Raw genomic sequence first — 57,671 nt, 5'->3', positions numbered from 1 at the left:
ATTGCTACGCCGGGACGAATGTTTGACCTGGCCAGTCGGGGTTTTATTAAATTGGATAGGATTGAGGTTTTGATTCTGGATGAGGCTGACCATATGTTGGACCTGGGATTTATTAAGGATATCCGTGATATAATGACCTATCTTCCGAAAAAAAAACAAACGCTTTTCTTTTCGGCTACCATCAACGAAACTATTAAAAAACTGGCTTATTCCTTGGTTAATAATGCTATTCGTATTCAGGTTTCACCTAAAGATCCGGTGGCTCGTAATATTGACCATTTTGTTACTTATGTGGAGATGGATGATAAACGTTTTTTCCTGGAACGCATGGTCAAAGAAAATGAAAATAGTAAGATATTGGTGTTTGTACGTACTAAGGTGCGGTGCGAACGTGTGCAAAAAGCAATGGGAAGAGTAGGGCTGGAGGCTAAGTCATTGCATGGTGGAATGGAACAAGAGGATAGAAAAAAGGTATTGGACCTGTTTCGTAAAGGAGAAGTCAAAGTGTTAATAGCTACCGATGTGAGTGCCAGAGGGATCGATATTCCAAGTGTGGAATTTGTGGTTAACTATGATTTGCCGGAGTTGTCAGAAAATTATGTTCATCGTGTGGGTAGGACAGGTAGAGGCAGGGAAAAAGGACAGGCTGTAACTTTTTGTAGTACGGAAGAAAAAGAGATACTCGCTGAAATTGAAGGCTTTTTGGGTAAGCCGATTAAACGCCTTGAAATGGATCGGGATGATTATTCGCAGACCATCGATTTTTCCGCAGAAAGTCATGCCGACTGGAAATCGCTAATGAACGAACATGAGCAAAGCCTATTGAAGAGACGTAAAAAAAAGAAGAAGTAGTTTGTTTGAGCGCAGTGAATTTGCTTTCTGCGCTTATTTATGCTTTTTGAGGTCAGCGGTGGCGTTTTTTTTTGTTTATTTTTTTCTGCTGTAGAAAAATTGGAGCGAAGCGGAAATCATAAACACCTTAAAGTATAAACTTTGTAATAGGTTTTTTAATACAGCTTTGGGGTAATAATTCCATCCGGTATTGTTTTTAAAATTGAATATCACCTCCATAAGTCTTTTAAATCAATAACTTAAATAAGTTGCCAACTCTAACAACTCAAACAACTCGCCTTATATAACTAGGAATGTTTGTCAAAAATAATTTGGCGTTCAGGTATGTTTTGTTCTTTTAAATATTTGCCGATTGCCTCATTAAATGTTTGGGAACCTACTACATAGTAAGTGTTGTGGGGATGAGATGTGCATTGTTCTATATTTTTATAAAGGTCATCCCGCTTAGTCACAAATATATTCTTGAGTTGGGGGTTTGCATATTTATTCAACTCACTGGCGTAGACAAATTCACCGCTGCGGTCAATGTTAATGTTGGTTATTAACTGTTCGGATGCAGTGTCTTTTTGCTGTTCCAAAATAAAAGGTCTGAAAGTCGCTATTCCTACTCCCATGCTTATAAATACCCTGTGGTTTGGGGAGTGCTTGCTTTTGAGGTGGTTACCCATTTTAAACATACGTATCTTGTCTCCAGGTTTAAGTTTTAGTAGTCCTGACTTAAAGTTAGATGCGTCCTGACGTATACGTGTTGTAAAACCCAGTGTTTTTTCATCGGGATGGGTCATTATTGAAAATTCACGTACCTCCTTTTTGGATACTTTTTGCCCATTGCTTAGGTCATTGTTCAAAAAATGTGCATAAGCTCCCGGTTCCCATTTTATCTTGTCGGGTACCTTAAACTTGAAAGTGTAGGTTTCGGGAGCTTCTTTTTCTATTGTTGTGAGTTCTATTTTAGTAGATATCTTTTTGACAATTGTTGTTAACATGGTATTTGATTTAAATGTTGCTATAAAAAATGATGTGCGCACTTATTTTGTCATACTTCCTTTTAATGTCTTCATAAAATCCTTAAAATGAGGTAGGAAGTCCTTAAATAAAGGTGTATTTTTGTTTTTTAATATAATAGTGGAAAGTAATTTTAGTCCTACGCCAAATGCTGCTGCATCTTCTTTATCCACGTTGGGGTGTTGCTTTAGTTTTTCGACGATTCTTAATATATTTTCTTGATTTTCGGTTTCAAAGATTAATTTGTTATCTCCCGACATTTCTTCTACGGTGACTTTGTATTTCATTTTTGTATGCTTAAAATTTATAATGCAAAAATAGGTTTTCAAAGAAGGGGAGGTAAGGGGTTAAAGACTGGAAAGATGGTACTTTTCAACAGTTTCTCATTTTTGAAACAGTCATTTACAATCTGTAAACTCCTTGGTTTCAAAAGTATCGAAAGCCTTGTCTTTGAAGCTTTCATATGATTATAATTTGTCTTTCAATGGTCATATGGAACTCCCGATGAATTTTAATCATTCTTCTGTGTGTATTTTAGAATGCTAAAATTCATGTTCGTTTCTTATCAAAGACAGAAAAAACGATCGTTTTCTTGCAGCCACTATATAACTAGCCCGAGAACTGGTATTTTATCATGATTTCTTCTCTAAATTTAAGGGGGCTTATTCCTGTTTCTCGTTTGAAAAAGCGACTGAAATACGAGGCATCTTCAAAGTTAAGTGAATAGGCAATTTCTGCAGTTGTGAGGGTGGTGTTTGCTAACTTTCTTTTGGCTTCAAAAATCAATTCCTGACGAATGATTTGCCCAGGTGAGTATCCGGTAATTTCTTTCACGCTATCACGCAAGTGCGAAGTACTGATGCCTATCATATGGGCGTATTCCTGAACTGATCGTATGTTTAAGAAATGATCTGAAACCAGCTGTCTGAATTTTCGCACCATGGTGTGGGTGGTGTCGAGTAAGTTTTCGATATGTTCTTCGTTGTAAATACGTAAAAGTTGAATCAATAGTATATGGATGAAGGATCTGATTACAGAAAGACTTCGTCCCGATTGCATGTTAAATTCTTCTTCTATACACTTGAGTAGTTCCTGTAGTTTGGGTAAATCACTTTCGTCAATGCTAAGTTGGGGTGCTTTGTTTAGACTGTCAAAACTTAATAGATCGCTTTCGGTGCGGACATTTGTGGCTGGCGAGATTAAAAATTCCCGAGGAAATAATAAGGCCTTTCCTTTTAATGATTTGATGTGTTTCCAAAAATGAACTTGTCCTTTTGAGATGAAGAAATAGGATGGCGCTTTAACGTTGTAGGCTTCAAAATCAATAATATGCTGTCCTTCTCCTTCTTCAATAAACAGAATCTCATAATAATCGTGGCGATGAGCCTGAGCACTCAATGCTTCATGCTCCATGTAGTTGAATTGCGTCAGGACGAAGGGAAAGTCCGGGTCGATGGAAAGGGCTGGATTCCCATTTATAATGGACACATGTTTGTGGGTATCACTATATCTATGGAAAGGTATATTCTTTTTGTTCATATGTTTATGTTTTCTTTCAATGCTTATATGTTTTATGATATTTAAAATTGAAATGATAAACTTACCTTAAAAAGTTGACATCGAAAAATAAGGATAAATAGCAGCATGATAGTTTGTTATGTGTTTTGACGCTATTGTGTCTATGGTCTTGGTTATGAGTGTTTTGGTGGTTTTGTCTGCCGTGGTCGATCCACAAGCAGCGCTGCAGTGTTAATAAGCTCTTGAAAAACAATGGGGCATCATTGCGTAAATTGGTCGGTTTATTGTACTTTTGCGACTCATTAGAATAATCTTATAAAACAGGAAAATTCATGGTCCTTTTCTTCAAAGGTAAATCGGAACAGATTTTAGCAGTAGGTTGTAATCAGGAGTTTACAGCCGAAGATATCAAGAAGTTGGAATGGCTTTTTAGCGGTGCCACCAAAACTGACGAGCAGCAGTTAGGTGGCTTTTTTGTTGGTCCTCGTAAAGAGATGATAACTCCTTGGAGTACCAATGCCGTTGAGATCACCCAAAATATGGGTTTGGGTGGTATTACTCGTATAGAGGAATTCTTTGGAGTGGCCGATGAAAATGCAGATTTTGATCCCATGCTCCAGGTGTTGTATAATGGATTGGGACAAGATATCTTTACAATAGATAAAGAACCGGATCCAATTGTGGAGATTGATGATGTGGCCGCCTATAACCAAGCCGAAGGACTGGCTTTAAGTGATGAAGAGGTTGCTTATTTGGATGGGTTGGCCCTTAAACTGGGACGTAAGTTAACCGATAGCGAGGTCTTTGGTTTTTCTCAGGTGAACTCAGAACACTGTCGTCATAAAATATTTAATGGTACTTTTATCATTGACGGAGAGGAAAAGGAGAGCTCACTTTTTAAGCTGATAAAACGTACTTCGCAGGAGAATCCAAACTTTTTGGTTTCGGCTTATAAGGATAATGTGGCCTTTGTGGAAGGCCCTAAGGCCATTCAGTTTGCTCCTAAAAGTCATGATAAACCTGATTTTTTCGAGACAAAAGAAATAGATACTGTTCTTTCGCTGAAGGCGGAAACACATAACTTTCCTACCACTGTGGAACCATTTAATGGGGCTGCAACGGGATCTGGAGGGGAGATTCGAGATCGACTGGGTGGAGGTAAAGCTTCCTTGCCATTGGCAGGTACAGCGGTATATATGACTTCTTATTCCCGTTCGGAGGAAGGACGTGCCTGGGAAGGAGCCACAGAAGCCCGCCCATGGTTATATCAAACACCGGAACAGATCTTGATAAAAGCGTCCAATGGTGCTAGTGATTTTGGTAATAAGTTCGGACAACCTATGATATGTGGGTCGGTACTTACTTTTGAACATTTTGAAAATCAAAAGAAATTTGCCTTTGATAAGGTAATTATGATGGCTGGAGGAATTGGTTTTGCCAAAAAATCAGATGCCTTAAAAGATACGCCGGATAAAGGGGATAAAGTTGTTATTCTTGGAGGCGATAACTATAGAATCGGAATGGGTGGTGGTGCTGTTTCATCAGTGGCTACAGGAGAGTTCGATAACTCCATTGAGCTGAATGCCGTGCAACGGTCTAACCCGGAAATGCAAAAAAGGGCTATGAATGCTATTCGTGCCATGGCAGAGGGGGAGGAAAATCCTATCGTGTTGATTCATGACCATGGTGCTGGTGGACATCTGAACTGTCTTTCGGAATTGGTGGAAGAGACAGGCGGTACTATCCATTTGGATAAGCTGCCTGTGGGTGATCCTACTTTATCGGCTAAAGAAATAGCCGGTAATGAGTCGCAAGAACGTATGGGGCTTGTGATCAAAGAAAAAGATATTGATCGCTTAAAAAGAGTGGCCGATCGTGAGCGCTCGCCCATGTACGTGGTGGGTGAGACCACCGGTGATATGAGCTTTGTGTTTAAGGATGACAAAGGAAATGCGCCTATCAACTGGCAATTGTCTGATATGTTTGGTAATCCTCCCAAAACAATTATGAATGATGTTACGGTGGATGAGAAATTTGCGCCTGTTGCATATGATGCTTCAAAAATAGAGGAATATCTTAAAAATGTATTGCAGTTGGAGGCTGTGGCTTGCAAAGACTGGCTAACCAATAAGGTGGATCGTTCGGTAACTGGAAAGGTGGCTAAACAACAGTGTGTGGGAGAGGTTCTGATACCATTGAATAACTTGGGTGCTACGAGTATTGACTATACGGGAACGGCTGGTTTGGCAACTTCTGTGGGACATGCACCGGCAGTGGCCATGATTGATCCAGCAGCTGGTTCTAGAATCGCCATCGCCGAATCCCTCACAAACCTGGTTTGGGCTCCTTTTACGCATGGTATTAAAGGGGTTTCCTTAAGTGCTAACTGGATGTGGCCTTGTAAAAATAAAGGTGAAGATGCCCGTTTGTATAAAGCAGTTGAGGCGGTCAGCGATTTTGCTACTGACCTGGGGATTAATATCCCAACAGGTAAGGATTCGCTTTCGATGACACAAAAATATAAAGATGGAGAGGTGGTTTACTCTCCAGGTACGGTTATTATTTCGGTTGCCGCAGAGGTGAGTGATGTGAAAAAGATTGTGGAACCGGTTTTGGTCAAAGACATAGATACTTCTATTATTTATATTGATCTTTCTTTTGATCACTTTAAGTTAGGTGGTAGTTCATTTGCTCAGGTGGTGAATAAGCTGGGTGATGATGCACCTAACGTAAGCGATACGGCATATTTTAAAACAGGAATTGAAGCGATTCAGTCTTTGGTGAAGGAAGGAGCTGTTGTGGCAGGTCATGATATCTCGGCCGGTGGTATGGTAACCGCTTTGTTGGAAATGTGTTTTGCCAATCATTCTTTTGGTATTCAAATTGATTTGTCTGCCATCGCCGAGAACGATTTGGTGAAGATTTTATTTGCTGAAAATCCAGGAGTTCTTATTCAGGTGAAGGATGTGGCTAAGGTAACAGCTTTGCTGGATGAAAAGGATTTGGGCTATCAGCTTATCGGAAAACCCATTGAAAAACGTGTGTTGGCTATTACCAAGGATAGTGCATCATGGTCTTTCGATATTGACGAGATGCGTGATGTTTGGTATAAGACTTCGTACCTGCTGGATAGAAAACAATGTGGGGAAGTATTGGCCAAAGAGCGTTATGATAATTATAAGAAACAAGCCTTGAAGTTTAGCTTTAGTGAGCACTTTAATGGTCAATTGGCCGATTATGGCTTAGTACAGAATAGAACTAAAAAATCTGGTGTTAAAGCTGCTATTATCCGTGAGAAAGGTGTGAATGGTGACCGAGAAATGGCATATTCTATGTACCTAGCAGGTTTTGATGTGAAAGATGTTCATATGACCGATTTGATTACCGGACGTGAGACATTGGAAGATGTGAGTTTTATTGTTTTTGTAGGGGGGTTCTCGAATTCAGATGTGTTGGGATCTGCTAAAGGATGGGCTGGTGCTTTCTTGTACAACGAAAAAGCAAAGGCTGCTTTGGATGCTTTCTATCAGCGAGAAGATACCTTGAGTCTGGGTGTTTGTAATGGTTGTCAGTTGATGGTTGAATTGGGGCTGGTTTATCCCGATCATACAGAGAAAATGACCATGGAGCATAATGCTTCACATAAGTTTGAATCTAACTTTGTGAATGTGGATATTGCAGAGAATAACTCGGTGATGCTGAAATCATTGGCTGGGACTAGGTTAGGTGTTTGGGTGGCGCATGGCGAAGGTAAGTTCGTGATGCCATGTGGTGAAGATCAGTATAGTATCGTTGGAAAATATTCATACGATGCTTATCCCGGTAACCCTAATGGAAGTGATTTTAGTACGGCGGCAATTGTTTCTAAGGATGGCCGTCATTTGGCTATGATGCCTCACCTGGAAAGAACGATCTTCCCATGGCAGTGTGCTCATTATCCTGAGGATAGAAAACAGGATGAGGTAACTCCTTGGATTGAAGCATTCGTGAATGCGCGTAAGTGGGTGGAGGATCAGAAATAAAAGCCTGTTGGATGGTATAGATATAAAACAAACAAGCCGGACTTTGGGGTCCGGCTTGTTTGTTTGTGTTTTATTATCTACGATCCGGCGGGACCTTCGTATTTTGCATCTCCAAAAGCTAGAATTGGATAAAATACAAGGCCTAAAAGAATGAGTCCAACCGTAAAACCCTCGCTCTTGCCAAAACTTTTGGCTAGCAAGTTAGTTGCCCAAATGGCAAAAATAATATTGATGCCGGGAAGCATTAGCCAAAGTAACCATATGGCTGGTTTTCCAACAATCTGTAATAAAACGATTGTGTTATAGAAAGGGATGAGAGCGGCCCAACCTGGTTTTTCTGCTTTAGTAAATATTTTCCATAGTGAGGCGATGAGCAAAACGATTATTGCTACGTAAACAATACCTAATACACCTAATAAAGCTTGTAATCCTGCTGTATCATTCATTTTCAATCAATTAAATTAGTTAGTTTAAATTCCTACTCGTAAGGTTTTTCAGTTTCACCCCGTTTGTATGGTTACTGGCCTCCATGTGTAGTGTGTGCATACGAGGAATCGTCTAAAATGTTTTGCTTTTGAAACTTCCTTGGGTGTTTTTTTATTTGGAGAGGTTTATTTTCATAGATCCTCAAAGAATAAGTTTCGCTATCTGATTGAAGTAATGTCTCCTTAAGTGAATCAATTGGCCCTGTGATTATATGAGGCCCCAATTTTTCAACGAACTTCCCTTTATAATCATTTAGCCCAATGGGCTTTCTATCATAAATATAACGAAGCCTATAACGACCAGGATGACGATGGCGGCACCTGTAATTTTGTTGAGCCACCAGAGTCTGCGTAGGTTAATCTTGGAACGAAAAAGGTTGATGAGTGATGACAAAATAAACCACCATAGCGAAGCGCCACATAATACGCCTCCTATTAAAACAAAATGACTGATCGCATTATCCCCGGGTTTTACTGCGCCAAAGCTAGCAAAGAAGGCCAGGAATAAGAAAATAGCCAAAGGATTGGATATGGTGATTAAAAAAGTGGAGAAAAAATCTTGAAATAGGTTCGACTTCCCCTTTCGTTGTTTTCGTAGCTGAACCGCTGGGTTACTATTGAAAATGTTGATGCCCAGTATAATCAATAACAAGGCTCCGAATATTTGAATATAAAGAAGTTGTTTTTCGATAAAACTGATAATGAACGAGAGACTAAAGCCTGCTGCGATTGCGTATATGGTATCACTAAAGGCAGCCCCCATTCCTGATATAAAGCCCGATAGGCGCCCTTTGTTTAGCGTGCGCTGTATGCATAGCACTCCGATAGGCCCAAGGGGAATGGATGCCGAAAATCCGATAATAATGCCATCGATTAAATACTTTACTAGCATGTATTAAAAATCCAGTTTAGTTTCTGTAATTACAATATACCATTATTTTAATTTACAGAACACCAATTACTAATCATTGGCTAATTTTTTATTGACAATTACTCTTATTGAAGTCGTTATTGACAATTTTCTGCTATTAAGGGTGAGCAAAAATAGAATAAAAAACTACAGATTAAAATTTTATTCAAGCCTTTGTCTGCAAGATGTACCTTGAGTTTGAAAATTGTTTGTGTAATTATGCTTCCTACTGTGCGGTTAAATGTTAAAAAAATAAAATGAAATCTTTCTTTGATTACAGATTTTATAAATATATTTGGACTGAAATGGGTGAAAAAGATAACATTCTCTTTGTGTTTATTTATCTTTAAGTTGGGTGTAATGACCTTGTGTTGAGTATTTTAGTTTCTTTGTTGTTAGTGGGAACTATTGTTTTGATCTAATAATTCATTCATTTTTTATGCATTCTTTCTATCGTGCTGATTTAACATTCTATTAACATACAATTAATATTCAGCAAACAAGTAAGGAGTCATAACTAATTATGTTTGCGCCACAGAATATGATATAATTTGACTATAATGGAAAATGTTTATGTGATTTTAGTAGTCGTTCTTTTTGTGCTGGCTATTTCAGATTTAGTGGTTGGTGTTAGTAACGATGCTGTAAATTTTCTTAACTCAGCTTTAGGTTCCAAAGCAGCTTCTTTTAAGGTAATTATGATAATTGCTGCGATAGGAATTTTTATTGGAGCCACCTTTTCTAGTGGTATGATGGAGGTAGCGCGAAAGGGGATTTTTAATCCGCAATACTTTTATTTCTCAGAAATCATGATCATCTTTTTGGCCGTCATGATTACGGATGTGTTACTGCTGGATTTGTTCAATACCTTTGGTATGCCGACCTCCACAACCGTTTCTATCGTGTTTGAACTACTGGGCGGAGCCATTGCGATTTCAGTGATTAAAGTGAGCAAGAATCCGGATATACCTATTAGCGAGTATATCAATACCGCCAAAGCTTTGGCTATTATATCAGGAATTTTATTGTCTGTGGTAGTGGCCTTTTCGGTGGGTGCAGTTGTACAGTATTTTACCCGATTGGTATTTTCCTTTAATTATGATGCGCGATTGAAGTATTTGGGTGCACTGTGGGGAGGTATAGCCATCACCGCTATTACTTACTTTATATTGATAAAAGGTGCCAAAGGTGCTTCTTTTATGAACGAAGTTACCAAGGACTGGATCAAAGAAAATACCATAGAAATTATTGGTGTTTGCTTTTTAGGATGGACTTTCATATTGCAGTTGATGCGTATGATCTTTAAAATAGATATCCTAAAACTTACCGTATTGGTAGGTACTTTTGCGCTGGCCATGGCCTTTGCAGGAAACGACTTGGTGAATTTTGTCGGGGTTCCACTGGCTGGTTTTGAATCTTTTAAGATATTTAAAGCCTCGGGTGTGGCTGCTGATGGATTGTTGATGGAGTCCTTGGCAGGTAAAGTGAAGACGGATACTTATCTTCTTGTAATTGCTGGTCTTATCATGGTGGTTACCTTATGGACATCTAAAAAAGCACGTAGTGTGGTCAAAACATCCCTCGATTTGTCTCGCCAACAGGAAGGTGAAGAAAGGTTCGGATCTTCTTATCTGTCACGTACAATCGTCCATGGTGTTGTTAATATGGTTAATACACTCAATAAGTTTATTCCAGCTAATATCAAAGCTAGTATGGATAAGCAGTTTGATTCATCATTTTATGAAGGACAAAGAAAAGAATTGGGTGATGAGGCACCTGCTTTTGATATGTTGAGAGCCTCTGTTAACCTGGTGGTGGCCAGTGTCCTGATTTCTATGGCTACTTCGTACCAATTGCCTCTGTCTACTACTTATGTTACTTTTATGGTGGCCATGGGTAGTTCATTGACCGATGGGGCTTGGGGACGTGAGAGTGCCGTATATCGTGTTACAGGTGTGTTATCCGTGATTGGTGGATGGTTCTTAACGGCCTTTTCAGCCTTTACTGTTTGTTTTGTTATTACCAATATTATTTATTTTGGTGGTATATATGCCGTATTTGTGCTTATCGCTATGTCTATGGTGTTAATATACAGAACGCAGATCATTAGTAAGAAAAGGTCTGCCAGTAATTTAGCTACCGAGGATATTAACCTGGAAGAGGTGGAAGAAAAAACTTTGGGTAAAGCCATATTCAACAAGTGCACCAAAAACGTTACTGCTGCTTTAAAAGATATATCAGAACTTTATTCTTCTGCTATCACTTGTTTTCAGGCCGAAAATCGTAAGGAGTTAAAATCTAAACTGAAAGAGGTAAATCAAATTAATAAGTCCATCAAAAAATTAAAGGATAATATTTATAAAACAGTCAAAAAACTACAGGAATCTGAGATTGATTCGAGTTTGCATTATGTGCAGGTGATTGACTACCTCAGGGAATCAGCTCATGCCTTAACTTTTGTAGCTCAGCCATTTTATGAACATTTGGATAATAACCACTCTCCTTTTACCAATGAGCAGTTTAAAGACGTGAGTGTGTTAAAAGGCGAAGTGCAGGTGCTGATTAGCAAGGTGGTGAAGATGATTAATAGTGGTAACTATGATAATCTGGATAACGTTTATGTAGAACTGTTGGCGACCATGGATAATCTAAAGGACTTGCGTAAGAAACAGTTGCGGAGAATTAAGAAAGAAAAGTCCAGCACTTATACCAGTATGCTTTATCTTAATTTTTTACATGAAACACAGAACTTAATGCTTCACTTGGGCAATGTATTAAAGGCGCAACGTGATTTTGGGAAATATAATAACAATTAAGAAGGTTGTTGGTGCCCGCTTTACTGTTTGTATAATTTGCTTTTATCAATGTAGGGTAAGTGCTTTGTCCATGTTTATTTGCTCCCTTAGTTATTGACGTGTTGCGTTTAGCATGATGGGGGAGTGTCGGCCGGCTCGTGAATCAGGTATTGATAAGATTTTCTGTTTCATGGGTTTTGACTTGATTGTTAGCTAAACTTCTTTTGAGAGTCGCCCCTTTGTTTATGGAGGAGGTGCTCTCTTTAAAACTATTTTTATATTATAGTACGGATCCTCATCGTAGCTTTTGTGCGTGCTCCCTTATTGTCATATTAAAAAAGGAATAAACTTAAATCTACATGGTAAAAGAAATACTGACTACCCTGGGCATTCTGCTGTTGGGTTATGGGGGGTGCTGGGCACAGGATTCTGACTTTAAACCCAATGGTGCTTTTAATGGAAGATTGTATGCCAACTTTAATTCTTCACTCAAAAGTGATGACCCCACCACTGGCTTTGAGGTACAGCGTGCTTACTTTGGTTATAAATATAAGCTTACACCTGCTTTTTCCATGGCCCTGAAGCTTGATATCGGATCTCCTGATGCCTTGGGTGAAACAGGACAGATAAATAGGTATGCGTATTTTAAGACTGCGGCGGCTTATTATAAGGTAGAAAATGTGACCATTGGTTTTGGTTTGCAAAGTACCTATCAGTATAAATTGCAGAATGGTTTTTGGGGACGACGTTATATCTACAAAAATATTGCAGAAGGCAATAGTCTGGGACCCAGTGCCGATATTGGTCTTTCCTTTGTGGGGAAATGGAATGAATGGGAGGCTGATGTGGCATTTATGAATGGCGAAGGATATAAAAAACTTCAAAATGATAACTCTTTTAAGGCTACAGGAGGTATTACTTATCACCCCAATAAAACCTGGTTGTTTCGTATTTATGGTGATATGATCAATAAAGCAGTGGTGCAAAGTACTTATACTGCCTTTGTTGGCTATAAGGGTTCTCTTTTTAATTTGGCTCTGGAGGGTACCATGAAGGATAATGAAAATTATATCCAGGGTAATCAACGTTATGGATATTCCATATACGGGGCTTATTATTTGAGTGATGTTATCGAGCTATTTGCTCGCTATGATTATTTGGAATCGAACATCCCTGCCGGTGATCATTTGCCATGGAACTTAAGCGAGGATGGTTCTGCCATTATAAGTGGCGTTCAGTATAGCCCCATTCAGCATATACATATCGCTTTAAATTACCAAGATTGGGTTCCTTTGGCAAGTAATATGGAGATGGAGTCTACCATATTTGTTAATCTGGAAGTTACCTTTTAATATCTTAAACTGTATGAATATGAGAAATTTATCATATATCCTCCTTTGTATGATGGTTTGTACGCAAGCTTGTCGGAAAAGTGACTATGAAATTCCTGTTGGACCTGTGGTAATCAGCGATCATGGTACCGGAATAGGAGATGCAACCTGGAGGGCCAATGTGGATTATCTAATAGATGGTAAAGTGTATGTGAATGACGGCCAGTTGTTAACCATTGAGCCAGGTGCTGTTATTCGTTTCAAAGCAGGTGAAGGAGAGGAGGCGGGAGCCTTGATTGTAGCACGTGGTGGGAGGATAATGGCTGAGGGTACAGAGGAAAGGCCCATTGTATTTACCGCAGAATCGGATGACCTCGCAGGTTCTCTGCCTCCATTGACTTCCGGTTTGTGGGGGGGTATTTATATTTTGGGTAGTGCACCTATTAATACAGCCTCTGGGGAGGATTTGATTGAGGGCATACCAAGCTCTGAACCTAGAGCTGTCTATGGAGGTTTAACCAGTGATGATAACTCGGGTGTTTTTAAATATGTGTCCATTCGTCATGGAGGTACCCGGATATCTGATGTGAACGATATTAACGGTCTTACTTTAGGGGGTGTAGGTAGTGGAACTACCATTGAGCATGTGGAGGTAATGTCGTGTCAGGATGATGGTTTTGAGATATTTGGCGGTACAGTCACCTGCAAATACTTGGTGTCAGCCTTTAATGGGGACGATGCTTTTGATATTGAGAATGGATATGTTGGTAGATTGCAGTTCTTGGTGGCCATTCAAGGTGAAAATAACGGAAATACGCTGGTGGAGTTTAGTGATAGGGAAAATCATCCGCGAACCAGTCCCGTCATAGCCAATGGTACCTTTATTGGACAGGGTAGCCATTATAATAGGCAGTGTGCGGTTTTTAACTCCAGTGCCGGAGGATATATCAGTAATTGCCTTTTTATTAATCAGGATAGTGGTGTTGCTATCAATTATCAGCAGTCGCAGCTTGACTCATATACCCAATTTAATAATGGGCGTTTAAGTATTCGTAATAATATCTTTTTCGATGTTGCCGGAAATTCAGGGATATCTGTGTTTAGTGCCTATACCAACCTGGGCTTTGACATCACCTCCATCGATCAGGAGGTGAAGGCGCATTTTGCGGCAGGGCAGAATGTGATTTATGATCCGGGTATTGCTGCCTCTGCTCCCTATAATCTTATTCCCGAAAATTCAGTGTCTGATAATCTTGACGAACTACCCGATGGAATGGATCTGGTCCTTTTTAAAGGAGCAGTGGGATCTAACAATTGGGTGAAAAACTGGACTTATTTGGATCAAAGTGGTTTTTTGAAGTAATGAATGGTGGAAGTCGACAAGGTATTAGGGTGACGGGTTGTTGTAGGTGTTAATTTGGCGAGTTGTTGAAGGAGGTAAAGTTGTTAGCTTGTTAGATAGTTAGATGGTTAGCTTGTTAGATAGTTAGCTTGTTAGATAGTTAGATAGCTAGATGGTTAGCTTGTTAGGTTGTTAGGTTGGCATAGTGCGAAAGAAGTGTGTGCGGGACGGAAGATAACCCAAAAGCTGCATTAGAAAATCTATTACGCCTTTAAATGGCTTCAATAGAAGTCACTTCGTTACTTTTCTTCAATTCGCCATAGCGCTACTATGCCTCGTCTCAGAAAAGCCTTCTTTTATGGCCATTTTAATGCTCACAACGAAGTTCTAACACATCATTTAGGTTTGAACAGTGGATAGAAACGTTCTAAATTACCAATGAGTGGGTTTATCTGCTTTCTATATTTATTATCTTCACAGTCCAAGATATATAGGACAAAAATTAAACAAATTAAATATGGAAAGTTTAAAAGGAACAAAAACAGAACAGAACTTACTGAAGGCATTTGCCGGGGAGTCACAGGCAAGAATGAGGTATACTTATTTTTCTAAGCAAGCTAAAAAAGAGGGTCTAGAGCAAATTTCTGCTATTTTTATGGAAACGGCAGAACAAGAAAAAGAACATGCTAAACGTTTTTTTAAGTTTTTAGAAGGGGGTATGGTTGAAATAACTGCTACCTACCCAGCGGGTGTTATTGGAACAACGCTTGATAACTTAAAGGCAGCTGCTGAAGGCGAAAATGAAGAGTGGACTGAGTTATATCCTGAATTTGCGAAAGTGGCGGAAGAAGAAGGATTTAAAGAAGTGGCTGTTGCTTTTAAAATGATTGCCAAAGTAGAAGCTTATCATGAAGAGAGATATCGTACCTTATATGACAATCTGGAATCAGGTAAGGTGTTTGAAAGAGAGGATAAGGTAATTTGGAAGTGCCGTAATTGTGGTTTCCTTCATGAAAGTAAAAAAGCGCCACAAAAATGTCCGGCTTGTCAGCACGATCGTGCATATTTTCAAATAAAAGATGAAAATTATTAATAAAGTTATTTGATTATTGGTCAACGATCAGCTCTTTGTGGGCTAAGCGTTGACCAATTTTTTTTACCTAAACCTCACTATAGTGCTTTCGTTGATCCAGTCACCTAGTTTATAGGAATCTCCCTCTTGTAAACCATGGAAAAATCCACTTTCTTGATCTGGAATATATTTTGAGTAGAGGGCAATCTGCTCTTCGGCTTCTGGCGCACATTCCGGATCAATTTGCTTAGCCTTTGAAAAGTGGTCTATAACTACCCAGTATACAGTGGCATGTTCAAATTCATCATTACCATAATTCTTGCTGCCGGCCGCATAAATATTACCCAGCAATAAATAGGGTTTTCCCCAATCGCCTTTTAATGAAATGGATTTCTGTGCGAATTTTACGGCACTGGGGTAGTTTTTATTGTGAGCGAATTCCAGTACAGCCAGCTCGTAGTAATATAGCGAACGTGCCTCGTCTCCCTCACAGCTTTCGATGGCTTTGTTGTAATATTCGATGGCTTTGGTAAAATCACCTTTCTTAACAAACATCTTGGCCAAATGGTGAGCTGAAATGTGGGAAGGGTTTAAAGTGTAGTTTTTTTCGACCACACCTGCATAAAAGGCTGATTTGTTGCACTCTAGTTTATCTAGTAGAGTAATTATTCTTGTGATGTTTTCCGGATTTTCACTGTCCGCATTCAACTGGTCAGTCAATAGGGGTTCTATTACGGCACATTCTCCAGCTCCACTTTTAACCAACAAGTCCTCACATCCTTGTCTTATTTGCAGAATGCGAGGTTTTACTTTTGCACTGGCTTTGGCCAACTGTATGTCCAATACACTGGAGATAGTTAAAAAATCGTTTAAGAATTGTTGACTGTTCAGGTCGCCATGATCCAGTAGACTCTTGGATGTTTTCAACCAGGTAAAGAGAATGGCATCTTCTGATTTGTCCCCTTGTAATTCGAACGATCTTGTAAACCATTCGTAGGCATCTTTCATGGCTTGTGCTTGACCTCTTTTGTATTTCATTAAATCCAATGCTTTTCGCCCTAAGATCCATCCTTCGGAATATTTGGGGTGGCTGGAAAAATATTGGAGGCGTTGGTCGTAAATCATCATGATGGTATCAACGATTTCCGATTTTCTCTCTTCGGTTTTTGCTGTCTTATAATAATGGTCGTAAAGCTTAACACCATCGGCATATAATTTGACACTGGTTTGTGGACAGTTGGTAAACATGTAATTCCATGGTTCAACTGCGTAGTCGTACATCTTTTTTTTCAGGTTTAAAGAATAGATGGAGAATTGTTTTAGACATTCTATACTATCTTTTTCACTGGGATAAGTATTTTCGCCTTTAACAAAGGTACCAAGGCAAAGAAGGAGGATCCCCCATAATGCAATATGCTTTTTCATGGTTGTTGGTTTTAATAAGACATTAAACAATTTAGTTCTTTATGTAGTTATGTATGTGTTGTTGTCTGGTATCCAATAATCTTGCCAGTGTATGGTAAGGGTCAGATAGTGAGTTTGATACGTTGGTAGAGACAGGGGGTGTGCAGTGAAAACTGTTCGATTTAGACGGATGTTGTACGATAATGAACACTTTAGGACTGTAGGATGCTCGTAACTTGTAGCCTGTTGATCTATTGTTATATTTGCCACCAGATATTAATTAGAATACGTCTATGGAATCAATGATTAGTTTCTTCAAGAAAAAAGTGCAGCAATTTCCGGATAACACATTGTTGTGGGAAAAGGATAGCCGAATTTATCAATCTACCAGCTATCAAGAGGCATATGTTATGGTTCAGCAGTTGGCCGTGGGGTTAAAGGAATTTGGCATTGTTGGTGAAGAACGTCTTGCTTTGCTTTCTGAAGGAAGAAAACTATGGTTAATCAGTGAATTGGCCGTCTTGAGCAATAGGGCTGTCACGGTTCCTCTATCCATTAAGTTGGAGCCGGATAATGATTTAATATTTCGTTTAAAGCATTCGGAGAGTAGTTATGTGTTGGTGTCTCAGAATCAGCTGCATAAAATCAGGATGGTGAAAAAGGATCTTCCCGCACTCAAGAAGACTATTGTTTTTACCCCGGATATTCCCTTGGAGGATGACGAAGTGGATATACAGGAAATTATGGATTGGGGTAAGCGCAGGATGCTTGATGATACGGAGGCTTATGAGCGCCTGATCCAAAATGTACTTCCCCAGGATATAGCTACGATCACCTACACCTCGGGCACCACGGCACAGCCCAAGGGCATCATGCTCTCCCAAAGGAATTATACGGCCAATGTGGAGCAGGCCTTTAGCTATATCCATATACCAGCCGATTATCGTACGCTGGTTGTGTTACCCTGGGATCATGCCTTTGCGCATACTGCCGCACTTTATTCTTTTATGGATACGGGAGCCAGTATAGCTGCTGTTCAAGTGGGCAAAACACAGATGGAGACATTGAAAAATTTTACGAATAACATCCAGGAAATACAGCCACATGTATTAATGAGTGTTCCGGCTATGGCCAAGAACTTTAAAAAGAATATCGAGAAAGGAATGGATCAGAAGGGTAAGGTCATTCGTAGCTTGTTTGATTTTGCACTTAAGTTATCTTATTGGTATAATGGAACGGGTAACAATAGGGGTGCCGGATTAAAAAGACTGGCTAAACCCTTGGTGCATATCTTCGATAGAATATTATTTAGCAAGATAAAGATAGGCTTTGGGGGTAACCTGACTTTCTTTATTGGGGGTGGGGCTTTGCTGGATGATGACTTGCAGCAATTTTTCTATGCCATCGGGATACCCATGTACCAAGGGTATGGATTAAGTGAAGCCTCGCCTATTATTTCGGCCAATACCCCGCGGTATCATAAGCTAGGCTCTTCTGGAAAAGTAGTGAATAATTTGAAAATTAAAATATGTGATGATACGGGTAAATCGCTTGGGACTGGACAGCTTGGTGAGATTGTGGTTAAAGGTGAAAATGTAATGAAAGGATACTGGAAAAACCCGGAAGCTACCAAGGATACCATAAAGGATGGTTGGCTTTATACGGGCGATCTGGGCTATCTGGATCATGAGAATTTTTTGTATGTAAAAGGAAGATTTAAAAGTCTGTTGATTGGTTCGGATGGAGAAAAATATAGTCCTGAAGGTATTGAGGAAGCTATTGTTGATCATTGCGTGTTGATAGATCAAATCATGCTATATAATAATCAGAATGCTTACACCACAGCTATCGTAGTGCCCAATATGGAGAAAGTTAGTGCACTCAGGTCGCGTGTTGGTATTCAGGAAATAATTAAGCGGATAGATGCGGAACTGAATCAGTTTAAAGTCGGAGGACCGTATCAAAACCTTTTTCCTCAACGCTGGCTTCCTTCTACTTTTGCTATTGCCTCAGAACCATTCTCGGAACAGAATAAATTGATCAATAGCACCATGAAGATGGTAAGGGACAAGGTGGCTCTGTTTTTTCAGCAGGAAATAGATATGTGCTATTCTCCGGAAGGTAAAAAAATCGGAAATACCATGAATGTGGAGAATATGAGAAAACTTCTGCAGGAATAAAGGAAGGTAAAGTCATATATAGTGGCTGCAAGAAAAGGACTGTTTTTTCAGTCTTTGATAAGAAACGAATATGAATTTTAGCATTCTAAAATACACACAGAAGAATGATTAAAATTCATCGGGAGTTCCATATGACCATTGAAAGACAAATTATAATCATATGAAACGAGCCATGAGAGTGATCTCTCACACAGGTGAATGATTATCACGGCGAGTTCCATATGACCATTAAGAAATAAATTATAAACATATGAAAGCTTCAAAGACAAGGCTTTCGATATTTTTGAAACCAAGGAGTTTACTGATTGTAAATGACTGTTTCAAAAATGAGAATAACGCAGTATTTGGTGTTTTCTTGCAAAGACTATATAGTTAGTGTATTCATAGCGGATATGCAATGACTAGAGGAGTATCTTTCTGTTGAATTGGATTACGGCTTAAATAAAGAATTTATATGTAATAGACGGCGGTGTTTTTGAAAAGACATAGGATGCATGGAGAGTCAAAAAAACTTATAAATATACTTTGGTTCAATAAAACAGTAGCTTGCTCAATCATTTAAAGTCGTTAAACTAAAATATCACAAAAAAAGTCAGATTAGTGCCTGTGGAATAAGATTAAATTTTATTTTTGCACTTGTTAGGAGTATTAAATCTAGTGATATGACGAAGGTTAAAGTGAATTTGGTCACTATTTTAATTATAGTTAAATTACGTAACATGTTTGGTTATAAAGTCATTTGAAGACTATAAAAATCATCAATTAAGTTTAAAAATTTGAAAAGATTGCTATTTTATTAAACTTTTTATCAATTTCATACGTAATAAAACTGTCGATAAACTATTCTAAATGCAACAATACATTCGAAAGGCTTTAATTGCCAGCATTATAATAATGATTTCTGTTTCTGTTTCTTCACAGTACAGAACCAAAAGAAGGCAGTTTCTTGAAGGCTTCAAGATTCAACCTAAGGCCGGTGTTAATATGTTTTTCGGTGATTTGGTTTCAGAAGGTAGAACCAATTACGTTTTTGGTGTTGCTGCTGAAAAGGAATTGCTGTCCTATTTAAATGCCAGGGTGGATATCAATTATGGCTCTATGAAAGGGACGCAGATAAATGATGGAGCTACTCTGCCATATGCATACTTTGATAATTCCTTTATTCAATTTTCATTGGGAGCCACTTTCAGGCCCTTGGATCTGACACTGGGTTTGTTTAAACAGCGCTTGTTTAAGCCCTACGTAATTGCTGAAGCTGGTATTATACAGTATAGTGCTACTGAGTATTGGGGTGGTGCAGGAGAAGAACCTGATGGTACTGTTTGGCGAGAAGTGAGTGGCGCCAGTCCTTTGGTATCCTTTGGTGGTGGCGTTAATTATTATTGGGACAGTCATTTTAGTGTTACGGCTGAATTTATTGCATCCATGCCTTTCACAGATCAGTTGGATGGTCATGATGAGTGGTATATTGGTTATGGTACGCCAGGACAGCAAACGGTTGTTACCGAAGGTAATGACTTCTTTTATGTGGCTACGCTGGGTATTACTTACCTTTTCAACGACAGTCAATGGCGAAACTCGCCCAAGTACAACAGGAAAGCATATACAAAAACACGTAGTCTCTATAGAAAATCCAGAACAAAATATAAACGACCTAGTAAACGAAAATCAAAACGTTACAAACGATAATAAAAAGATATTCTTAAATCCTCCTGCCATAGTCATTGTGTAGGAGGATTTTTTTTGTCTTGGGAGTTGGTAAAGTTGTTAGCTTGTTAGCTTGTTAGCTTGTTAGCTTGTTAGCTTGTTGTTAGGTTGGCGAGCCGGTAAAGTCGTGGAGTTGTTGAAGTTGTGTTTCTCATTTAATCAATATCTTCCATTTACATAAGAAACTATCAGCTAATGAACCGCAGGGCAGGCCAGAATAATAGCCCCGGGGCCGGCGGTGGTGAGAAGCTTGAGGGTGGCGAGTTGGTAAAGCTGTTAGCTTGTTAGCATGTTAGCTTGTTAGGTTGGCGAGTTGGTAAAGTTGCGGAGTTGTTAAAGTCGTGGAGTCGTGGAGTTGTTGAAGTTGTTATAGTTGTGTTTCTCATTTAATAAATATCTTCCATTTACATAAGAAACTATCAGCAAATCAACTGCAGGGTTGGCCAGAACAATAGCCGTGGCCGGCGGTGGAGAGATGTAACCCGGAAAATGCATTAGAAAATCTATTACGCCTTAAAATGACTTCAAAAGAAGTCACTTCGTTACTTTTCTTCAACTCACCATAGCTGGTGCTATGCCTCTTCTCAGAAAAGCCTTCTTTTATTGCCATTTTAATGCTCATGACGAAGTTCTAATACATCATCCGGGTTTAAGGGCGCACTTGAGGTGGTAGTGCGGTTGGCCTAGCGCGAAGGAAGTGTGTGCCGGACGGAAAGATAACCCAAAAGCTGCATTAGAAAATCTATTACGAATTAAAATTGCTGCCAATCAAGTCGCCCGCTAACTTGTTTCAATTCACCATAGCTGGTGCTATGCCTCATCTCAATAAGTTCTTGATTGATTGCACTTTTAATTCTCATGACGAAGTTCTAATACATCATTTGTGTTGGTCGATGCGGGCTGATAGTGATCTATTGTTCTAGACCTTTTTGGTCCTTTTTATGGCAATGATAAAAAGGACATATCGATAAGCAGCAAGGGCAAGGTGTGTATCAAAAGAATCAATCTATCCTCTCTATACAGAATCAATATTTCCAATTTAATAAATGCATTCAAGTAAAACATAGAAGTTCTCAATTATAAAAACCATATTCAATAACTCTCAATGAATGAATAATCCCCATTTAAATACACAACAATCAGTAAAAAGACTGCAGGGTTGGCCAGAACAATAGCCCCGGGGCCGGCGGTAGCGAGAAGCTTGAAGTTGGCGAGTTGTTGTAGTTGGTAAAGTTGTTGTAGTTGTTATAGTTGGCGAGTTGGTAGCTTGTTAGCTTGTTAGGTTGGCGAGCTGGTAAAGTCGTGAAGTTGTTGAAGTTATTATAGATGTGTTTCTCATTTAATCAATATCTCCCATTTACATAAGAAACTATCAGCAAATCAACTGCAGGGTTGGCCAGAACAATAGCCCCGGGGCCGGCGTTGGCGAGATGTAACCCGGAAAATGCATTAGAAAATCTATTACGCCTTAAAATGACTTCAAAAGAAGTCACTTCGTTACTTTTCTTCGACTCACCATAGTAGTTACTATGCCTCGTCTCAGAAAAGCCTTCTTTTATTGCCATTTCAACGCTCATGACGAAGTTCTAATACATCATTTGGTTTGCTGATGTCGGGGAGGTAGTGACCTATTGTTCTAGACCTTTGGTTTTTTTTGTGGCAGTGTTTTATATTGTAGGCTTTTACGAGCATATATAGAAAGTGTCAGGTTCTTAAAACGATATCCAGTATTTTTCATGAATCGAGAAAACTCCAATGCATCCGCTAGGAAATTAAATAAAAGCTTTGTCATATTCTTTGGCTAACGAATTTGAATTTCATATTTTGAGCACCCAAGTTATGTTCTTATGGAATTAAAAATAAAATCAGATTTTAAACCAACAGGAGATCAGCCTGAGGCGATTAAACAATTGGTACAAGGTATTAATGAAAATATACCTCATCAGACATTACTGGGGGTTACCGGATCGGGAAAGACCTTTACGGTGGCCAATGTGATTGAACAAGTACAAAGACCCACATTGGTGCTGAGTCATAATAAAACACTGGCAGCCCAATTGTATGGGGAGTTTAAAAATTTCTTTCCTGATAATGCGGTGGAATATTTTGTCTCGTATTATGATTATTACCAGCCAGAAGCCTACTTGCCGGTGACAGATACCTATATTGAGAAAGATTTATCCATCAATCAGGAGATAGAGAAATTGAGATTAAGTGCCAGTTCGGCTTTGCTTTCTGGCAGAAAGGATGTGATCGTGGTGTCTTCTGTGTCTTGCTTGTATGGAATTGGAAATCCAGAGGACTTTCATGCCAATGTGGTCAACCTGAGTGTGGGGCAGAATATTGGGCGTAACCAACTCTTGAGGCTATTGGTAGATAGTCTGTACTCACGAAATGAGGTGGAGTTTAACCGGGGTAACTTTAGGGTCAAGGGTGACAATGTGGAGATATTTCCAGCTTATGCGGACCATGCTTTTCGTATTGGTTTTTGGGGAGATGAGGTAGAAGAAATTACCCTGTTTGATCCTACACATGGTACGACTATCTCGCAACAGGAGAATGTCTTGATATATCCTGCTAATCTGTTTGTAACCACCAAGGAGCGCACGCAGATGGCCATTCGGATGATTCAGGATGATATGATGGAGCATGTGACCTATCTGAAAGATATTGGTAAGCATCAGGAAGCCAAAAGAATTGAGGAACGGGTGACCTACGACCTGGAGATGATGCGTGAGTTGGGGTATTGTCCGGGCATAGAAAATTATTCACGTTACTTTGATGGTAGAAACCCAGGTACACGCCCCTTCTGTCTACTAGATTATTTTCCGGATGATTTTATGATGGTCATTGATGAGAGTCATGTGACAATTCCACAGATTAGAGCCATGTATGGGGGTGATAGGTCGCGTAAGGAGACATTGGTGGAGCATGGCTTTCGCTTGCCGGCGGCAATGGATAATAGACCGCTTAGATTTGAGGAGTTTGAGGAGATCGTGGGGACGGCTATCTATGTTTCCGCAACGCCAGCCGATTACGAGATTGAAAGGAGTGAGGGAGTCATTGTAGAGCAGGTCATTCGTCCTACTGGACTTCTGGATCCCATCATTGATGTTCGTCCGAGTCTTAATCAAATAGATAACTTGCTGGAAGAGATTCGTAAACGCATAGAGGTGAATGAGAGAATCTTGGTAACCACCTTGACCAAAAGAATGGCAGAAGAACTGACCAGCTATCTGCAAAAGTTAAATATTAAATGTGCGTATATACACTCTGATGTGGATACTTTGGATCGTGTAGAGATCATGGATAATCTACGTAAGGGCGTCTTTGATGTATTGGTGGGGGTTAACTTATTACGGGAAGGACTGGATTTGCCGGAAGTGTCTTTGGTAGCCATATTGGATGCGGATAAGGAAGGCTTCCTGAGGTCGGAACGATCCTTGACACAGACCGCTGGTCGTGCTGCCCGTAATATTAACGGACTGGTGATTATGTATGCTGATGTGATTACCAAATCTATGCAAAAAACCATCGATTCTACCAACCATCGTAGAGAGAAGCAGCTGAGGTATAATGAAGAGCATGGAATCACTCCGCAGCAGATTCATAAAAAACATACAGGTGTGCTAGGCCGTGGGGCAGCAGAGGAAAAAGCTTATGTGGAACCTGAAGGTATTGATGTGGCAGCTGATCCTGTGGTGAGTTATATGAGTAAAGAAGGACTTGAGAAAGCAGTGGAAAAAACAAAGAAAGCCATGCAGAAAGCTTCTAAAGAACTGGATTTTATTACGGCCGCTCAGTATCGCGATGAGATGTTTAAATTGCAAAAACTACTGAAGGAGAAAAGTTGATGAGGTGCTTAGTTGGCGAGTTGTTATAATTGCCAAGTTAAGAGGTTTTGGGTAAAAGGTATAAGGTATTATTTTTTTTGTTTTGGGAGTTGTTGTTCAATCTTGAAATGACTTCAAGTAAAACAAAAGTAGTTACAACTCATTCCTAACCAGATTCAACATTTCTCAACAAACGATCATTCTCACTTAAAAACCCAACAATCAGTAAAAAGACTGCAGGGTTGGCCAGAACAATAGCCGTGGTCGGCGTTGGAGAGAAGTTTGATGGTGGCGAGTTGGTAAAGATGTTAGCTTGTTAGCTTGTTAGATTGGCGAGCCGGTAAAGTCGTGGAGTGGCTGAGTTGTATTTCTCATTTAATAGATATCTTCCATTCGTATATGAAACTATCAGTAAAAGACCGCAGGGTAGGCCAGAACAATAGCCCCGGGGCCAGCGTTGGAGAGAAGCTTGAAGTTGGCGAGTTGTTAAGTTGTTGAAGTTGGCGAGTTGTTGAAGTTGGTAAAGTTTTTAGCTTGTTAGCTTGTTAGCTTGTTAGATTGGCGAGCCGGTAAAGTCGTGGAGTGGCTGAGTTGTATTTCTCATTTAATAGATATCTTCCATTCGTATATGAAACTATCAGTAAAAGATCGCAGGGCAGGCCAGAACAATAGCCCCGGGGCCGGCGCTTGCGAGAGGCTTCCCTGGGCGCACTTGAGGTGGTAGTGCGCTGGACGGAAAGGGAAGTTGATGTAGGGCTGATAGCGATCTATTGTTCTAGACCTTTTTGGTTCTTTTTGTGGCAATGACAAAAAGAACATATGGAGACAGTTCAATATTGAAAAGACTTCAAGTAAAACAAAAGTAGTTACAACTCATTCCTAACCAGATTCAACATTTCTCAACAAACGATAATTCTCACTTAAAAACCCAACAATCAGTAAAAAGACTGCAGGGTTGGCCAGAACAATAGCCCCGTGGCCAGCGCTGGCGAGATGTAACCCGGAAAATGCATTAGAAAATCTATTACGCCTTAAAATGACTTCAAAAGAAGTCACTTCGTTACTTTTCTTCGACTCACCATAGTAGTTACTATGCCTCGTCTCAGAAAAGCCTTCTTTTATTGCCATTTTAATGCTCATGACGAAGTTCTAATACATCATCCGGGTTTAAGGGCGCACTTGAGGTGGTAGTGCGCTGGACTTGAGGAGGTAGTATGCCGGACGGAATTATTACTCAAAACATCATGCAGGAGCGCATGGTCTTATTGAAGGCGTGATCTTTGTTTATTCATGGCATACACGATAAAGTCGTGCGATAGCAGTAATGAGCCATGTCAATACTTGATTGGGTATGTCTATGATTTAGTGTGATCTTATAGATTAGTAGGTTTACAGTCGACAAATAAAATTTATCTGCCGACTGCTTGCTGTATTATTTTTCCATTTCTTTATAAACCAGCGCGCTAGCTCCTACGATGGCAGCATCGCCACTGTCTAGTTCAGAAGGAAGAATCTTAATTTTATCCGTAAATATGGGAAGTAAATGAGCTTCCATGCTTTCTTTGGTTGGCTTAAAGATATAATCGCCTGCAGCTGTTGGGCCACCAAATAAAAAGATAGCCTCAGGACTTAAATGGTGTACAGTATCCGCTAGTCCTTGACCCAAATATTTTCCGGTAATTTCAAATACTTCCAAAGCTATCTTGTCGCCAGCCTCGGCAGCGTCAAAGATCATCTTCGAATCCAGTTCATTAAAGGATTTATTGGCCAATAACGAGTCGGTGGCATTGTATCTAGCCATTAATTCGAAGGCTGTACGTTTCATGCCGGGAGCGGAGCAATAGGCTTCTAAATGGCCTTTGGCACCACAGCCACAAGTTCTACCGTCAGGGATGAGGGTGGTATGACCGCATTCACCTGCAAATCCGTCATGACCATAAACTAAGTCACCATTCACTACGATACCTGAACCTACCCCTGTACCTAATGTGTACATCACAAAGTTCTTCATGCCTTTGGCTCCTCCGTATATCATTTCTCCGATGGTGGCAGCGTTGGCATCGTTGGTTAAAGCAATAATATCCAGCTCAGGGAAGCGTTTTTTTAGCAATTCGACAAAGGGAATAATACCTTGAAATGATAAATTGGGTGCATATTCAATGGTTCCGTTGTAATAGTTTCCATTGGGAGCACCAACTCCAATACCCAATACAGTTAGTATCTCTCCAGCCGAACTAACCAAGTTACGAATAGCTGCGGTTAAATCATCCATGTATTTTTCAATGTCTCCATGACTGGGTGTTTCAATACCTCCTTTGGCAATTACTTTTCCTGCTTCGTCAACAATGCCGATGGCGGTGTTGGTTCCACCGATATCCACTCCTACAGATACTTTTTTCATGTGTTTAAATTTTTTTATGCTCACACGGAACTTGCCAGGCTAATCATCTACCTGTGTAAGAATAGTCTCCTCGTGGCTTGTTTCATGTGCTTCATTGGTTTTTTGATCTTGAATGTGTTATTATTTATTGCACAGGTAATACAATTTTTATTGAAGGTTATTGTGTATTCGACATAAATTTCCTTGTTCTGTATGTTGTAAAACAAGGATAACGCCAAGCACAGCCCTCATAGTCCAAAAATAGAAAAAAAGAGAAACTCTAACGGGAATTATTTGCTTTATTGTTTCTTTTCTTCAAAATGTTGTACTGAGATGGTGGATGATTCGGTTAAGAAGTTGCAATTTGGCGAGTTGGTAAAGCTGTTAGCATGTTAGCTTGTTAGGTTGGCGAGTTGTTAAAGTCGTGGAGTTGTTGAAGTTGTTATAGTTGTGTTTCTCATTTAATAAATATCTTCCATTAATGTACAAAGCTATCAATTAATGAACCGCAGGGCAGGCCAGAACAATAGCCGTGGCCGGCGTTGGAGAGAAGTTTTCCTGGGCGCACTTGAGGTGGTAGTGCGGTTGGCCTAGCGCGAAAGAAGTGTGTGCCGGACGGAAAGATAACCCAAAAGCTGCATTAGAGAATCTATTACGAATTAAAATTGCTGCCAATCAAGTCGCCAGCTAACTTGTTTCAATTCACCATAGCTGGTGCTATGCCTCATCTCAACAAGTTCTTGATTGATTGCACTTTTAATTCTCATGACGAAGTTCTAATACATCATTTGGGTTCGCTGATGCCGGGGAGGTAGTGATCTATTGTTCTAGACCTTTTTGGTCCTTTTTATGGCAATGATAATGACGAAGTTATCATGAGGGCCTTTAAAAATAAACCTCCCCGAATAAAAAGGACATTAGCGGAAGTTTCAAAAGCAAGCAATATACCATGTACGAAGTAAAGCATGGTTCACTCTAAAGCGATGATTGTTTTTAAATTGCAAGCGTTGAGATATTTTCATCTTAGGACCCGTTATGCCTCGTCTCAGAAAAGCCTTCTTTTATGGCCATTTAATTGGCGAGTTGTCTAAATCGTTGAAGTTGGCGAGTTGATAAAGTTGTTAAGGTGGCAAGGTGTTGTAGTTGTAGAGTTGAGAGTTGTCTTTCTGAGACATTGAAAGCCTTCTTTTTTAATAGAATTTCAAGTAAAACATAGAACCTCACTATTTATCAATAATGATTGATTTGCGAAATCTAATTTATTCATATTTTAATTATTAATTATAGTTTTAAAACCTAAATAAGTTTTATTAATTTTGGTATACATTATTTAAAATTTTGTGTTGAGAGACATGTGTTTCATAATGTTCTCTCATTGCACTGAAAATTAAACAGGTATACTGTTAATGCTTTAATTTTTAACCAATACACACATGTATAAATTAAAATTGATAGTTGACGATAATGAACGTTGGCTAAACAAACTAAACTATGAGTATTTTTGTCCTGTAAAAGACAATAATAAATACTATCAGAAATTTTTACAATTAAATTTTCCCTTTGATATGGAAGATAGTGATCATTTATCCCCTTATCACAAAGGAAATATACCTTCCGTTAGATTAAGTCGTCTCGATAGGGAATTAAAAAAAGAAGCTTTAAAAGAGTCAGAAAGCGACTTTACTTCGAATGACTTTGATAATACACCGAAAACACCCAAAGAACGATATTATACTGCCTTGACAAGATTGCGTTATAGTAAAGGACTCGATCATGGTATCATCCCCAATATCGATCGAAAATACGACAGGTATATACGTCCACAGCAAGCCATCTGTAAGCCGATTGAATTCAATAAATTTGGAGGTATCTTTAATCTGGAGTTAATATCTACATCAGATGATGATTTTTGGTATCAATGGATGTTATCCTCACAACTCAAAAACGGAAGAATTGAATTTTATGAAGGAGATGGCGATATGGCTTTTAAAATTCAATTTTGGGATCGCTTTTGTATAAGTATCGGAGAACAGATGAGTTCGTTAGACCATTTGGGGATGATCATGCAAATGCGTATATCATCTGCGATTACACAAAATAGAAATGTACAACATGAAAAGGTCTGGAAGATTACCGATCTATCTTCTAATAGCAGTGAAGAAGTACAGGAAGAAGTGGCATATGACGACTTGTACATGGTAGATGACAAAAACAATAAAATTGATGATGTTATACCTGGTATGCATGTTGAGCTGGTTATTAAAACATCGGGTTGTATAGGAAAAAGCATTACCATCGACTTGAGTAATGAGAAGTATGATTATAAATATAATGGTGATGTTTTGGAAGGAGATGTTTTGAGTAATTATACTATTCGTCAAAATATTGAACGAATACCTCTTGAGGTAATCGAACAACAACAATCTTAAAGCTATGTTAACAATAAATACAAAAATAGTAAACGTTAGTGCAAAATCACTTAAAATAAAGGAGACTCCAACTGCTAAATTAACAGCTTATTTTGAACGCCCCAATGATTATGATGGAGAATTTGGTTTTGATTGGTACCGTAATTATTTCAGCACAAAACTTGCAGACCCAACAAAACAGGAGGCTTTAAAAAATGAATATACCCCAACAATAATTAATGATGAAGATTACTATGTCCCATGGCTAGCTCTTAAAAAAGATAAAACTGCTACATTAAACTTAAAACGTCTCAAAAAGAAGTTGGTCAATTAAATGTACTAAAGAACTGTCAGCCTCATGAAATTAAAATACGCTTTGTAAAGGTTATTGCCTATCCGAATAAGGGATATTTTAAGAAAAATGATTCTGTAGAAAAATCTGAATGGGTTGATAAACAATATAATAGTGAAAAGGAGTATCTGAGTGCAATGATTGCAAAAAACAAGGTAATCGACTTTATACAAAATAAAGCCTTCAATCAAGCTCTTATAAATACTGAAATAGATCCTAAAGATTACACGATTGCCCTAGATGGCAATACGCTTCAAAGTGAGGGTAAATTGGATGGATATACTATAAAAGATGCTAACTTTCTCAGGGTGATATCTAATATATACATAGAAACTTATGAAAAAACACAAAAAAGTAGGGATATCATAATTTTCACCACAGCATTGCAAAAAACCAACAATGGTATTCTAATTAGTGGTGAAGGATTTTTATATAAAGCGTCAGATCGATTTTGTATAATGTATGATGCCGGATTAGATCGACCTGCTGCTTATGTACATGAATTAGGGCATGTGTTAGGATGTGAGCATTCGTTTGTAGATATACCGGATAAATGGGAACAAGCTAAGAATAAAGCACTGAGTCGAATTAACGAAAATAATGAAAACATACAAGCGGGAGATGTAGATATTGTCAAATACGAAGAAAAAATATCGGATGCCAATATTAAAATAAGTACTCTCAAAAGTAAGTTGGAGTTGATGAAACAATCCAATAGTGCAACCGCTCAAAAAAATATTTTTACACTTAATAAAAATATAGAAACGTTAAATAAGAACATTAGCAAATATAAGGCTGCGATAGCAAATAATAAAGCTAATAATGAAATCTATAAACAACGAGTTTTGAATGCTGAAAAAAAATTAGCAGAGCTTAGTAGCATAAAAGAAAAAAATCCCTACCGTTTTTTTAATCAAGGCACGACTAGTAATTTTATGGACTATTCCAGTAATATGAATGATTTTTATAAGTGGCAATGGATGGCCATGCAAGAAGATGTGGAAAAATATTATAATAAAGTAGATCTATGAAACGAGCCATAATAAAGTATTTAGCTTCGCTGATCTTTGATTCACGCACAGGAGTATATTTAATTCTGGCGAGTTCCATATTACCATTGAAAGAAAAATATAGACATATGAAACGAGCCATGAGAGTGATCTCTCACACAGGTGAATGATTATCACGGCGAGTTCCATATGACCATTAAGAAACAAATTATAAACATATGAAATTGTTATTTTTATCAGTATGCGCTCTTTTTCTTACTATAAATATACATAGTCAGATGGTTAATGATGCTGACACCCTAATAATTGAGGAAATCATACTGTTAGACACGGGAGAAGTGGTGCTAATGCCAGAGTTTATAGAAGATTATAATATAGGTTTTGGGAAGTATAACGAGCCTAAAATGTATATTAATACCAAGGGACTGTATGTAAATGTCGATTCCACTCTAATGAGTGCAGATTTAGTTATTGGTACAAATAAAGATCCAAATATATTACCAGATATATTAAATAACCATACTGGTAAGCTAAAAAGAAATGTAATTCAAAGAAAAAAAGAAGTGCCTTTTATAGATATACATGATTCGTTTAGTGAGGAGAATGAGCTAACAGGCAGACTAGAAGGGGATGTGATTAAGGGAAAAAAAGAAGGTCTTTGGATTGAACGTAAATATGAAAGAGATAGAAAAAAAAGTCCTTTTGTTCATATTAAGAACATGAACTATACTAATGGTCTTTTGGATGGTGAATACTGTGTATTTAATGATCGAGGTGATACGTTAGGGATCTCTTTATTTAAACAGGGCACTGGTAATTATGTAGATTTTTATTCTACCAGTGGTGTATTAAAAGAAAAGGGACAGCTGGTGAATGGGAAAAAAGAAGGACGATGGTATTTTTACGATGAAGAAGGAGAATTGATTAGGTCAGCGATTTACAAAAACGATTATTGTATCACCCAATGAATATAAGAAGTATGAAACGAGCCATGAGAATTAGTTTATACACAGGGGGATGATTATCCGGCGAGTTCCATATGGCAACTAAAAAACAAATTATAATCATATGAAACGAACATGAATTTTAGCATTCTAAAATACACACAGAAGAATGATTAAAATTTATCGGGAGTTCCATATGACCATTGAAAGATAAATTTAAACATATGAAATCTGTAGTGTTTATCTGTATATTATTATACTCAATAAGTAGCTTCGGTCAAGAACTGAAACATTACGCAAAAAACAAAGCTCTTGAGAAAGCCAATAAGGCACTACCTGTGTATCATGTGATCGATTATACGCTGATTGAAGGGAGTCAAAATATTACCGTAAACGAAGAAGGTCTTTATGTTCGTTCCGACTCAACCTTGCTTACTGGCATTGTCTATTTATATCTGACAACAAGCGATGATCCAGAATCCGTTTATGGTTGGTCTAATGGCATAATAATAAACGGTAAAAAGGAAGGTAGCTGGATAAAGGAAATTTATGCAAAAAGAAAGAAAAGTGTTTTAGTTCAAGAGATGAATTATAAGAATGGACTGTTGGATGGTGATTTTTGTGTATATGATATTCATGGAAATACATTGCCTTTAATAAATAACCCTTTGATAACAATTCTCACGACATCCTCTTTGAAGAATGGAAATGGAGTTTACATGGATTTTTATTATGAGAATGGAGCATTAAAAGAATATGGGCAAATTAAACATGGAAAGAAAATTGGGCAATGGCACTTATACGACAAGCAGGGTAATGTTTTAAAAGTAGAGACCTATGATAATGGTTTTTGTATCAACTATTAAAAAATAAAGTATTTCATTTGAAAAGAGTAATTCTATTTTTGACAGTATTGGTATGGATGGTCGGCTGTAGCACCCATAAAGAATTGAACCAACTGCGTAGGCAATATGTAAAGAATGATGATATATGTGATTGTAATGGCTTATTTAATTTGCGGGAGAAATATAAAACTTTAGATGCTTTTCCCAAAGCCGTGGAACTGGTTGATTCAATGCGAAAAGGCTATGGACTTAAGAAACTTATGGTATTTTATGAAGATAGTCTGGTTAGAAAAACATTACGATATAATACACCTACGAGTTTAGCATATATTTATATATATCATAAACCATTTCATGTATTACAGATATTAAGTTATGAATATAATTTTCAGCTTGAATATAGAAGTTATGAATTCGAGCCTGTCGGTATTGGTCAGTTTGTTAGATATGACACGCTTGGTAACGTACAAAAAAAAATTTATAAAAACTATATAAAACCTTATGAAACAGAAAAAGAAGGCAGGAAAATTAAACGCAAATATCCCATTTGTTGGCGAGAGGCTTATTTACTGGCTAAGAAATTTACCGGGATAAAGGATGATAAAGAAGTTTATCGTTTATCTAGAGGAACCATTAAAAAGCAATATTGGTATGTGGCTTTTGGGAATAATCCTCCTAATGATATTTATATGGTCAATGCCAAAAATGGCAAGGTGAAATAGGAAGTCCCAAGTGCTTTTACTGATGCAGGCATCAAACCATTTTCCTGATGTAGTTTAAGTGTGAAGTTGAAAGGACTGTTTTGGATATGAGTATTCACCTGCAGGTATATCGGATAAACGGGAACAAGCAAAAATCCCTACCGTTTTTTTAATCAAGGCACGACTAGTAATTTTATGGACTATTCCAGTAATATGAATGATTTTTATAAGTGGCAATGGATGGCCATGCAAGAGGATATTGAAAAATATTATAAAAATAATGAACTATGAAACGAGCCATAATAATTGTTTCACACAAAGAGAGATGATTAATTTTGGCGAGTTCCATATGACCATAGAAAGAAGAATATAATCATATGAAACGAACATGAATTTTGACATTCTAAGATGCACACAGTAGAATGATTAAATTCATCGAGAGTACCATGTGACAATTGAAAAATAAATTTAAACATATGAAATTGTTATTTTTATCAGTATGCGCTTTTTTTCTTACTATAAATGCACATAGTCAGATGGTTAATGATGCTGACACCCTAATAATTGAGGAAATCATACTGTTAGACACAGGAGATGTGGTGTTAATGCCAGAGTTTATAGAAGATTATAATATAGGATATTTGTATTATAACGAGCCTAAAATGTACGTTAATACCAAGGGACTGTATATAAATGTTGATTCTACTCTATTGACCGCATATTTAAATGTTGACACAACTGAAGATACGGATATACTAACGATGTATAGAAATGATAATCTGTCTTGTGGACTAGAAGGAAAAATGATTAAAAGAAAAAAAAGAAAAAAAGAATTGCCTTTTATAGATATACATGATTCGTTTAGTGAGTTTGGTGAAAGTAATTTTCTCACAGGCAGACTGGAAGGGAATGTGATTAAGGGAAAAAAAGAAGGTCTTTGGATTGAGCATCGATCTTTTGAGAGTGAAATAGCTTTAATTCATATTAAAAACATGAACTATATTAATGGTCTTTTGGATGGTAAATACTGTGTATTTAATAATCAAGGCGATACGTTAGGGATCTCTTTATTTAAACAGGGCACTGGTAATTATGTAGATTTTTATTCTACCAGTGGTGTACTAAAAGAAAAGGGACAGCTGGTGAATGGGAAAAAAGAAGGTCGATGGTATTTTTACGATGAAGAAGGAGAACTGATTAAGTCATCCATTTATAAAAACGATTATTGTATTACCCAATGAAAATAAGAAGTATATGAAATGAGCCATGAAAATTAGTTCATACACAGGAGTATATTTAATTTTGGCGAGTTCCATATGATCATTGAAAGAAAATTATAGACATGAAAACTACTTTGATTATCTGTATATTACTTTGCTCAATAAGCAGCTTCGGTCAAGAGCTGAAACACTACGCAAAAAACAAAGCCCTTGAGAAAACCAATAAGGCACTACCTGTGTATCATGTGATCGATTATACGCTGATAGATGGGAGTCAGAATATTACCCTAAACGAAGATGGTCTTTATATTCGTTCCGACTCAAGCTTGCTTACTGGTATTGTCTATTTATATCTGACAACAAGCGATGATCCAGAATCCGTTTATGGTTGGTATAATGGCATAATAATAAACGGTAAAAAGGAAGGTGGCTGGAGAAAGGAAATTTATGCAAAAAGAAAGAAAAGTGTTTTAGTTCAAGAGATGAAGTATAAGAATGGCCTGTTGGATGGTGATTTTTATGTATACGATATTTATGGAAACACATTGCCTTTAATAAATAATCAGCAGGTAAAAAATCACACTACATCCTTTTTTAGAAATGGAAATGGAACTTATGTAGATTTTTATTACGAGGATGGAGCATTAAAAGAAGAGGGTAAATTGAGACGTGGTAGAAAGCTTGGTCAATGGCACTTATATGACAAGCAGGGTAATGTATTAAAAGTAGAGACCTATGATAATGGATTTTGTATCAACTACTAAAGAGAATTAAAGTATATGAAACGAGCCATGAGAACGAGTTCACACACATAGAGGAATGATTAACTCTGGCGAGTTCCATATTACCATTGAAAGAAAATAAACATATGAAATTGTTATTTTTATCAGTATGCGCTCTTTTTTTTACTATAAATGCACATAGTCAGATGGTTAGTGATGCTGATACCCTAATGATTGAGGAAATCATGCTGTTAGACACGGGAGAAGTGGTGCTAATGCCAGAGTTTATAGAAGATTATAATATCGGTTTTGGGGAGTATAATGATCCTAAAATGTACATTAATGCTAAGGGGCTATATCAACATGTTGATTCTATTCTATTGACTGCATATTTAATTATTGATACAACTGAAGATACGGATATACTAACGATGTATAGAAATGATAATCTGTATTGTGGATTAGAAGGAAAAATGATTAAAAGAAAAAAAAGAAAAAAAGAAGTACCTTTTATAGATATACATGATTCGTTTAGTGAGGAGAATGAGCTAACAGGCAGACTAGAAGGGGATGTGATTAAGGGAAAAAAAGAAGGTCTTTGGATTGAGTATCGATCTTATGAGAGAGAAATAGCTTTAATTCATGTTAAAAACATGAACTATACTAATGGTCTTTTGGATGGTGAATACTGTGTATTTAATGATCGAGGTGATACGTTAGGGATCTCTTTATTTAAACAGGGCACTGGTAATTATGTAGATTTTTATTCTACCAGTGGTGTATTAAAAGAAAAGGGACAGCTGGTGAATGGGAAAAAAGAAGGACGATGGTATTTTTACGATGAAGAAGGAGAATTGATTAGGTCAGCGATTTACAAAAACGATTATTGTATCACCCAATGAATATAAGAAGTATGAAACGAGCCATGAGAATTAGTTTATACACAGGGGGATGATTATCCGGCGAGTTCCATATGGCAACTAAAAAACAAATTATAATCATATGAAACGAACATGAATTTTAGCATTCTAAAATACACACAGAAGAATGATTAAAATTTATCGGGAGTTCCATATGACCATTGAAAGATAAATTTAAACATATGAAATCTGTAGTGTTTATCTGTATATTATTATACTCAATAAGTAGCTTCGGTCAAGAACTGAAACATTACGCAAAAAACAAAGCTCTTGAGAAAGCCAATAAGGCACTACCTGTGTATCATGTGATCGATTATACGCTGATTGAAGGGAGTCAAAATATTACCGTAAACGAAGAAGGTCTTTATGTTCGTTCCGACTCAACTTTGCTTACTGGCATTGTCTATTTATATCTGACAACAAGCGATGATCCAGAATCCGTTTATGGTTGGTCTAATGGCATAATAATAAACGGTAAAAAGGAAGGTGGCTGGATAAAGAAAATTTATGCAAAAAGAAAGAAAAGTGTTTTAGTTCAAGAGATGAATTATAAGAATGGACTGTTGGATGGTGATTTTTGTGTATATGATATTCATGGAAATACATTGCCTTTAATAAATAACCCTTTGATAACAATTCTCACGACATCCTCTTTGAAGAATGGAAATGGAGTTTACATGGATTTTTATTATGAGAATGGAGCATTAAAAGAATATGGGCAAATTAAACATGGAAAGAAAATTGGGCAATGGCACTTATACGACAAGCAGGGTAATGTTTTAAAAGTAGAGACCTATGATAATGGTTTTTGTATCAACTATTAAAAAATAAAGGATTTCATTTGAAAAGAGTAATTTTATTTTTGACAGTATTGGTATGGATGGTCGGCTGTAGCACCCATAAAGAATTGAACCAACTGCGTAGGCAATATGTAAAGAATGATGATATATGTGATTGTAATGGCTTTGGGATGGCGAGTTGTTGGAGGTGTTATAGTTGGCGAGTTGGTAAAGTTGTGGAGTTGCTGAGTTGTGTTTCTCATTTAATCGATAATTTCTATTTCTGTACTCAACTATCAGAATAACGACCGCAGGGTTGGCCAGAACAATAGCCCCGGGGCCAGCGTTGGAGAGAAGCTTGAAGTTGGCGAGTTGGTAAAGCTGTTAGCTTGTTAGCATGTTAGCTTGTTAGGTTGGCGAGTTGTTGAAGTTGGTAAAGTTTTTAGCTTGTTAGCTTGTTAGGTTGGCGAGCCGGTAAAGTCGTGGAGTGGCTGAGTTGTATTTCTCATTTAATAGATATCTTCCATTCGTATATGAAACAATCAGTAAAAGACCGCAGGGCAGGCCAGAACAATAGCCGGGGACGGCGGTGGCGAGATGTAACCCGGAAAATGCATTAGAAAATCTATTACGCCTTAAAATGACTTCAAAAGAAGTCACTTCGTTACTTTTCTTCGACTCACCATAGTAGTTACTATGCCTCGTCTCAGAAAAGCCTTCTTTTATTGCCATTTTAATGCTCATGACGAAGTTTTAATACATCATCCGGGTTCAAGGGCGCACTTGAGGTGGTTGTGCGCCGGACGGAATTGGAGCTTGATGTAGGGGAGGTAGTGATCTATTGTTCTAGACCTTTTGTTTTTTATATCATTTATAATGACGAAGTTATCATGAGGACCTTTAAAAATATACCTCCCCGAATAAAAAGAACATTTATAAAAAAGTCAAAAGCAAGAGCTATTTCTCTATTCTACTTGCTCCGGAAAAACAACATTTTTAAAGACCTTATACTTAGGGTTCCAAGTCTACGCATGATGGAAGCTAAATCGGTATGACCTCCTCTCATTATGACACTCTTGATAAAACGTATTTTATTAATAAACCCTTTGGTATTTTTAAGCCTTTCAAAAGCAATGGCATAACTGTAACGGGTGTCCTGCTGGCCAGAGCTGTGTATAAAGTGTATGAAATCAGAAATCTCATCTGGCGACATGGTGCTTCTTAGCTCTGCGGGAACGAAGGGGAAACGATAATCAAAGAGAAATTCAGCCCTGTGAATGATATCCATCACGGGTTTTTCTATTTTTAGCTGCTGGAGAAGTGCCGACAGACTTGTCTCATCTTTTTGAAAATAGTCAGATCGGGAAAGTAATACTAGGTCTAGGAACCAGCTTAGACGAATGCCTCCGCGACGCATAGTGGAGTATGCATGCAGACAAAGGTAGCAGAAGTTCAGCATGGGAGGTAGTGTACTGACCTGATCATATTGTATAAGTCTGGGTTCGATGAATGAGTTAGGAATCTGATGATTCATATCCAGGGGAAATAGACTGGTGTGTAACTCGATAAGTACCCCTTGAAATAGGAGAGGTGGGAGGTGATGACCTGTTTTTAGATCGTGCGCTGCCGCTCCTTCACCCGATACTTGGGCGCCATTTTTCAGTAATAAATCAAAGGCTTGTGTTGCTTTTTCTCCCATGATCAAGATGTCCAAATTGCTCATGGGTCGGGTGTTAAAATCGGGATAAATATACTGTGCTATAAATAGACCCTTTAAGGGAACATAGTGTATTTGGTGTTCTGATAGCAATGTTCTTACCTTCTTCCAGGTGTTTTGTATAAGGGTGTTGCGGACCAATGTATTAAAAAAATCTTTTTTAAGGAGTGCTTTTAGTTCCTTGGGTAGGACTTCTTTCAGGTCTTTTGTGATGAAAAATAAATAGGGAGCGAGTCCGTTTTTTTGGGCGAAGCGATGTAGTTTTGGTATATCAAACTTCCGGTTAGGAATGGTTTCTTCTCCTTTGACCCAAGTAAGTAGAAGTGACTCTTCATAAGTAAAACGGTACTGCTCTGTCATAGTGGGGGCAAAATAATTCTAATTTGTTTTTTAAGCAAACCAATGTATTACTTATTCGTGATATAGTATGCTGCTTTGTGGTTTATTTCGCAACAGAGCCTTACAACCTGTTGAAATATGCTCATGAAACTTTCAGTTAAATAAGTATCTTTAGGCCTCAATAATCGAAAAAATGCAACACAAGAAAAAGATCCTTATTTTTATTGATTGGTTTTTGCCTGGTTATAAGGCTGGCGGACCTGTACGTTCCATGGCTAATATGGTGGAGTACCTGAAGGATACCTATCAGTTTTTTATTGTAACCCGAAATACAGATTATACAGAAACAACTCCATACACAGGTATAAAGCCCAATGTTTGGACTGATTTTTCAGAGAATGTAAAGGTCTTTTATACTACTCCTGAGTACCAAAATCTAGCGTCTTTTAAAAGAATAAGTAAAGCCGAAGTTTTTGATGTCATTTATATTAATGGTATTTATTCATGGAAGTTTTCCATACTTCCGCTCATGGCTTTAAGGAATTATAAGGGGCGTAAAGTAGTGGCATCCAGGGGTATGTTGGCACAGAGTGCGATTGATGTGAAGGGAGGGAAGAAGAAGATATTTTTAAAGCTGGCTAAATTCCTCAACATGTATAAAGACGTTGTTTTTCATGTTACCAATGACAAGGAAAAAGAAGACGTAAATGAGGCGCTGGGTTTGGGTTTGAGTATTCGAGTGGCCGATAATCTTCCTAAGAAGGAGTTGCCCCTAGAAAAGAGTATACATAAAGTTGGGGGGAAATTAAGGTTGGTGAGCTTGGCTCGAATTTCTCCTGAAAAAAATACATTGTTTGCCATTGAGCAACTGGCAAAACTGGAACATGTAAAAGGGGAAATTGTATTTGATTTATATGGACAGGTGTATGATGCGGACTATTGGGAAGCTTGTCAAAAAGTAATGGATCGTTTGCCTGAAAACATACGAGTAAGTTATAAAGGATTGGTTGATGCCGACTTGGTTGGTGAGAAGATACAGCATTATCATGTGCTGTTTTTACCTTCCCGAGGAGAGAATTTTGGTCATGTGATATTGGAAAGTTTGATGTCGGGAAGACCTGTGCTTATCAGTGATCAGACGCCCTGGAGAGACTTGGCTAAGGAACAGTGTGGATGGGACCTGGCATTGGACAGTAGTGACTCGTCAGGGATACAAGGTTGGAAAGAGGTATTGGAATTATTGATGGATATGAACCAAGAAGATTTTGACCTGTGGTGTGCCGGAGCTAGAAAAAAGGCAGTGCAATTTGTCAATAATCCAGAGTTGAGAGCGCAATATAAAGGCTTATTGGGTTGATAGGTTTAAGGGTAAAAAGTTTAAAAGTATTTCTTCAATGTTGTGCCGTCTAATACAAGTAAGAAACAGGAATGTTAGGTGAAGAGGAAAGGTTACGAGTGAAAAGTAAAGGTTTGCTTTTAAATCCCCAAGTCTATAATAAAAACAGTAGCAATGAATAAAACAAAAGTTACATATTACTTTCGTAAGCCACAGCCGCAATACTTTAGTATTGAGAAGGTATTTGAACAGGTGATTGCTCATATGCCAAAGGATATTGAACCTGTTATCTATAAGCTAAAGAATGGAACTAATGGTTGGTGGGGAAGGTTGAAAGCACTTTGGGAAGTCTGGAGAAATAGGGGTGGTATTAACCATATTACCGGAGATATTACTTTTGTTGCTCTGGCTTTGCCTAAAAAGGGATTGGTGGTCACCTTCCATGATATGGAATCGCTGGCTCAGTATAAAGGATGGCGTTTTATGATACTGAAATATCTATGGGTAAATATTCCGGTTAGAAGGGCGCAGGAGGTCACCGTAATATCTGAACATACCAAAAAACAATTGCTGCAATGGACCGGTTGTAATTCGAATAAAATTACTGTTATTCATAATCCTTTGCCTGAAAATATCAATTATTGCCCTAAAAACTTGAATGTTTTATGCCCAACTATATTAGTCATGGGTACCAAAGCTAATAAAAATGTGGAAGGAATTTTTAAGGCAGTATACCTCTTAAAAAAACAGTGGTTGGAAAAGAAGCGGACTGAGCTTGGCACAAAATACTTGCCTGTAGGTATTAAACTATTGGTTGTGGGTGACTTGAACCCGGAACAAAAAGCTTTGTCTAAGCAATATAAATTGGATGTGGATAATCTGGTGCAGGTGCCTTATGAACAGATTATGCATGCATACCAATCTTGTGATTTGCTCTGTTTTCCTAGCTTCTACGAAGGTTTTGGTTTGCCTATAATCGAGGCACAAGCGATTGGTAGGCCTGTGATAACTTCAGATTTTGGAGCGATGAAAGAAATAGCCGGAGCAGGTGCCCTTTTGGTTGATCCTCATGACTGCCATCAAATTGCTGCGGCCATTGAAGCATTGTTACATAATCCCACACAAAGAAATAAAGTAATAGCAGAAGGACTTAGGAATATTCAACAATTTAAAGTCAATCACATTTCCAGTTTATACAAGCAGTTGTATGAATTTTCATAGCTAGCATGAGATAATCATCGCAAGCCCCAATCCTTAACCTCGTCCTCTCTAAATCCTCACTCCCCATTGTCTTCTAACGAACCACAACAGACCAAAAACCAATACAGAAGATTTTACCAAATGATTAAGTACTACCACAAATTCGGTCTCGGCTTTAATTACCTGCAAAAACAATATGGGACTCCAGATCAATAGGGTAGGGTAAAAATTGCTCCACTGATTTAGTTTTTTCCAAAACCAACCAATAAAAAGACCCCAGCAAAACATAAAAAAGATACCACCCCAGCGGCCATAGTTGGCATAACCTTCACCTGCCAGACTAATACCCATGCTCGTACTTTCCCCTAAGGGTAGTCCGGTAAAGCGTTTAAAGTTCTCTTGCCCACCTGCTTTTTTCTTATTGGGGGCCAGAAAGCGGGGTAGTAGACTGGCTTCTATACCTTCCGAGATGGTGGCACCTGCCGCAAAGGGCTCTTTGAGAGGTACATTATTCATTACCGCAGAGATAATCCAACCTTGATTTAGGCGGGCATTCATATCTTCATCAGAACTGGGGTTCACAATACGACCACTGGACCATTGTTCTGTAGCCATTCCAATAAACAAGGATATTTTGTTGCCCCCATATCCATTGTTTAAATATGTACGATACTCATGTTTTACGGACTGTATGGTTATGGCCAGAAACATACCCATCAGGGCAATGATAATTTTTGAACCGATGGATAGTTTTAATTCGCGGGCCACGAAGGTAAAGGTAAGCATGGCCCAAAGTAGTAAGTCATGAAACATACCCGAAGCAATAGAGGCTATCGCTGTTAGACTCATGACAACCGCGAAGATAATCCATCGATTGGCACTAGGAGCAAATAAGAGGTAAATAGCTCCTACATATTTGATGTTAGCCAGTAGAAAGAAAACAAAACGCAAGGAGGGGGGAATAAAAGTATTAAAATAGGGTATCACGAGTCCCGCAATAACCAATATGTAGGGTAGGCGAGGATGGGATTTTAAGAGAGATAGAACCTTGTTGCCGATATCATTTAGGTCCGATTCGTCTTTAAAAAATAGGGTGCCTATTCGAAACATAATGATGGCAGGCACGGCATAGGCCATGTATTGGGCTTCGGGTACATACATGTGGTATTTGTAGTGACTTACAGTATTGTGATAGTCAATATAGGGGCCAATTATCCACTGTAAGGCAGCTAGGGTAGTCATTAAATCAATGATAGGGATTTTATGCCCCATATTGGAAATAACTCTGTAAATATAAAAGCAGGTAAAAGCCACACCAATGGCTGTCCACGTCTGCATGCTCATTGCCATGTTAAATATCAGTGCTATTGGAATAATCCAAATCCACCCTTTTTCTTGTTGTATGTTTTTAATCATGTAGTTTGTTTGTGGTGGACTAATATAGGGAAAAAGATGATTAGCATGTTAGTATTTTAGCGGATTAGCGTTATAGCAGATTAGCTTGTTAGCGGATAAGCATTTTAGCAAATTAGGGACTGGTTTTTGAAATAATTAAGTTGTAAATTACTAGTGAATGAACTGTTAAATTTTGAAATGATGTCTTTTTACTCCTTTAAAAATCTTTTGGTTTGGCAAAAAGCTATAGAATTCACCAAAATCATACTAGCATTAACAAATGAAATTAAAGGACATTATCGATTATTGGAACAGCTCGAAGCTGCTGCAGCCTCAGTACCTCAAAATATAGCTGAAGGTAAAGGACGGGTTTCAACAAAAGAGTTTATCCATTTTTTATATATTTCACGAGGTTCTTTATACGAAGCCATCACCGTAGTTTTATTATTGCACAATATCAATCTAATCGATGATAACAAATTGGAAGAACTGGAAGGTTTAGGTATTGAAATCACAAAAATGCTTAATAGTTTAATATCAAAAGAAAGGAAGAAATTGTTAGCGGATTAGTATATTAGCAGATTAGCGTGTTAGCAGATTAGCGTGTTAGCATGTTAGCGGTATAGTTAGTAAACCCTCTAATAAGCTAATCCTCTATTCCTCTACCTCTCTAATCCTCTACCTCCTCTAATAATCTACCCCTCTATTTCCTCTAATAATCTACCCCTCTATTTCCTCTATTCCTCTATTCCTCTAATCCTCTAACTCTCTAATCCTCTAACCCTCTAACCCTCTAACCCTCTCCCCCCTATCTCCTCGAGTACTTTCCTTAAAATAGATTCGTAATCTCTTCCATCTTTATTTACTCTTTTAGTTCCCTTAAGGGTAAGTAATTCCAGTTTATCTGGATGGGATTGATAATACTTTATTTTATCGATCATTTCTTCTATGCTGTCGTAAAATATTACTTCTTCTTCTGTAAAAAAAGATGTAGTCTCTTCGTTGCGCTCTGTAATCAGTGCAGTGCCACAGGCAGGTATTTCAAAGGTACGAGTGGTGTGGAGTTCAGGAATCCATTTGGATACAGACCCCCAGGAGAATTGAAATGCTGATATGGCTTTAACGTATTCTTGCCCATAAATACCATCACCAAGATAATTTAAATAGAAATTTTCTTTGTTTTTTGCGACAAAAGGTTCCCACTTTATCCCAGCAATAGAAACTGGTATTTTTGATTCGATCATTTTTTGAACGAACATTTCACGTTCTTTTTCATGATGACCGATAAATAGAAGACCATCTTTTTTTTCATTGAATTTAGTAATAGGTTGGTGTAAATTTGTGTCAAATCCCTGAGTAGCATATATAATCTGTTCTTTTTTTAAGTGAGCTTCAAAATAACTTAGCTCATATTTTTTGGTAGTTATCGCAAAATCATAATTTGTTAATGACCTTCTGAATAGATGCGATTGATGAAAAGTAAAAGCGGGGTCAGGGGTGAAGTGGACTAGTTTATCAGTAAGTGACTTAAGGTGTTTTGTTGTTTTAGGTGTTAAGAAAATGGCTTTATCTGCCCAAACCATATTAAATTGTGGTGTTGTTGAGTTTTGATTCCTATGGTCAGCAGTTAATTTGTTTAATTGATCTATAATATATTTGTTGATCCTAGAAATAAGGGGGCCTCTCTTATATCGAAATCCAAAAGAACGCCATACTCGATGACATTGGAAAAAGGGGATATGGGTATTGATAATATGAAAGTTATCTGGCTGAAGGATTTTCTTCAATTGATCAGCCCGCATCTTACTGGTGGTTCCGCTAGTATATTGGCCTATGTAGAGGATATTCATATTGTGTATTGTAAAGTGAAAAATAACCCAGCATGCAAAAAAATAACCGCAGAGGTCGCAAAGTTTCTTTTTTTATCTCAGCGAACTTAGCGCCTTCTCAGCGTCTTAGCGGTTCCTCTTTTAACCGCAGAGGACGGAGAGGAGAAATTTAACCGCAGGGGTCGCAAAGCTTCTTTTTTTTTAGCGCACTTAACGTATCCTTAGCGGTTTCATTATAGTGTTCTTTTTATAAGTTATTTACAACTCTTTTAATGCCTTGTTTTAATAAAGCTACATTGAAGTTAATGAGCAAGCCTAGTTTATAGCTGCCTAATTTCATATAGGTTAAAGTTTGTGCTAAATGTACTTCATTTAATGATTCTACACTCTTTAGTTCAATAACTACTTTGTTCTCAACTAGAATATCAATCCTGTATCCACATTCAAGTTTTACGTCTTCAAATGTTAATGGCATAGGTTTTTCCTTTTCAACTTGAAGACCTGCTTGCATCAGTTTGTAATATAAACATTCTTGATAGGCTTTTTCGAGAAGTCCTGGGCCTAGTGCTTTGTGAACATCTATAGCGGCACCAATAACTTTTGAAGCAATATCATTTTCATTCATAGTTTATTTTCTTAACCGCAGAGGTCGCAAAGTTTCTTTTTTTATCTCAGCGAACTTAGCGCCTTCTCAGCGTCTTAGCGGTTACCTTTTTTTACCGGGAAGGTCGCAATGTTATTTTTTTTCTTAGTGGTTTTATTTATTTCATCAACCAGATCGGAGTATACTTCCTCACAAAAAAACTCTGATGGTTTATAGCCACAACCTTCTTTATTAATAGCTTTAGTAAAATCAAAGCTTTCCAGATTTTCATAATTTACAGGAACTACCTTAGGAAATACATCTTCTGTATTATACGGCTTGGGTCCCTGCAATACATCAGGATACCAAACATCCAAATCGCATGCTAAGTATTCAAAAAGTTTATTTGGGGCATTGTAGGTGTAGTTTTGGTTATGGGCTTTGTACAAAATTAACCCCACATCATATTGACTCAATAGCTTAGGTTGATCATCATATTCTATGCCTTTTTCATAGTATTTGATCCACGATGAATTTAACCCGCTTAAATACGCCTTTACATCATCATATAAATTATAGGCATATACATCAAATTGGATTTTTCCTTCTTGTTGAAGTACCCATTCACATAATTCTTTTAAATAAGTCGACTGGAAAGAGAGAGAACCCACGTAGATGAGTTTTAGCGGATTAGCTTTGGAGCTTATTAGCCGGTTAGCTTGTTGGCTTTTTGCTTCCGATTTATTATGTAATTTGCAAATATGTTGCTGTGCTAATTCTTTAATGCGCCAACTCTTTGGAGGATAATTGGGCATTATTCTTAATTGTTCAGCTTTAAGATAAGGGTGATCCTGATGAAAAAAGTTTAAGCGATCTGCATTGGTCTGACTGATCCATTGTGCACGAGGATAGAGCCATCTTTTTTCAAGTTTATGAAAAAATTTTACCTGTTTCATGGTTTTAGAATACCATTCTTTTGAAGCATACTCATGATGATGGATAAAGATACGGCACTTGCGGTTAAAATATCGGGTGTAAATATATGCTGGCCAGACGGAGTAGCTTTCGTAGTATAGAAGGGCATTAGGCCGAAAGATCAATAGGTTCAAAAACGTGAAGAGGTTGTAATGTAGGTACTTGAGGAGGCGGATGATGCTGTTGTCGGTTTCTTTGGGGAAAGGAGAGCGAAATAAGCTTATAAGCTGTTTAGATCGCTCCGCTTTTAGATTATTAGAATTTTGGTATTTAGGCTGATTTGTATTTTTGCTATTGATCTTCTGAGATAATGATCTATATGCTTTGCGTCCCTTTATATTCCAACAACTAAATACCTTTACCTTTGTAAAATCTTCTGCTCGCTCACTGGCAATATAATCGATTAAATTGGTAACAGGTGGGTAGTATTCGAGGGGGAGGTAGTGGAGGATGGCTAGTTTGGACATTGCTATCTAAAGATATGATTCAATGATGTTAATATAGGTTTCAACGTTTAGTTTTGTTAAAAATAAGCTCTTCTTATTGTAGATGGCAAGTTGGTGCTGATACAAATTTTCTGAGACGGACATTATCTTTTTACACATTTTTTCAGGCCAATTATTGTCAATATTTACTAAAATATCTTCAAATCCAAATATTCTGGCTTGTTCGCCAATCCCTCCGGAATCAAATCCTAATACGGGCTTCAATCTGGCCATTGAATCAAAATATATTCTAGGAAAGGGTTCAAAAGCATTGAAATGAATGACCATATCAAACGACTTAAAAAATGATTCTTTGTTAGAAACAAATCCTTTGAAAAATACTTTTATTCTTTTAAACGATTTAATGGCATCTTTAAATAGAAGTACTTCAGAATCATCGATAATATCTCCATAGAAGTAGAACTCAATAGGCTCTTGATAGTTATTATCCCAATATTGAAGCAACTCTTTAGCTCTGGATACACCTTTTGCTTTAGATACCCTGCCAATGATTCCAATTCTTATTATATCTAATTTTTTTTCGATTGGTTGCGTAATAATATTGGGGATATAATAGTCGTGTACTGTTAAAAGCTGTTGTGGGTTAATATTAGGGTTGTTTCGTATAATTTCTTGTTCAATAAAATTGGATACACAAATAAGTTGAATGTTAGTGGAGATAAAATTATCTAAACGATTGTTTCTGGTGTCTTCAACAAGACGAATATGTACCACGAATTTTTTAGATTTGAATACTTTTGCAAGTAGTTTAATGTATTTAATATGGCCTCCTTCATTGACATACAAAGATTCGTAATTTCTGAAAAGTAATAATAGTGCAATTTTTGCATACAAAAGCTTTGTTGATTTGAAACCAATTAGTTTATGTTGTAGTTTTGATTCTTTTAATTTAGTATGATATGTTCCAGGAATATTAACATAAACCTTAAAAATATTCTTGGTATAAATGAGGTATTCATGTAACATTTGCTCGCTACCATAGTAGTAACCCGATGGGCTAACAATAATACTTTTCATATTACTACATTTATTAGTTAAATAAAATATTACTTCTTAAGAATGGTAAGATCAATGTTGCCATAGTTTGCTGCTTCTGATGAAAAAGAAGAGCTTGAGGAACCAATGATTAATTTCGCATTTGATAAACATAAAAAATCCACCAATGCACCTTTTATTCCTTCTGCTGAATTGCGAGATAGGGGAGTTTCATTTGTAAAAATATGTTTAGGATATTTCTCCAACAGCTCTTTCTTTATGTCTTTATCATCTGTCGCTAAAAAGAACTTAACATTTGGATCCAGCGCAAGCTGTTTTTCTATGGCTTCCAAGTAAAGAGACAATGGACTTTCAATGATAGCGTATATATTATCGGTTCTGCGAATATGAATTCCAATAAAATTATGATTATTATTGATGATGGAATCGACCCTACTTTGAATTGCATCGGTTGGGATAAATATTTCATGCATCTTTTTTGTATTGTCAAAACGTTCACACGTCTCAATAAACATTTTGTTGGATTTTAGATTTTTAATGCCACTACCCCCTTTTGAATTAATCTCTTCAATATCTGGGTTTGTGAAAACTTGATTAAATAGAAACTTACGTACTATCTCTTGAAGATATTTTAACTTTTTAGCCCTACAAAATAGATAGTTTGGATAGGCATAAAATTTGGAGTAATTAAAATCTACTACCCTAAACAAATGGTGAGGTTTAAAGAGTTGATAAAAGTCACAATTAAGGTCTTTGTTCTTTAACCAGATAATTTTCACTGTATTTCTCGTTAAAGCAATGGCCGAGTCAATGGCTCTCATACGATTGGCTAAACCGCCACCGGGGACTATTGAAATCATTTTTAAATTCTTAACAGTTGTTTTAATTTGAGTGTATTCTCAAAACCAATAATATAAGCTATACATTTAAATCGTCTAGGGCCTACTGGCCACATTTTGCCAATATTAAGGGACTGAAACTCATTTTTAGCCTCTAGTACTAATTCATTAAAACTTGAATGGTATTGATAGCTGAAATTTAGAAAGTTACTGGCAAGTGCCTTTCTAAGGGCAATTGATTGTGTGTGTATTAAACAATGTTTGGCGTATAATTTGTACGAATTTAACTCAGATTTAATGGCTTTCTTACTTCGGCATTGACTTAAACTGTCACTTAACTGAGATCGATAGTATACTTTACTTTCTGCTATATGTATAATTTTTTCTGCTGAAAGGATTACTCTTGAGAAAAACTCACCATCGTCATTTAATGAAAGGGTTTCATTCCATGGTCCCGCTTTCTCAATCAGTTTTCGGGGTGTCAACCAAGTGCCTGGTTGCGCCATACCTAGGCCATTCCATGCGTCAATAAGCCATTCAATGGGTTGAGAATAGTTTTTGTTTAGAGTTTGTTTTTCCCATTGCACCTGATTTTCATCAAGCGTAAAACGCCCCCAAGTGCCACTTAAAAGAATATCGGGGTTTTGATGTTTGTAATATTCCTCAACTTGTAATTTAATTTTATCTGGGTGTAATAAATCATCAGCATCAAGGTATTGAATCAATTCACCTGTACAATTTTCAAATGCTTTATTGCGGGCTGTAGATGCCCCTTTGTTCTTTTGTGAAAGTACCGTTACTTGTTTCGATTCAAATTGTTTAGCAATGGAAAAGCTGTTGTCCCTAGAACCGTCATCTACAATTATTACCTCTATGTTAGGATAGGTTTGATTTAATGCCGATTGAATTGTATCAGCAATATATTTTTCAGAATTATAGAGGGGAATTAGGATTGAAACCTTTGGCATACTAATTATTTTCTATCATTTGATTGTAAATTTCGAAAAGCCTTTTATATACAACCTCATTAGCGTAATTTTCTTCTACAAATTTTCTACCCGCTAAGCCCATGGTTTTTATTTGATCACGGTTGTTATAAAAATTAAGAATGGCATTTTCTAATTCATCGGTGTTGTTTTCTGGTACAACCAAACCGGTTACGTAATTAATCATTCCTTCAGGCAATCCACCTGCATCCGAGACAATTACGGGAGTGCCAGTGGCTTGTGCTTCTTGAACAACTGTGCCTTGTGCATCGATGTTTTGATATTTATCCTTCCTTCCAAATAAAATTAAGACATCTGATTTTTGTAGTTGGCTTACTACTTCTCCTTGTGGTTTAGAGCCAATTGTATGTATTTTATGGCCTAGCTTGTTTATTGCAATGAATTCTCTTATTTCATCCAAGTCGGGTCCTTCTCCTATAATGGTGTATTGAAAATCTAATTGTGGATATTGAGTGCTTATGTTTTTAAAGGCTTTAACGGTTTCTAATTGCCCTTTCCAATCGATGACTCTTCCAACACTTATAAATGAAAGAGGGGAATGCTCTGATGAAAATTGTTTTAGTTTGAATTGATTAATGTTTACGCTTACAGGATTTTTATACACCTTATATTTTGGTGCAAATAAACTGACCAGTTTAAATTTTATATAATCGACAACACAAATGGCTGCGGATAAATCAGGCATTAAATATTTATAATTATACTGACCTTGAATTTCCCTTTGATCATTTATGTCATGGCCATGAAATGTGCATATTAACTTACCTTGGAGTATGCCCAATTGCCTAATCATTGCGACTTTGGAGGCATTGGGTCCAAAATGACAGTGAATAATATCGAATTTTGCAGGGTGAATAAATGATAATACGTCATAGAAAAAATAGCCTTTTAACGCATATGAGCCATAGTATTTAGGTGAAAATGATTTGATTAAAGCTCGATGATGTTTAATGTTTTTTAGAAATAAAAATGGTATTAGTGCGATCCTCTTTATTGGATTTCGCACATCAATTTTGTATACCGTTTTTGCTTTCATATTGTATTCACTAAAAATGGGGTGAATATCTTCCGATTCCCTATAATCGGTCGCAAAAACGGTTACCTGATGGCCGGCTTCAATAAGAGCCGCAACATGTGTTAATATAAACGTTTCAGATATTTTAGGAAACAAAGCAGTGACAACTGCAATTTTTAGTGGTCGATCCATTTTACTAACGAGTGAATTTACGAACTAGATTTATCAAGCTATGTGGAACGTATTTGTGTCGTATAAAGATGGTGTTCAGAGGCAATTTTTTCATTAATGGTAATGCACCTATTTCTTTGATGAAAAAAAAGGACTTAGCTACTTTGTTGTAATTGCCTTCATTATACCAACGGCCAATGTAAAATGAGATGTAATGGATAAAACTTACAATTAAATCATCATTATTTATTTGGATATTTATTTGGTAAGTTGTTGTAGGTTGTTGATAAAGACCTATTTCTTTTATGAAAGTAATTAATTTTTGACTTATTGAGGATTTGTAACTTTCAAGAATAGTGATGTATATTAATTTGTCATTTTGTCGACATAACTCCATAAGATTGCTCGATTTTGACGTGCTATGCCATCTGAATTTGCTATAAAATTCATCAACATATTTATATTTTACATTGGATAAAATAATTCGTTTAAAAAAATCATTGTCCATGCTAAAGTGAAGCTCTTCGTTTAAATAACCAATATCTTTTAGCAAACTCCGCTTGTAATAAGTAGATGGCTGTGCATATGGGCTTGTATACAACCATTCACAAAGGGTTGGTTGTTTAAATATCCTTAAAGGTCGATCACCTTGTTCGTCAAACTCAATCCATTGTCCAAATAGACATTTCAAGTTTTCATCGTTCTTAAAATGTGCATTTATTTTATTTAGAGAATCGGGTATTAATAGATCATCACTATTTATCCAAGTAATAATTTCTCCTGTGGCTTTCTGAAATCCTTTATTAATTGCATGCGTTTGACCATTATCTTCTTCACTCACCCAGTAGGTAATCTTATCTTGATATTTTTTGATGATTTCAACAGTTTGATCTGTACTACCACCATCGATGATGATGAATTCTAAATTATGGTATTTTTGATTAAGTACTGATAATATGGTTTCTTCAATAAATTGACCTTGATTATATGATGGGGTAATAATGGATATTTTCATATTATATTTAATAATTTGAGCTGTATGTATTTTTATTCAGCGGGAATATATATGGTCTTGCAATATCGTTATTCAGGAATAACTTTTGCCTATATTGTTCGTGAATAGCATCTTTTTCTGTCACCTTAAGTTTTGTCTTTTTATAGATGTAGATGGCTTTATTAAAACTTCCACTTTCTGATACTTCACTAATATAAAGCAAATCCTTTACAAGTAAGTTAGTATCTTTTTTTTGATATTTAATACATTTATATTCAGTGAATTATAGTTGGGCTCTATGTAATTGTAATTTTAAAATCGATAGGGGAGTATTAGATATCGGTTTTTTATTTCCTCCTTTTGAGAGTATAATCGAGGTAATGTTTCTGCAAACCAATGATAATAAAATGTGGATCACGGATTTATTGCATACACCCCAGTCTCGATAAATACCTCTTTTTTTTTGAGTACTACAATTTTATTATGACGTATATTCGCTTAATTCGTAATTGATTTTTTATATGCTGAGCATTTCGAAACGATTCAGCAAGTAGTATAAATCCTTTTTGAAGGTGATAAAGATTTGATATTAGAATATTCTTTTTTTCCAAGAAAATGATTTGTACGGCATGTACGTGAAGTCGTATTCAAAAAATCTCTGTTCTTCACTTTTTAAATTGGGTGGCTTTTTTCGTTGTAGTGTATTGGATGTATTCATAAACTCTTAAAATTAGTAGTGCTACTCATGTTTAAAACTCCTTATAGCCATTTTCTGCTTAAGGGTAATTAGATATTTATATTCACAAACTGCCGTGCAAAAGCAAGTGTTTTTTCTTGGTAATTATAGGGTTGTATTTGTACTATTAAGGTGTTTAGTATTTGAGCAAGCTGTATGTCATTTTCTTTTTCAAAAAACACCTTGTTGGGGTAGTCATTTAACTGTTCTTGATGGACGTTAATGTTTGATGCAATGATGAACTTGTTTTTTAATTTGGCTTCCTCAAGACCAGTATTCCAACCTTCGAATAAAGAAGGTTGTACGATTGCTGTAGCATTTTGAATAAGAATGTCTAAATCACTTTTAGGTATAAAGCCAATGAAGGAGGCTACATTACTAATGTCGTATTCATCCACTCGGGTTTTTAGTTCTGCCGGAAAATTTGGGTTTCTGTAATCTTCTTCTTTACCCGAAAATAATACTTTTATGGTTGAGTTTTTTAATTCGCGCAATGCTTTAAGTACCGTTATGTGATTTTTATGCATCCACAATTGATTGGGGCATAAAAAATAGTCGTCAGTAATTTGGTACTTGCTTTTTATGGCTTCCCATATATCGGATGAAATATTTGTATCAGCTTGTGAATGAACGGTGAAACGAAGAATGTTTAATTTTGCCTGACATTCTGGATATAATTGCTGAAAATCCTTTAGTGCGTCGGAACTGCTAAAAACAATGTTCTGCGCAGTTAAAGCCATATGTGATCTTTGTAGTGCTTTATTGCCTAATTCAGCTTCGGAAAAACAATGAGGCAAATGAATTTCCTGAAAATCGGGAATCCAATAGACTAATTTTTTTGGAGATACATCTTTAAAAATAAATGCATTAGGATTGGGGTAATAAAAACTAATTTCCTTTTCGTTTTTTATGCCTCTAATGTAGTTTTTACCTGTCGTTTTTACAGAAACGAAATTTATAAAACGTTTGAATAAACCAAGCGTTACAGTTAATGAATGATACTTGCAATGAGGGTAGTTTACTTTTTCTTGAAGTTGACGGTATGTATCTTCATCTTTGGTAAAAATGTGTAAAAAAGGTTTTTCCCCATCAGGCAAAGCGTCCAGTGCTTTAATAATGTTTTCAACATAATAGGTTCCACCTATCCATGTTTCATTGTATGCATATATTAGGCCTATTTGCTTTCTATCCATTTTATATATGATGTTAAGCCAGCCTCAAGGCTAACCTTATTTTTATAACCCAAGGTCTTTAAATGCGTTATGTCGGCCTCCCAGTTTAATGGGTCTCCTTTACGATTATTGCCTAAAAAAGATATGTTGCCTTGGTAATTTAGTAGTTTGAAAAACAGTATTGCAACATCTCTTATTTTTAATTGATTACCATTGGCCACGTTAATGGCCTCGCCCTTAAATTGTGCATTTACCATGACTAAATTGATAGCCTGAAGCAAGTCTGATATAAAGATGAAATCTCGGGTTTCTTCTCCAGTTCCAAATAATTTGATGTGTTCATCACTTGACTTTTTGTATAAATCCCAAAACAACTGCTTTTTTAAACCCTCTCCATAAGCCGAAAAGATGCGCAAATTACAACATGCTATAGAGAAGTGAGTGTAGAACTCTTGACATACTTCTTCGGCCATGCGCTTGTGCTCGCCATAGGGTGATACTGGCTTGGTTTTGTGTGTTTCGTTAATAGGTAGACTCATAGGGTTACCATATACTGCAGCACTCGACATATTTATAAATTTGCAACTTGGAGCGTGCTGCCTAATGCTATCTAATAAGAGAAACACATTGGCCGTATTGAGTTGAAAGTCGCGTAATGGATTTTGAATAGATTGTGGCACACTGGCTGCTCCCGAGCAATTGATGCACACATCAAACTTAATTGCCTTAAACGGTTCTTGAAAATTGGGTTGGGTGGCATCTACTAAAAAATAGTGCTCGTCTTCATACTCAACTACCACATCGCAGCCATACACTATATGTCCACTCGCTCTAAAATATTGCAAGGCATGTGAGCCAATAAACCCTTTTGATCCAACTATTAGTATTTTCATGTTTATTTAGGTTCTTCTAATCGTTTAACTATGCGTGCAGGATTTCCTGCAACTATGCACCATGCTGGCACATTTTTGGTTACTACGCTTTTGGCTCCGACAATAGCACCTTCTCCAATGGTGACGCCTTTTAATATTGTGACCCCAAAACCTATCCAAACCTTATCTGAGATTATTATTGGTTGCGAGTTAACATGTTCCCAATCCTTATTTATTACATTATTTCCTTCGTAGGCCAAATAATCTTTGTAACATTGTTCGTTATCTTTTCTTCGGTAATTCCAATATATACTGTGAGAGTCATGGTCGTAAATGGTAATGTCCCATGCCATGGTTACATTATTGCCTATTGTAATCTTGCTTCTCAAAATAAGGTTGGCACCGCCAATATGTACATTGTTACCAATACTAATTTCTCCTTTTGCAGATTCAAATATGAAATTTGCTACAATAATACATTTTTCACCAATAGTAACATATATTCTATTTTCTTTTATTACGTCGAACCTAAGCTTAAGTTTTTTTGGAAAAATTGACGTTTTGTGAATATTTGTGTAAGATGAATGATCTTGTGCTACATTTTTTTTTAAAATCTTTGTCCAATATTTTCTTAACATAGTTTCTTTATGAATTTAGCGGGGGTGCCTCCAACTAATGTATAAGAGGCTACATTCTTAGTTACAACGGACCCTGCTGCCACTACTGCCCCTTTGCCAATTGTTACCCCTTTCAAAACACTTACATTAAAACTAAGCCACACATTGTCTTCAATAATGATGGGGGCTGATTTTACGTTTCCTTTAGGAAGAATTAGCCCATCCTTTAGAATTTTTCGGCCATTTTCTTTTCGTTCTATGCTGTTTAATTCATGTGAATCTGTATCTATTATGTTTACATTATGTGATATCAGTACATCATTACCTATACTAATTTTTTCTGCCGACCAGATTCGAACTAAATCACCTATATAACAATGGTTACCAATGCTTATTATTCCGCCATAGTTGAAAGTTAGAAGAGTACCTCTACATAAACAATTGTCTCCAAGCGAAATGTTTTCCTTTTTGTTTGTTCCATTTAATATTATTGCATCTGAATGAAGCACAGTTTCTTTACCGTAAATCAAACATGCATTGTTGTTGTTGTTTGTTTTGTTGAGATCAAGTTGACGCTGTATGGCAGATGCTACACCTTCAACCTGAAATAACTTTTTAATAAGGTATAAAACAATTCGTTTAATCATTTTAGTTTGTTTAATATCCTGCGAATGATCCTTGTAGAAAGTGCTTTGGACTTGCTTTTTTTGTCGAAATAGTTAAGATAAAGACTGTAAAAATAAATATCAATAGTATCTTCAATTAATACTTTAATTTTTCCTTGGTGTATAAAGCTACTAGTCAACTCCGTTCCGCAATTTACTCCACTTCCATCAAAACCGATGTTCGAAACAAGAGACTGTGTAGGAAAAACACCGAGGCCATTTCGTTTAAATACCGAATAATACCAATGGATTCCCCACGAATGTTTTGCTTTTAGCAACATTTGGGTATAATCGTAGCTAGGTAGATTAAATCTATTTTGTAGGTGAGGATTAGTGAAAATTGGTGTATTTATATCTGTATTAACTTCAAAACATTTCCACTTCTCCTTCCAAGTTGCCCATCCCCATGTTGTAGTCATTGGTAATAATACTGATTTTGATTCCTTTGCTTCAATCGGAAACATATGGCTATTTATAGAATATATATTTGCTTTTTTTTCATATTTATAAAGGCCTTCGTTCATAAACTCAAGAAAATGGATTGACGTTATTAAATCATCTTCAAGTACAATTATTTTTTCATGTTTGTTAACAATATTTGTTACTCCTTCAATCACAGAAGGAGCTAGACCTTTATTGCTCTCTTTTTCTTCAATAATAACTTCTTTACACCACTTTTCTTTTCTTATTATTTCTCTTGTTTTTTTTATTGCAAGTATGTTTTCGTCACTTGCATTTTGCATTGGCCCATCAGCGATGATATATAGCGTTGACTCATTAGCCAAGGTGTTGTTTGTTAATGCTTCCAGTGTTTTTAACGTGTGTATAGGCCTGTTATACACAAAAAGTACTATTGGAGCAAGTTTTTTTTTCATTTGGAAATACAATTAATTACGTTATTGGCCTTTTAACCTGATATATATTTACCCCAAGGAATCCTCTTTAAAAATGAAATTGCACTATATGAGGTAATGATACAAATTATTGTTGTAAGAGGTATTCCAACAGCAGGGTGTGTAAATGAATTATTTATTCCTATTTTAGACATTAGTAGAAGTATTAATATATGAACTAAATACATTCCATAACTGTTTTTACTTATAGTGTTAATAATTTTTAAAACAATTAAATTATCTATTTTAAGGTATTTAGCAAATAAAAATATACCGATTGATGATAGTATAACGTTTGGAGTTATGTAGTCGTAAAACGCATGTTGAAATGAGTTATGTGTCTTTGAAATTATGTAGGTGCCCACAATTGTTATTACGGTTCCTATAATATACATTAACAATGGATAATGTTTTTGGGATAATGAGATATGTTGGTCTAAATAGTATCCTAGCACAGGAAATCCTATATAACCTGTAAAGAACATCATATTGATGTTAGGCTTTATTAAGGAAATTAAGGGTAGGTTCGAAATGATAATTATTGCCCATATGATCAAAAAATACCTAATTTCTATCTCTTTGCAATTTTTAATCCACTTAGATAGAATTGGAAATGTAAAGTATAGACCTAATATTGTATAAATATACCAAAGGTGAACCGCCGCACCCGTTTTTAGTTTATTTATTGCAAATAGCACAAATGTTTTTAGGGCAAATTCTTCTCCGTTTATAATTTTGAGTATTTGCCAGTAGGCTATATATATTAATGACCAAAAAACGAAAGGCAATATGATTCGTATAAATCTCTTTTTTAAAAATATGTGCAAGGTTTCATTCTTGTTAAGTAGAAGTGCACCTGATAGCATAAAAAATAGCGGAACACAAGATCTGACACTACTGTCGATAATATTTGCGACCCACCATTTATTTAGATTATAAATGTTAAACAGATAGACACTATCACATGTATGCAATGTAATAACAGCTATAGTTGCAAAAACTCTTAGGTTATTTAGCCATTGGGTGTTTTGTGTAGTATGCATTAGTGGCTTATAAATGTTTTTATCCGTGCTATGT

General features: G+C 36.9%; 49 protein-coding genes (2 of these 49 only partly in view). 22 read left to right on the top strand and 27 right to left on the bottom strand.

Annotated features, from left to right (window positions below):
• Window positions 1–852 carry the 3' portion of a DEAD/DEAH box helicase gene (locus tag CYTFE_RS0111015; RefSeq protein ID WP_027471831.1) on the top strand. 384 nt of this gene lie to the left of the window's left edge, so only the last 852 of its 1,236 coding nucleotides appear in the window; the start codon falls outside the window, past its left edge; its stop codon occupies window positions 850–852.
• Window positions 853–1,139: 287 nt separating this feature from the next.
• Here the strand turns inward: CYTFE_RS0111015 and CYTFE_RS0111005 are convergent, their stop codons facing one another.
• The 3 genes from CYTFE_RS0111005 to CYTFE_RS0110990 form a co-directional block, all read right to left on the bottom strand.
• On the bottom strand, window positions 1,140–1,838 hold the full coding sequence (locus tag CYTFE_RS0111005) for a ferredoxin reductase domain-containing protein (RefSeq protein ID WP_027471830.1): 699 nt from the start codon (window positions 1,836–1,838) through the stop codon (window positions 1,140–1,142).
• Window positions 1,839–1,880: 42 nt separating this feature from the next.
• Window positions 1,881–2,144: a DUF3861 domain-containing protein gene (locus CYTFE_RS0111000; RefSeq protein WP_027471829.1), complete on the bottom strand. Its 264-nt coding sequence runs from the start codon at window positions 2,142–2,144 to the stop codon at window positions 1,881–1,883.
• Between the two features lie 322 nt (window positions 2,145–2,466).
• Window positions 2,467–3,396 carry a helix-turn-helix domain-containing protein gene (locus tag CYTFE_RS0110990; RefSeq protein ID WP_027471828.1) on the bottom strand — a complete coding sequence of 310 codons (930 nt, stop codon included), beginning with the start codon at window positions 3,394–3,396 and terminating at the stop codon, window positions 2,467–2,469.
• A 311-nt stretch (window positions 3,397–3,707) separates the two neighbouring features.
• Here CYTFE_RS0110990 and purL point away from each other — a divergent pair, with 311 nt between their 5' ends.
• The gene (purL, locus tag CYTFE_RS0110985) at window positions 3,708–7,397 is read left to right on the top strand and encodes a phosphoribosylformylglycinamidine synthase (protein WP_027471827.1); all 3,690 of its coding nucleotides are present in this window, start codon (window positions 3,708–3,710) and stop codon (window positions 7,395–7,397) included.
• A 77-nt stretch (window positions 7,398–7,474) separates the two neighbouring features.
• On the opposite strand, the gene CYTFE_RS0110980 is transcribed toward purL, so the two are convergent.
• Window positions 7,475–7,843, bottom strand: a complete 369-nt coding sequence (locus CYTFE_RS0110980; protein ID WP_027471826.1) for a DUF5684 domain-containing protein — start codon at window positions 7,841–7,843, stop codon at window positions 7,475–7,477.
• 292 nt (window positions 7,844–8,135) lie between these two features.
• Window positions 8,136–8,774, bottom strand: coding sequence for a LysE family translocator (locus CYTFE_RS0110975; RefSeq protein WP_027471825.1), 639 nt, complete (start codon window positions 8,772–8,774; stop codon window positions 8,136–8,138).
• A 578-nt stretch (window positions 8,775–9,352) separates the two neighbouring features.
• Here CYTFE_RS0110975 and CYTFE_RS0110970 point away from each other — a divergent pair.
• From CYTFE_RS0110970 to rbr, 4 genes are all read left to right on the top strand, one after another.
• Window positions 9,353–11,608: an inorganic phosphate transporter gene (locus CYTFE_RS0110970; RefSeq protein ID WP_027471824.1), complete on the top strand. Its 2,256-nt coding sequence runs from the start codon at window positions 9,353–9,355 to the stop codon at window positions 11,606–11,608.
• 338 nt (window positions 11,609–11,946) lie between these two features.
• Window positions 11,947–12,939, top strand: coding sequence for a hypothetical protein (locus tag CYTFE_RS0110965; protein ID WP_044213967.1), 993 nt, complete (start codon window positions 11,947–11,949; stop codon window positions 12,937–12,939).
• A gap of 19 nt (window positions 12,940–12,958) precedes the next feature.
• Window positions 12,959–14,281 carry a hypothetical protein gene (locus tag CYTFE_RS0110960; protein WP_027471822.1) on the top strand — a complete coding sequence of 441 codons (1,323 nt, stop codon included), beginning with the start codon at window positions 12,959–12,961 and terminating at the stop codon, window positions 14,279–14,281.
• Between the two features lie 496 nt (window positions 14,282–14,777).
• Complete coding sequence (gene rbr, locus CYTFE_RS0110955) at window positions 14,778–15,353, top strand: rubrerythrin (RefSeq protein ID WP_027471821.1); 576 nt, start codon at window positions 14,778–14,780, stop codon at window positions 15,351–15,353.
• 63 nt (window positions 15,354–15,416) lie between these two features.
• On the opposite strand, the gene CYTFE_RS28705 is transcribed toward rbr, so the two are convergent.
• Window positions 15,417–16,757, bottom strand: a complete 1,341-nt coding sequence (locus CYTFE_RS28705) for a tetratricopeptide repeat protein (protein ID WP_052343149.1) — start codon at window positions 16,755–16,757, stop codon at window positions 15,417–15,419.
• A 272-nt stretch (window positions 16,758–17,029) separates the two neighbouring features.
• Between CYTFE_RS28705 and CYTFE_RS0110945 the strand changes: the two genes are divergently transcribed.
• Both CYTFE_RS0110945 and CYTFE_RS0110940 read left to right on the top strand, forming a co-directional pair.
• Window positions 17,030–18,916: an AMP-dependent synthetase/ligase gene (locus CYTFE_RS0110945; protein WP_027471820.1), complete on the top strand. Its 1,887-nt coding sequence runs from the start codon at window positions 17,030–17,032 to the stop codon at window positions 18,914–18,916.
• A gap of 849 nt (window positions 18,917–19,765) precedes the next feature.
• A complete protein-coding gene (locus tag CYTFE_RS0110940; RefSeq protein ID WP_027471819.1) occupies window positions 19,766–20,605 on the top strand; it encodes a hypothetical protein in 840 nt (279 codons plus the stop codon).
• Between the two features lie 1,361 nt (window positions 20,606–21,966).
• On the opposite strand, the gene CYTFE_RS0110930 is transcribed toward CYTFE_RS0110940, so the two are convergent.
• Window positions 21,967–22,200, bottom strand: coding sequence for a hypothetical protein (locus CYTFE_RS0110930; RefSeq protein ID WP_027471818.1), 234 nt, complete (start codon window positions 22,198–22,200; stop codon window positions 21,967–21,969).
• Between the two features lie 270 nt (window positions 22,201–22,470).
• Between CYTFE_RS0110930 and uvrB the strand changes: the two genes are divergently transcribed.
• Entirely contained in the window at window positions 22,471–24,477 is a 2,007-nt protein-coding gene (gene uvrB, locus CYTFE_RS0110925) for an excinuclease ABC subunit UvrB (RefSeq protein WP_027471817.1), read from the top strand.
• 858 nt (window positions 24,478–25,335) lie between these two features.
• Here the strand turns inward: uvrB and CYTFE_RS0110920 are convergent.
• Entirely contained in the window at window positions 25,336–25,596 is a 261-nt protein-coding gene (locus CYTFE_RS0110920; protein ID WP_027471816.1) for a hypothetical protein, read from the bottom strand.
• Between the two features lie 292 nt (window positions 25,597–25,888).
• Window positions 25,889–26,857: an ROK family protein gene (locus tag CYTFE_RS0110915; RefSeq protein WP_027471815.1), complete on the bottom strand. Its 969-nt coding sequence runs from the start codon at window positions 26,855–26,857 to the stop codon at window positions 25,889–25,891.
• Window positions 26,858–28,269: 1,412 nt separating this feature from the next.
• On the opposite strand from CYTFE_RS0110915, the gene tssD reads away from it, so the two are divergent.
• The 10 genes from tssD to CYTFE_RS0110855 all read left to right on the top strand — a co-directional run bounded on the left by tssD (window position 28,270) and on the right by CYTFE_RS0110855 (window position 36,782).
• Window positions 28,270–29,265, top strand: a complete 996-nt coding sequence (tssD, locus tag CYTFE_RS0110910; protein WP_027471814.1) for a type VI secretion system tube protein TssD — start codon at window positions 28,270–28,272, stop codon at window positions 29,263–29,265.
• 4 nt (window positions 29,266–29,269) lie between these two features.
• The gene (locus tag CYTFE_RS0110905; protein ID WP_027471813.1) at window positions 29,270–29,578 is read left to right on the top strand and encodes a hypothetical protein; all 309 of its coding nucleotides are present in this window, start codon (window positions 29,270–29,272) and stop codon (window positions 29,576–29,578) included.
• 155 nt (window positions 29,579–29,733) lie between these two features.
• Window positions 29,734–30,627 carry a hypothetical protein gene (locus CYTFE_RS0110900; RefSeq protein ID WP_027471812.1) on the top strand — a complete coding sequence of 298 codons (894 nt, stop codon included), beginning with the start codon at window positions 29,734–29,736 and terminating at the stop codon, window positions 30,625–30,627.
• A 197-nt stretch (window positions 30,628–30,824) separates the two neighbouring features.
• A complete protein-coding gene (locus tag CYTFE_RS0110890) occupies window positions 30,825–31,574 on the top strand; it encodes a toxin-antitoxin system YwqK family antitoxin (protein WP_154665654.1) in 750 nt (249 codons plus the stop codon).
• A 200-nt stretch (window positions 31,575–31,774) separates the two neighbouring features.
• On the top strand, window positions 31,775–32,416 hold the full coding sequence (locus CYTFE_RS0110885; RefSeq protein WP_027471810.1) for a toxin-antitoxin system YwqK family antitoxin: 642 nt from the start codon (window positions 31,775–31,777) through the stop codon (window positions 32,414–32,416).
• Between the two features lie 17 nt (window positions 32,417–32,433).
• Window positions 32,434–33,117: a hypothetical protein gene (locus CYTFE_RS0110880; protein WP_152541925.1), complete on the top strand. Its 684-nt coding sequence runs from the start codon at window positions 32,434–32,436 to the stop codon at window positions 33,115–33,117.
• A gap of 455 nt (window positions 33,118–33,572) precedes the next feature.
• Window positions 33,573–34,337, top strand: coding sequence for a toxin-antitoxin system YwqK family antitoxin (locus tag CYTFE_RS0110870; protein WP_027471808.1), 765 nt, complete (start codon window positions 33,573–33,575; stop codon window positions 34,335–34,337).
• A gap of 101 nt (window positions 34,338–34,438) precedes the next feature.
• The gene (locus tag CYTFE_RS0110865; protein ID WP_027471807.1) at window positions 34,439–35,080 is read left to right on the top strand and encodes a toxin-antitoxin system YwqK family antitoxin; all 642 of its coding nucleotides are present in this window, start codon (window positions 34,439–34,441) and stop codon (window positions 35,078–35,080) included.
• A 104-nt stretch (window positions 35,081–35,184) separates the two neighbouring features.
• Window positions 35,185–35,940, top strand: coding sequence for a toxin-antitoxin system YwqK family antitoxin (locus tag CYTFE_RS0110860; RefSeq protein WP_154665653.1), 756 nt, complete (start codon window positions 35,185–35,187; stop codon window positions 35,938–35,940).
• A gap of 200 nt (window positions 35,941–36,140) precedes the next feature.
• Window positions 36,141–36,782, top strand: coding sequence for a toxin-antitoxin system YwqK family antitoxin (locus tag CYTFE_RS0110855; protein ID WP_027471805.1), 642 nt, complete (start codon window positions 36,141–36,143; stop codon window positions 36,780–36,782).
• A 32-nt stretch (window positions 36,783–36,814) separates the two neighbouring features.
• Here the strand turns inward: CYTFE_RS0110855 and CYTFE_RS29965 are convergent, their stop codons facing one another.
• Together CYTFE_RS29965 and CYTFE_RS0110850 are read right to left on the bottom strand one after the other, a co-directional pair.
• Window positions 36,815–37,000 (bottom strand): hypothetical protein, encoded by a 186-nt coding sequence (locus tag CYTFE_RS29965; protein ID WP_154665652.1) that lies wholly within the window; start codon window positions 36,998–37,000, stop codon window positions 36,815–36,817.
• 707 nt (window positions 37,001–37,707) lie between these two features.
• Window positions 37,708–38,814, bottom strand: coding sequence for a nucleotidyltransferase domain-containing protein (locus tag CYTFE_RS0110850; protein WP_027471804.1), 1,107 nt, complete (start codon window positions 38,812–38,814; stop codon window positions 37,708–37,710).
• A gap of 172 nt (window positions 38,815–38,986) precedes the next feature.
• Here CYTFE_RS0110850 and CYTFE_RS26150 point away from each other — a divergent pair, with 172 nt between their 5' ends.
• Entirely contained in the window at window positions 38,987–40,150 is a 1,164-nt protein-coding gene (locus CYTFE_RS26150; protein WP_052343148.1) for a glycosyltransferase family 4 protein, read from the top strand.
• 153 nt (window positions 40,151–40,303) lie between these two features.
• On the top strand, window positions 40,304–41,350 hold the full coding sequence (locus CYTFE_RS0110840) for a glycosyltransferase family 4 protein (RefSeq protein ID WP_027471803.1): 1,047 nt from the start codon (window positions 40,304–40,306) through the stop codon (window positions 41,348–41,350).
• Window positions 41,351–41,398: 48 nt separating this feature from the next.
• Here the strand turns inward: CYTFE_RS0110840 and CYTFE_RS0110835 are convergent, their stop codons facing one another.
• Complete coding sequence (locus CYTFE_RS0110835) at window positions 41,399–42,745, bottom strand: hypothetical protein (RefSeq protein ID WP_027471802.1); 1,347 nt, start codon at window positions 42,743–42,745, stop codon at window positions 41,399–41,401.
• A gap of 153 nt (window positions 42,746–42,898) precedes the next feature.
• Between CYTFE_RS0110835 and CYTFE_RS0110830 the strand changes: the two genes are divergently transcribed.
• Window positions 42,899–43,294: a four helix bundle protein gene (locus CYTFE_RS0110830; protein ID WP_244880320.1), complete on the top strand. Its 396-nt coding sequence runs from the start codon at window positions 42,899–42,901 to the stop codon at window positions 43,292–43,294.
• A 215-nt stretch (window positions 43,295–43,509) separates the two neighbouring features.
• Here the strand turns inward: CYTFE_RS0110830 and CYTFE_RS0110825 are convergent, their stop codons facing one another.
• From CYTFE_RS0110825 to CYTFE_RS0110755, 15 genes are all read right to left on the bottom strand, one after another.
• Window positions 43,510–44,574 (bottom strand): CgeB family protein, encoded by a 1,065-nt coding sequence (locus tag CYTFE_RS0110825; protein ID WP_044262744.1) that lies wholly within the window; start codon window positions 44,572–44,574, stop codon window positions 43,510–43,512.
• A 226-nt stretch (window positions 44,575–44,800) separates the two neighbouring features.
• The gene (locus tag CYTFE_RS0110820; protein ID WP_027471799.1) at window positions 44,801–45,178 is read right to left on the bottom strand and encodes a GxxExxY protein; all 378 of its coding nucleotides are present in this window, start codon (window positions 45,176–45,178) and stop codon (window positions 44,801–44,803) included.
• 74 nt (window positions 45,179–45,252) lie between these two features.
• Entirely contained in the window at window positions 45,253–46,578 is a 1,326-nt protein-coding gene (locus CYTFE_RS30745) for a glycosyltransferase family protein (RefSeq protein WP_027471798.1), read from the bottom strand.
• A 6-nt stretch (window positions 46,579–46,584) separates the two neighbouring features.
• Window positions 46,585–47,634 (bottom strand): glycosyltransferase, encoded by a 1,050-nt coding sequence (locus CYTFE_RS0110810; protein WP_027471797.1) that lies wholly within the window; start codon window positions 47,632–47,634, stop codon window positions 46,585–46,587.
• Between the two features lie 29 nt (window positions 47,635–47,663).
• A complete protein-coding gene (locus CYTFE_RS0110805; RefSeq protein WP_027471796.1) occupies window positions 47,664–48,473 on the bottom strand; it encodes an O-fucosyltransferase family protein in 810 nt (269 codons plus the stop codon).
• Window positions 48,474–48,475: 2 nt separating this feature from the next.
• Window positions 48,476–49,420, bottom strand: coding sequence for a glycosyltransferase family 2 protein (locus tag CYTFE_RS0110800; RefSeq protein WP_044213995.1), 945 nt, complete (start codon window positions 49,418–49,420; stop codon window positions 48,476–48,478).
• A 1-nt stretch (window position 49,421) separates the two neighbouring features.
• The gene (locus tag CYTFE_RS0110795) at window positions 49,422–50,630 is read right to left on the bottom strand and encodes a glycosyltransferase (protein ID WP_162150086.1); all 1,209 of its coding nucleotides are present in this window, start codon (window positions 50,628–50,630) and stop codon (window positions 49,422–49,424) included.
• A 40-nt stretch (window positions 50,631–50,670) separates the two neighbouring features.
• Complete coding sequence (locus CYTFE_RS28700; RefSeq protein ID WP_052343147.1) at window positions 50,671–51,660, bottom strand: glycosyltransferase family 2 protein; 990 nt, start codon at window positions 51,658–51,660, stop codon at window positions 50,671–50,673.
• Window positions 51,661–52,425: 765 nt separating this feature from the next.
• Entirely contained in the window at window positions 52,426–53,568 is a 1,143-nt protein-coding gene (locus CYTFE_RS0110785; RefSeq protein ID WP_027471793.1) for a glycosyltransferase, read from the bottom strand.
• Window positions 53,550–54,440, bottom strand: coding sequence for an NAD-dependent epimerase/dehydratase family protein (locus tag CYTFE_RS0110780; RefSeq protein ID WP_027471792.1), 891 nt, complete (start codon window positions 54,438–54,440; stop codon window positions 53,550–53,552). The genes CYTFE_RS0110785 and CYTFE_RS0110780 overlap by 19 nt, the downstream gene beginning before the upstream one ends.
• A gap of 2 nt (window positions 54,441–54,442) precedes the next feature.
• Entirely contained in the window at window positions 54,443–55,057 is a 615-nt protein-coding gene (locus CYTFE_RS31655) for an acyltransferase (RefSeq protein WP_052343146.1), read from the bottom strand.
• Window positions 55,051–55,683 (bottom strand): acyltransferase, encoded by a 633-nt coding sequence (locus CYTFE_RS0110770; RefSeq protein ID WP_027471790.1) that lies wholly within the window; start codon window positions 55,681–55,683, stop codon window positions 55,051–55,053. The genes CYTFE_RS31655 and CYTFE_RS0110770 overlap by 7 nt, the downstream gene beginning before the upstream one ends.
• Entirely contained in the window at window positions 55,680–56,576 is an 897-nt protein-coding gene (locus tag CYTFE_RS0110765) for a glycosyltransferase family A protein (protein ID WP_044213999.1), read from the bottom strand. The genes CYTFE_RS0110770 and CYTFE_RS0110765 overlap by 4 nt, the downstream gene beginning before the upstream one ends.
• A gap of 32 nt (window positions 56,577–56,608) precedes the next feature.
• The gene (locus tag CYTFE_RS0110760; RefSeq protein WP_027471788.1) at window positions 56,609–57,637 is read right to left on the bottom strand and encodes an acyltransferase; all 1,029 of its coding nucleotides are present in this window, start codon (window positions 57,635–57,637) and stop codon (window positions 56,609–56,611) included.
• On the bottom strand, window positions 57,637–57,671 hold the 3' portion of the coding sequence (locus tag CYTFE_RS0110755; protein ID WP_027471787.1) for a hypothetical protein. 913 nt of this gene lie beyond the right edge of the window; only the last 35 of its 948 coding nucleotides appear in the window; its start codon lies off the right edge, out of view — the gene reads right to left on this strand; it ends in the stop codon at window positions 57,637–57,639. Before CYTFE_RS0110755 ends, CYTFE_RS0110760 begins: the two co-directional genes overlap by 1 nt.

The organism is Saccharicrinis fermentans DSM 9555 = JCM 21142 (genome assembly GCF_000517085.1).
In the GTDB taxonomy this organism is placed as follows: Bacteria; Bacteroidota; Bacteroidia; order Bacteroidales; family Marinilabiliaceae; genus Saccharicrinis; species Saccharicrinis fermentans.
The sequence above is the reverse complement of the archived record's forward strand: the minus strand, read 5'-3'. Positions and strand labels throughout refer to the sequence as shown.

What these genes read in the sequence shown, in the direction of transcription:
- CYTFE_RS0111005 (WP_027471830.1), bottom strand. Translation starts at nt 1,838, where the DNA reads ATGTTAACAACAATTGTCAAAAAGATATCTACTAAAATAGAACTCACA.
- CYTFE_RS0111000 (WP_027471829.1), bottom strand. Translation starts at nt 2,144, where the DNA reads ATGAAATACAAAGTCACCGTAGAAGAAATGTCGGGAGATAACAAATTA.
- CYTFE_RS0110990 (WP_027471828.1), bottom strand. Translation starts at nt 3,396, where the DNA reads ATGAACAAAAAGAATATACCTTTCCATAGATATAGTGATACCCACAAA.
- purL (WP_027471827.1), top strand. Translation starts at nt 3,708, where the DNA reads ATGGTCCTTTTCTTCAAAGGTAAATCGGAACAGATTTTAGCAGTAGGT.
- CYTFE_RS0110980 (WP_027471826.1), bottom strand. Translation starts at nt 7,843, where the DNA reads ATGAATGATACAGCAGGATTACAAGCTTTATTAGGTGTATTAGGTATT.
- CYTFE_RS0110975 (WP_027471825.1), bottom strand. Translation starts at nt 8,774, where the DNA reads ATGCTAGTAAAGTATTTAATCGATGGCATTATTATCGGATTTTCGGCA.
- CYTFE_RS0110970 (WP_027471824.1), top strand. Translation starts at nt 9,353, where the DNA reads ATGGAAAATGTTTATGTGATTTTAGTAGTCGTTCTTTTTGTGCTGGCT.
- CYTFE_RS0110965 (WP_044213967.1), top strand. Translation starts at nt 11,947, where the DNA reads ATGGTAAAAGAAATACTGACTACCCTGGGCATTCTGCTGTTGGGTTAT.
- CYTFE_RS0110960 (WP_027471822.1), top strand. Translation starts at nt 12,959, where the DNA reads ATGAGAAATTTATCATATATCCTCCTTTGTATGATGGTTTGTACGCAA.
- rbr (WP_027471821.1), top strand. Translation starts at nt 14,778, where the DNA reads ATGGAAAGTTTAAAAGGAACAAAAACAGAACAGAACTTACTGAAGGCA.
- CYTFE_RS28705 (WP_052343149.1), bottom strand. Translation starts at nt 16,757, where the DNA reads ATGAAAAAGCATATTGCATTATGGGGGATCCTCCTTCTTTGCCTTGGT.
- CYTFE_RS0110945 (WP_027471820.1), top strand. Translation starts at nt 17,030, where the DNA reads ATGGAATCAATGATTAGTTTCTTCAAGAAAAAAGTGCAGCAATTTCCG.
- CYTFE_RS0110940 (WP_027471819.1), top strand. Translation starts at nt 19,766, where the DNA reads ATGCAACAATACATTCGAAAGGCTTTAATTGCCAGCATTATAATAATG.
- CYTFE_RS0110930 (WP_027471818.1), bottom strand. Translation starts at nt 22,200, where the DNA reads ATGAGCGTTGAAATGGCAATAAAAGAAGGCTTTTCTGAGACGAGGCAT.
- uvrB (WP_027471817.1), top strand. Translation starts at nt 22,471, where the DNA reads ATGGAATTAAAAATAAAATCAGATTTTAAACCAACAGGAGATCAGCCT.
- CYTFE_RS0110920 (WP_027471816.1), bottom strand. Translation starts at nt 25,596, where the DNA reads ATGAGCATTAAAATGGCAATAAAAGAAGGCTTTTCTGAGACGAGGCAT.
- CYTFE_RS0110915 (WP_027471815.1), bottom strand. Translation starts at nt 26,857, where the DNA reads ATGAAAAAAGTATCTGTAGGAGTGGATATCGGTGGAACCAACACCGCC.
- tssD (WP_027471814.1), top strand. Translation starts at nt 28,270, where the DNA reads ATGTATAAATTAAAATTGATAGTTGACGATAATGAACGTTGGCTAAAC.
- CYTFE_RS0110905 (WP_027471813.1), top strand. Translation starts at nt 29,270, where the DNA reads ATGTTAACAATAAATACAAAAATAGTAAACGTTAGTGCAAAATCACTT.
- CYTFE_RS0110900 (WP_027471812.1), top strand. Translation starts at nt 29,734, where the DNA reads ATGATTGCAAAAAACAAGGTAATCGACTTTATACAAAATAAAGCCTTC.
- CYTFE_RS0110890 (WP_154665654.1), top strand. Translation starts at nt 30,825, where the DNA reads ATGAAATTGTTATTTTTATCAGTATGCGCTCTTTTTCTTACTATAAAT.
- CYTFE_RS0110885 (WP_027471810.1), top strand. Translation starts at nt 31,775, where the DNA reads ATGAAATCTGTAGTGTTTATCTGTATATTATTATACTCAATAAGTAGC.
- CYTFE_RS0110870 (WP_027471808.1), top strand. Translation starts at nt 33,573, where the DNA reads ATGAAATTGTTATTTTTATCAGTATGCGCTTTTTTTCTTACTATAAAT.
- CYTFE_RS0110865 (WP_027471807.1), top strand. Translation starts at nt 34,439, where the DNA reads ATGAAAACTACTTTGATTATCTGTATATTACTTTGCTCAATAAGCAGC.
- CYTFE_RS0110860 (WP_154665653.1), top strand. Translation starts at nt 35,185, where the DNA reads ATGAAATTGTTATTTTTATCAGTATGCGCTCTTTTTTTTACTATAAAT.
- CYTFE_RS0110855 (WP_027471805.1), top strand. Translation starts at nt 36,141, where the DNA reads ATGAAATCTGTAGTGTTTATCTGTATATTATTATACTCAATAAGTAGC.
- CYTFE_RS29965 (WP_154665652.1), bottom strand. Translation starts at nt 37,000, where the DNA reads ATGAGAAACACAACTCAGCAACTCCACAACTTTACCAACTCGCCAACT.
- CYTFE_RS0110850 (WP_027471804.1), bottom strand. Translation starts at nt 38,814, where the DNA reads ATGACAGAGCAGTACCGTTTTACTTATGAAGAGTCACTTCTACTTACT.
- CYTFE_RS26150 (WP_052343148.1), top strand. Translation starts at nt 38,987, where the DNA reads ATGCAACACAAGAAAAAGATCCTTATTTTTATTGATTGGTTTTTGCCT.
- CYTFE_RS0110840 (WP_027471803.1), top strand. Translation starts at nt 40,304, where the DNA reads ATGAATAAAACAAAAGTTACATATTACTTTCGTAAGCCACAGCCGCAA.
- CYTFE_RS0110835 (WP_027471802.1), bottom strand. Translation starts at nt 42,745, where the DNA reads ATGATTAAAAACATACAACAAGAAAAAGGGTGGATTTGGATTATTCCA.
- CYTFE_RS0110825 (WP_044262744.1), bottom strand. Translation starts at nt 44,574, where the DNA reads ATGAATATCCTCTACATAGGCCAATATACTAGCGGAACCACCAGTAAG.
- CYTFE_RS0110820 (WP_027471799.1), bottom strand. Translation starts at nt 45,178, where the DNA reads ATGAATGAAAATGATATTGCTTCAAAAGTTATTGGTGCCGCTATAGAT.
- CYTFE_RS30745 (WP_027471798.1), bottom strand. Translation starts at nt 46,578, where the DNA reads ATGTCCAAACTAGCCATCCTCCACTACCTCCCCCTCGAATACTACCCA.
- CYTFE_RS0110810 (WP_027471797.1), bottom strand. Translation starts at nt 47,634, where the DNA reads ATGAAAAGTATTATTGTTAGCCCATCGGGTTACTACTATGGTAGCGAG.
- CYTFE_RS0110805 (WP_027471796.1), bottom strand. Translation starts at nt 48,473, where the DNA reads ATGATTTCAATAGTCCCCGGTGGCGGTTTAGCCAATCGTATGAGAGCC.
- CYTFE_RS0110800 (WP_044213995.1), bottom strand. Translation starts at nt 49,420, where the DNA reads ATGCCAAAGGTTTCAATCCTAATTCCCCTCTATAATTCTGAAAAATAT.
- CYTFE_RS28700 (WP_052343147.1), bottom strand. Translation starts at nt 51,660, where the DNA reads ATGAAAATATCCATTATTACCCCATCATATAATCAAGGTCAATTTATT.
- CYTFE_RS0110785 (WP_027471793.1), bottom strand. Translation starts at nt 53,568, where the DNA reads ATGGATAGAAAGCAAATAGGCCTAATATATGCATACAATGAAACATGG.
- CYTFE_RS0110780 (WP_027471792.1), bottom strand. Translation starts at nt 54,440, where the DNA reads ATGAAAATACTAATAGTTGGATCAAAAGGGTTTATTGGCTCACATGCC.
- CYTFE_RS31655 (WP_052343146.1), bottom strand. Translation starts at nt 55,057, where the DNA reads ATGTTAAGAAAATATTGGACAAAGATTTTAAAAAAAAATGTAGCACAA.
- CYTFE_RS0110770 (WP_027471790.1), bottom strand. Translation starts at nt 55,683, where the DNA reads ATGATTAAACGAATTGTTTTATACCTTATTAAAAAGTTATTTCAGGTT.
- CYTFE_RS0110765 (WP_044213999.1), bottom strand. Translation starts at nt 56,576, where the DNA reads ATGAAAAAAAAACTTGCTCCAATAGTACTTTTTGTGTATAACAGGCCT.
- CYTFE_RS0110760 (WP_027471788.1), bottom strand. Translation starts at nt 57,637, where the DNA reads ATGCATACTACACAAAACACCCAATGGCTAAATAACCTAAGAGTTTTT.